This window comes from Streptomyces sp. NPDC036813, assembly GCF_055609245.1.
Genome location: NZ_JBVJPV010000004.1, coordinates 342,244 through 399,240 on the forward strand (window position 1 = coordinate 342,244; position 56,997 = coordinate 399,240).

Annotated in this window: 49 protein-coding genes (2 of these 49 cut by a window edge); 33 read left to right on the top strand and 16 right to left on the bottom strand. The window is 71.1% G+C overall.

Annotated elements, in window-relative coordinates:
* A protein-coding gene (locus tag ACZ67Q_RS11545) for a maleylpyruvate isomerase family mycothiol-dependent enzyme (RefSeq protein ID WP_471179666.1) crosses the window boundary here: on the bottom strand, positions 1-766 show its 5' portion. 50 nt of this gene lie to the left of the window's left edge; the window shows 766 of its 816 coding nt (coding positions 1-766); the start codon lies at positions 764-766; the stop codon falls past the left edge of the window.
* A gap of 222 nt (positions 767-988) precedes the next feature.
* Here ACZ67Q_RS11545 and uvrA point away from each other — a divergent pair, with 222 nt between their 5' ends.
* Complete coding sequence (uvrA, locus tag ACZ67Q_RS11550) at positions 989-4,006, top strand: excinuclease ABC subunit UvrA (protein ID WP_471179668.1); 3,018 nt, start codon at positions 989-991, stop codon at positions 4,004-4,006.
* 175 nt (positions 4,007-4,181) lie between these two features.
* On the opposite strand, the gene ACZ67Q_RS11555 is transcribed toward uvrA, so the two are convergent.
* Together ACZ67Q_RS11555 and ACZ67Q_RS11560 are read right to left on the bottom strand one after the other, a co-directional pair.
* Positions 4,182-5,090, bottom strand: a complete 909-nt coding sequence (locus ACZ67Q_RS11555) for a carbohydrate kinase family protein (RefSeq protein WP_471179671.1) — start codon at positions 5,088-5,090, stop codon at positions 4,182-4,184.
* A gap of 67 nt (positions 5,091-5,157) precedes the next feature.
* Complete coding sequence (locus tag ACZ67Q_RS11560; RefSeq protein ID WP_471179673.1) at positions 5,158-6,216, bottom strand: LacI family DNA-binding transcriptional regulator; 1,059 nt, start codon at positions 6,214-6,216, stop codon at positions 5,158-5,160.
* Between the two features lie 205 nt (positions 6,217-6,421).
* Here ACZ67Q_RS11560 and ACZ67Q_RS11565 point away from each other — a divergent pair, with 205 nt between their 5' ends.
* The 12 genes from ACZ67Q_RS11565 to pgi all read left to right on the top strand — a co-directional run bounded on the left by ACZ67Q_RS11565 (position 6,422) and on the right by pgi (position 21,423).
* On the top strand, positions 6,422-6,829 hold the full coding sequence (locus tag ACZ67Q_RS11565) for a Rieske 2Fe-2S domain-containing protein (protein WP_471180109.1): 408 nt from the start codon (positions 6,422-6,424) through the stop codon (positions 6,827-6,829).
* Positions 6,830-6,939: 110 nt separating this feature from the next.
* Positions 6,940-9,033 (top strand): excinuclease ABC subunit UvrC, encoded by a 2,094-nt coding sequence (uvrC, locus tag ACZ67Q_RS11570; protein WP_471179675.1) that lies wholly within the window; start codon positions 6,940-6,942, stop codon positions 9,031-9,033.
* Positions 9,030-9,989, top strand: coding sequence for an RNase adapter RapZ (gene rapZ, locus ACZ67Q_RS11575; RefSeq protein ID WP_471179678.1), 960 nt, complete (start codon positions 9,030-9,032; stop codon positions 9,987-9,989). Before uvrC ends, rapZ begins: the two co-directional genes overlap by 4 nt.
* The gene (locus ACZ67Q_RS11580; protein ID WP_471179680.1) at positions 9,986-11,053 is read left to right on the top strand and encodes a gluconeogenesis factor YvcK family protein; all 1,068 of its coding nucleotides are present in this window, start codon (positions 9,986-9,988) and stop codon (positions 11,051-11,053) included. The genes rapZ and ACZ67Q_RS11580 overlap by 4 nt, the downstream gene beginning before the upstream one ends.
* Positions 11,044-12,033, top strand: coding sequence for a DNA-binding protein WhiA (whiA, locus tag ACZ67Q_RS11585; RefSeq protein ID WP_471179682.1), 990 nt, complete (start codon positions 11,044-11,046; stop codon positions 12,031-12,033). Before ACZ67Q_RS11580 ends, whiA begins: the two co-directional genes overlap by 10 nt.
* A gap of 190 nt (positions 12,034-12,223) precedes the next feature.
* Positions 12,224-15,172 (top strand): M14 family metallopeptidase, encoded by a 2,949-nt coding sequence (locus ACZ67Q_RS11590; RefSeq protein ID WP_471179685.1) that lies wholly within the window; start codon positions 12,224-12,226, stop codon positions 15,170-15,172.
* Positions 15,173-15,530: 358 nt separating this feature from the next.
* Positions 15,531-16,538, top strand: a complete 1,008-nt coding sequence (gene gap, locus ACZ67Q_RS11595) for a type I glyceraldehyde-3-phosphate dehydrogenase (protein ID WP_391678129.1) — start codon at positions 15,531-15,533, stop codon at positions 16,536-16,538.
* A 146-nt stretch (positions 16,539-16,684) separates the two neighbouring features.
* Entirely contained in the window at positions 16,685-17,896 is a 1,212-nt protein-coding gene (locus tag ACZ67Q_RS11600) for a phosphoglycerate kinase (protein WP_471179688.1), read from the top strand.
* A gap of 6 nt (positions 17,897-17,902) precedes the next feature.
* Positions 17,903-18,679, top strand: coding sequence for a triose-phosphate isomerase (gene tpiA, locus ACZ67Q_RS11605; protein ID WP_471179690.1), 777 nt, complete (start codon positions 17,903-17,905; stop codon positions 18,677-18,679).
* 108 nt (positions 18,680-18,787) lie between these two features.
* Entirely contained in the window at positions 18,788-19,024 is a 237-nt protein-coding gene (gene secG / locus ACZ67Q_RS11610; RefSeq protein WP_361637529.1) for a preprotein translocase subunit SecG, read from the top strand.
* A gap of 217 nt (positions 19,025-19,241) precedes the next feature.
* A complete protein-coding gene (locus ACZ67Q_RS11615) occupies positions 19,242-19,577 on the top strand; it encodes an RNA polymerase-binding protein RbpA (RefSeq protein WP_003957010.1) in 336 nt (111 codons plus the stop codon).
* Between the two features lie 196 nt (positions 19,578-19,773).
* Complete coding sequence (pgi, locus tag ACZ67Q_RS11620; protein WP_471179693.1) at positions 19,774-21,423, top strand: glucose-6-phosphate isomerase; 1,650 nt, start codon at positions 19,774-19,776, stop codon at positions 21,421-21,423.
* Between the two features lie 83 nt (positions 21,424-21,506).
* Here the strand turns inward: pgi and ACZ67Q_RS11625 are convergent, their stop codons facing one another.
* The 3 genes from ACZ67Q_RS11625 to ACZ67Q_RS11635 form a co-directional block, all read right to left on the bottom strand.
* Positions 21,507-23,789 carry an FtsX-like permease family protein gene (locus ACZ67Q_RS11625; RefSeq protein ID WP_471179695.1) on the bottom strand — a complete coding sequence of 761 codons (2,283 nt, stop codon included), beginning with the start codon at positions 23,787-23,789 and terminating at the stop codon, positions 21,507-21,509.
* Between the two features lie 151 nt (positions 23,790-23,940).
* Complete coding sequence (locus ACZ67Q_RS11630) at positions 23,941-24,702, bottom strand: ABC transporter ATP-binding protein (protein WP_471179697.1); 762 nt, start codon at positions 24,700-24,702, stop codon at positions 23,941-23,943.
* Complete coding sequence (locus ACZ67Q_RS11635; protein ID WP_471179700.1) at positions 24,699-25,214, bottom strand: PadR family transcriptional regulator; 516 nt, start codon at positions 25,212-25,214, stop codon at positions 24,699-24,701. Before ACZ67Q_RS11635 ends, ACZ67Q_RS11630 begins: the two co-directional genes overlap by 4 nt.
* A 123-nt stretch (positions 25,215-25,337) precedes the next feature.
* Here ACZ67Q_RS11635 and ACZ67Q_RS11640 point away from each other — a divergent pair, with 123 nt between their 5' ends.
* From ACZ67Q_RS11640 to ACZ67Q_RS11660, 5 genes are all read left to right on the top strand, one after another.
* Positions 25,338-26,609: an ABC transporter substrate-binding protein gene (locus ACZ67Q_RS11640; protein ID WP_471179702.1), complete on the top strand. Its 1,272-nt coding sequence runs from the start codon at positions 25,338-25,340 to the stop codon at positions 26,607-26,609.
* A gap of 135 nt (positions 26,610-26,744) precedes the next feature.
* Positions 26,745-28,373 carry a glycoside hydrolase family 13 protein gene (locus tag ACZ67Q_RS11645; RefSeq protein WP_471179705.1) on the top strand — a complete coding sequence of 543 codons (1,629 nt, stop codon included), beginning with the start codon at positions 26,745-26,747 and terminating at the stop codon, positions 28,371-28,373.
* 38 nt (positions 28,374-28,411) lie between these two features.
* Positions 28,412-29,737 (top strand): ABC transporter substrate-binding protein, encoded by a 1,326-nt coding sequence (locus tag ACZ67Q_RS11650; RefSeq protein WP_471179707.1) that lies wholly within the window; start codon positions 28,412-28,414, stop codon positions 29,735-29,737.
* 6 nt (positions 29,738-29,743) lie between these two features.
* The gene (locus ACZ67Q_RS11655) at positions 29,744-31,105 is read left to right on the top strand and encodes an ABC transporter permease subunit (protein WP_471179709.1); all 1,362 of its coding nucleotides are present in this window, start codon (positions 29,744-29,746) and stop codon (positions 31,103-31,105) included.
* Positions 31,102-31,941 (top strand): carbohydrate ABC transporter permease, encoded by an 840-nt coding sequence (locus ACZ67Q_RS11660; RefSeq protein WP_471179711.1) that lies wholly within the window; start codon positions 31,102-31,104, stop codon positions 31,939-31,941. Before ACZ67Q_RS11655 ends, ACZ67Q_RS11660 begins: the two co-directional genes overlap by 4 nt.
* 237 nt (positions 31,942-32,178) lie before the next feature.
* Here the strand turns inward: ACZ67Q_RS11660 and pgl are convergent, their stop codons facing one another.
* The 5 genes from pgl to tkt are packed head-to-tail and all read right to left on the bottom strand — an operon-like array spanning position 32,179 to position 38,898.
* On the bottom strand, positions 32,179-32,961 hold the full coding sequence (gene pgl / locus ACZ67Q_RS11665; protein WP_471179714.1) for a 6-phosphogluconolactonase: 783 nt from the start codon (positions 32,959-32,961) through the stop codon (positions 32,179-32,181).
* Entirely contained in the window at positions 32,958-34,112 is a 1,155-nt protein-coding gene (gene opcA, locus ACZ67Q_RS11670; protein WP_471179717.1) for a glucose-6-phosphate dehydrogenase assembly protein OpcA, read from the bottom strand. The genes pgl and opcA overlap by 4 nt, the downstream gene beginning before the upstream one ends.
* Positions 34,109-35,653: a glucose-6-phosphate dehydrogenase gene (zwf, locus tag ACZ67Q_RS11675; protein WP_471179719.1), complete on the bottom strand. Its 1,545-nt coding sequence runs from the start codon at positions 35,651-35,653 to the stop codon at positions 34,109-34,111. Before zwf ends, opcA begins: the two co-directional genes overlap by 4 nt.
* A gap of 4 nt (positions 35,654-35,657) precedes the next feature.
* Positions 35,658-36,776: a transaldolase gene (gene tal / locus ACZ67Q_RS11680; protein ID WP_471179721.1), complete on the bottom strand. Its 1,119-nt coding sequence runs from the start codon at positions 36,774-36,776 to the stop codon at positions 35,658-35,660.
* Positions 36,777-36,810: 34 nt separating this feature from the next.
* On the bottom strand, positions 36,811-38,898 hold the full coding sequence (gene tkt, locus ACZ67Q_RS11685; protein ID WP_471179723.1) for a transketolase: 2,088 nt from the start codon (positions 38,896-38,898) through the stop codon (positions 36,811-36,813).
* A 445-nt stretch (positions 38,899-39,343) separates the two neighbouring features.
* Between tkt and ACZ67Q_RS11690 the strand changes: the two genes are divergently transcribed.
* From ACZ67Q_RS11690 to ACZ67Q_RS11700, 3 genes are all read left to right on the top strand, one after another.
* Entirely contained in the window at positions 39,344-40,306 is a 963-nt protein-coding gene (locus ACZ67Q_RS11690) for a heme o synthase (RefSeq protein WP_471179726.1), read from the top strand.
* Positions 40,307-40,400: 94 nt separating this feature from the next.
* Entirely contained in the window at positions 40,401-40,721 is a 321-nt protein-coding gene (locus tag ACZ67Q_RS11695) for a hypothetical protein (RefSeq protein ID WP_471179728.1), read from the top strand.
* A 64-nt stretch (positions 40,722-40,785) separates the two neighbouring features.
* On the top strand, positions 40,786-41,892 hold the full coding sequence (locus ACZ67Q_RS11700) for an amidohydrolase family protein (RefSeq protein ID WP_471179730.1): 1,107 nt from the start codon (positions 40,786-40,788) through the stop codon (positions 41,890-41,892).
* Between the two features lie 36 nt (positions 41,893-41,928).
* On the opposite strand, the gene ACZ67Q_RS11705 is transcribed toward ACZ67Q_RS11700, so the two are convergent.
* The 4 genes from ACZ67Q_RS11705 to ACZ67Q_RS11720 form a co-directional block, all read right to left on the bottom strand.
* Positions 41,929-42,939, bottom strand: coding sequence for a COX15/CtaA family protein (locus ACZ67Q_RS11705; protein WP_471179733.1), 1,011 nt, complete (start codon positions 42,937-42,939; stop codon positions 41,929-41,931).
* A gap of 45 nt (positions 42,940-42,984) precedes the next feature.
* Positions 42,985-43,701 (bottom strand): ABC transporter permease, encoded by a 717-nt coding sequence (locus ACZ67Q_RS11710; RefSeq protein ID WP_471180112.1) that lies wholly within the window; start codon positions 43,699-43,701, stop codon positions 42,985-42,987.
* A 142-nt stretch (positions 43,702-43,843) separates the two neighbouring features.
* Positions 43,844-44,821, bottom strand: a complete 978-nt coding sequence (locus ACZ67Q_RS11715) for an ABC transporter ATP-binding protein (RefSeq protein ID WP_471179735.1) — start codon at positions 44,819-44,821, stop codon at positions 43,844-43,846.
* Positions 44,822-44,893: 72 nt separating this feature from the next.
* Positions 44,894-45,709, bottom strand: a complete 816-nt coding sequence (locus ACZ67Q_RS11720) for an AAC(3) family N-acetyltransferase (RefSeq protein WP_471179738.1) — start codon at positions 45,707-45,709, stop codon at positions 44,894-44,896.
* A 161-nt stretch (positions 45,710-45,870) separates the two neighbouring features.
* On the opposite strand from ACZ67Q_RS11720, the gene ACZ67Q_RS11725 reads away from it, so the two are divergent.
* The 10 genes from ACZ67Q_RS11725 (at position 45,871) to ACZ67Q_RS11770 (ending at position 53,406) form a co-directional block, all read left to right on the top strand.
* Positions 45,871-46,617: a helix-turn-helix transcriptional regulator gene (locus ACZ67Q_RS11725; protein WP_471179741.1), complete on the top strand. Its 747-nt coding sequence runs from the start codon at positions 45,871-45,873 to the stop codon at positions 46,615-46,617.
* Positions 46,614-48,035, top strand: coding sequence for a Fe-S cluster assembly protein SufB (sufB, locus tag ACZ67Q_RS11730; protein ID WP_471179743.1), 1,422 nt, complete (start codon positions 46,614-46,616; stop codon positions 48,033-48,035). Before ACZ67Q_RS11725 ends, sufB begins: the two co-directional genes overlap by 4 nt.
* Positions 48,036-48,095: 60 nt before the next feature.
* Positions 48,096-49,280, top strand: a complete 1,185-nt coding sequence (gene sufD, locus ACZ67Q_RS11735; RefSeq protein ID WP_471179746.1) for a Fe-S cluster assembly protein SufD — start codon at positions 48,096-48,098, stop codon at positions 49,278-49,280.
* Positions 49,277-49,594 carry a non-heme iron oxygenase ferredoxin subunit gene (locus tag ACZ67Q_RS11740; protein ID WP_361637575.1) on the top strand — a complete coding sequence of 106 codons (318 nt, stop codon included), beginning with the start codon at positions 49,277-49,279 and terminating at the stop codon, positions 49,592-49,594. Before sufD ends, ACZ67Q_RS11740 begins: the two co-directional genes overlap by 4 nt.
* A 7-nt stretch (positions 49,595-49,601) precedes the next feature.
* Positions 49,602-50,366 carry a Fe-S cluster assembly ATPase SufC gene (sufC, locus tag ACZ67Q_RS11745; RefSeq protein ID WP_361637577.1) on the top strand — a complete coding sequence of 255 codons (765 nt, stop codon included), beginning with the start codon at positions 49,602-49,604 and terminating at the stop codon, positions 50,364-50,366.
* Positions 50,363-51,619 carry a cysteine desulfurase gene (locus ACZ67Q_RS11750; RefSeq protein WP_471179751.1) on the top strand — a complete coding sequence of 419 codons (1,257 nt, stop codon included), beginning with the start codon at positions 50,363-50,365 and terminating at the stop codon, positions 51,617-51,619. The genes sufC and ACZ67Q_RS11750 overlap by 4 nt, the downstream gene beginning before the upstream one ends.
* A 19-nt stretch (positions 51,620-51,638) precedes the next feature.
* Complete coding sequence (gene sufU / locus ACZ67Q_RS11755) at positions 51,639-52,106, top strand: Fe-S cluster assembly sulfur transfer protein SufU (RefSeq protein WP_471179754.1); 468 nt, start codon at positions 51,639-51,641, stop codon at positions 52,104-52,106.
* The gene (locus tag ACZ67Q_RS11760) at positions 52,103-52,435 is read left to right on the top strand and encodes a metal-sulfur cluster assembly factor (RefSeq protein WP_031166063.1); all 333 of its coding nucleotides are present in this window, start codon (positions 52,103-52,105) and stop codon (positions 52,433-52,435) included. The genes sufU and ACZ67Q_RS11760 overlap by 4 nt, the downstream gene beginning before the upstream one ends.
* Before the next feature lie 96 nt (positions 52,436-52,531).
* Complete coding sequence (locus ACZ67Q_RS11765) at positions 52,532-52,852, top strand: DMT family transporter (RefSeq protein WP_469809989.1); 321 nt, start codon at positions 52,532-52,534, stop codon at positions 52,850-52,852.
* Positions 52,852-53,406 carry a TetR/AcrR family transcriptional regulator gene (locus tag ACZ67Q_RS11770; RefSeq protein ID WP_471179759.1) on the top strand — a complete coding sequence of 185 codons (555 nt, stop codon included), beginning with the start codon at positions 52,852-52,854 and terminating at the stop codon, positions 53,404-53,406. The genes ACZ67Q_RS11765 and ACZ67Q_RS11770 overlap by 1 nt, the downstream gene beginning before the upstream one ends.
* A gap of 243 nt (positions 53,407-53,649) precedes the next feature.
* Here ACZ67Q_RS11770 and ACZ67Q_RS11775 read toward each other — a convergent pair whose 3' ends face one another.
* Positions 53,650-54,540 carry a winged helix-turn-helix transcriptional regulator gene (locus ACZ67Q_RS11775; RefSeq protein WP_471179761.1) on the bottom strand — a complete coding sequence of 297 codons (891 nt, stop codon included), beginning with the start codon at positions 54,538-54,540 and terminating at the stop codon, positions 53,650-53,652.
* Positions 54,541-54,627: 87 nt separating this feature from the next.
* Between ACZ67Q_RS11775 and ACZ67Q_RS11780 the strand changes: the two genes are divergently transcribed.
* Together ACZ67Q_RS11780 and dapD are read left to right on the top strand one after the other, a co-directional pair.
* Positions 54,628-55,917, top strand: coding sequence for an MFS transporter (locus ACZ67Q_RS11780; RefSeq protein WP_471179764.1), 1,290 nt, complete (start codon positions 54,628-54,630; stop codon positions 55,915-55,917).
* A 146-nt stretch (positions 55,918-56,063) separates the two neighbouring features.
* On the top strand, positions 56,064-56,997 hold the 5' portion of the coding sequence (dapD, locus tag ACZ67Q_RS11785) for a 2,3,4,5-tetrahydropyridine-2,6-dicarboxylate N-succinyltransferase (protein ID WP_471179767.1). Its footprint extends 56 nt past the window's final position; 934 of the gene's 990 nt are visible here — the first part of the coding sequence; its start codon is at positions 56,064-56,066; its stop codon lies off the right edge, out of view.

The following is a 56,997-nucleotide window of genomic DNA, read 5'->3' on the forward strand; positions in this document are numbered from 1 at the left end:
CCCCGTCGCGCCGCCCGGCCAGCCACCCCAGCAGGTCCGCCGGCTTCCCGGAGACGGTGACTTCGGCGTCCGGGACCTCGGCGTCCGTGACCCCGGCGTCTGCGACCCCGGCGTCCGTGATCTTGGTGTCAGCCCCCTTGGTGTCAGTCCCCCTGGTGCCAGCCCCCTCGGTGGCCGTCCCCTTGGCGCCCGCGGCTTGCCCGCCGTCCCGTCCGGTGCGCCACACGCGCGTGCCGTCCGTGACGAGAGTCGCCGGCACCTCGGGATGTCCGCGGAACCGGGCCGCGAGGAAGTCGATCTCCCGCTCGGTGAAGTCGGCCGGCAGGTCCTCCAGCTCGTAGCCGATCCCGAGGTCCACGTGGTGCAGCTCGACCTCGCCCCAGCGCCGGAACGGCACCCGGGCCGCGGCGTCCGTCACGCCGTTGCGCAGTTCGACGGTCCGCGACCAGTCCTGGGGCGCCGCACCGGCCGCCTGGAAGCGCGCGGCGCTCTCGCGCAGATCGGCGAGCTGGGCGTCCAGCGCGCGCGGGGCGTCCCGCTCGATGTCGGCGTCCCGTGCCTCGCCGGAGACGTACATGGGCCGGCCCTCGAGGACGTTCACGAGGGCGTCGGCGTTGCGGGCGATGTGAGCGAGGACATGCCCGCGGCTCCAGCCGGGCAACCGTGACGGCTCGGCCACCGACGCGTTGTCCAGTTCGGCGACTGCGCTGAGCAGCCGATCGGTGGCGTCACGTACAGACGCCAGGTCATGCGCGTGATCAATCATGCTGCTGACATTAGTCGCGCCACACCTTCGGGTGAAGCCGGTGAAGCAGTGCCGTAAATCGAAAGCACGTGCTATATGGTCGGTCGTGGCGTCGGGCATGCTGGAGAGCCGGGGTTTGTTGGCAACTCATGAATCCGACCGGCGTTGTCAGTGGCTCCCCCTAGTCTGGGAAAGACGGGGGCCCCGCCCCTGTCACTTCTCTCAAGAAAGGTGCGGACCGGCGTGGCCGACCGTCTCATCGTCCGTGGCGCGCGCGAGCACAACCTGAAGAACGTCTCGCTCGACCTGCCCAGGGACTCGCTCATCGTCTTCACGGGCCTGTCCGGGTCGGGCAAGTCCTCCCTGGCCTTCGACACCATCTTCGCCGAGGGCCAGCGGCGCTATGTGGAGTCGCTCTCCTCGTACGCCCGCCAGTTCCTCGGACAGATGGACAAGCCGGACGTCGACTTCATCGAGGGCCTGTCCCCGGCCGTCTCCATCGACCAGAAGTCGACCTCGCGCAACCCGCGCTCCACGGTCGGCACCATCACCGAGGTCTACGACTACCTGCGTCTGCTGTTCGCGCGCATCGGCAAGCCGCACTGCCCCGAGTGCGGCCGGCCCATCACGCGCCAGTCGCCGCAGGCGATCGTCGACAGGGTCCTGGAGCTGCCGGAGGGGAGCCGCTTCCAGGTGCTCTCGCCGCTGGTGCGCGAGCGCAAGGGCGAGTTCGTCGACCTCTTCGCCGACCTCCAGGCCAAGGGCTACTCCCGTGCGCGCGTGGACGGGGAGACGGTCCAGCTCTCCAGCCCGCCCACGCTGAAGAAGCAGGAGAAGCACACCATCGAGGTGGTCGTGGACCGCCTCACGGTGAAGGACTCCGCCAAGCGCCGCCTCACCGACTCCGTGGAGACCGCCCTCGGGCTGTCCGGCGGCATGGTCGTGCTCGACTTCGTCGACCTCCCCGAGGACGACCCCGAGCGCGAGCGGATGTTCTCCGAGCACCTGTACTGCCCGTACGACGACCTGTCCTTCGAGGAGCTGGAGCCGCGTTCCTTCTCCTTCAACTCGCCCTTCGGTGCCTGTCCCGAGTGCACCGGCATCGGCACGCGCATGGAGGTCGACCCGGAGCTGATCGTCCCGGACCCCGACAAGTCCCTCGACGAGGGCGCCATCCACCCCTGGTCGCACGGTCACACCAAGGACTACTTCGACCGTCTGATCGGCGCGCTCGCCGACGCCCTCGGCTTCCGCACCGACATCCCCTTCGCGGGCCTGCCGCAGCGCGCGAAGAAGGCCCTGCTCCACGGCCACAAGACGCAGATCGAGGTCCGCTACCGCAACCGCTACGGGCGCGAGCGCGTGTACACGACGCCCTTCGAGGGTGCGGTGCCCTTCGTCAAGCGCCGGCACAGCGAGTCCGAGTCCGACGCGAGCCGTGAGCGCTTCGAGGGCTACATGCGCGAAGTGCCCTGCCCCTCCTGCGAGGGCACGCGCCTCAAGCCGGTCGTCCTCGCCGTCACGATCATGGAGAAGTCGATCGCCGAGGTCTCGGCGATGTCGATCAGCGACTGCGCGGACTTCCTCGGCCGGCTCAAGCTGACCGCCCGGGACAAGAAGATCGCCGAGCGGGTCCTGAAGGAGGTCAACGAGCGGCTGCGGTTCCTCGTCGACGTCGGCCTGGACTACCTCTCGCTGAACCGCGCGGCCGGCACCCTCTCCGGCGGCGAGGCCCAGCGCATCCGGCTGGCGACCCAGATCGGCTCCGGCCTCGTCGGCGTCCTGTACGTCCTCGACGAGCCGTCCATCGGTCTGCACCAGCGCGACAACCACCGGCTGATCGAGACCCTGGTCCGGCTGCGCGACATGGGCAACACGCTCATCGTCGTCGAGCACGACGAGGACACCATCAAGGTCGCCGACTGGATCGTCGACATCGGTCCCGGCGCCGGTGAGCACGGCGGCAAGGTCGTGCACAGCGGCTCCCTGAAGGAGCTGCTCGCCAACAAGGAGTCGCAGACCGGTCAGTACCTGTCCGGCCGCAAGGCGATCCCGCTGCCCGACGTGCGCCGCCCGCGCGACCCGTCCCGGCAGCTCACCGTGCACGGCGCCCGGGAGAACAACCTCCAGGACATCGACGTGTCCTTCCCGCTGGGCCTGTTCACTGCGGTCACCGGCGTGTCCGGCTCCGGCAAGTCGACCCTGGTCAACGACATCCTGTACACGCACCTGGCGCGCGAGCTGAACGGCGCGCGAGGCGTCCCCGGGCGGCACACGCGCGTCGACGGCGACGACCTCGTCGACAAGGTCGTGCACGTGGACCAGTCGCCGATCGGCCGCACCCCGCGTTCGAACCCGGCGACCTACACCGGCGTCTTCGACCACATCCGCAAGCTGTTCGCCGAGACCACCGAGGCGAAGGTGCGCGGCTACATGCCGGGCCGCTTCTCCTTCAACGTCAAGGGCGGCCGCTGCGAGAACTGCGCGGGCGACGGCACGATCAAGATCGAGATGAACTTCCTCCCGGACGTCTACGTCCCGTGCGAGGTCTGCCACGGCGCCCGGTACAACCGGGAGACCCTGGAGGTCCACTACAAGGGCAAGTCCATCGCCGAGGTCCTGAACATGCCCATCGAGGAAGCCATGAACTTCTTCGAGGCGGTCCCGGCGATCAACCGCCACCTGAAGACGCTGAACGACGTCGGCCTCGGCTACGTCCGCCTCGGCCAGTCCGCGACCACCCTGTCCGGTGGTGAGGCGCAGCGCGTCAAGCTCGCCAGCGAGCTGCAGAAGCGCTCCACCGGCCGCACTGTCTACGTCCTGGACGAGCCGACCACCGGTCTGCACTTCGAGGACATCAGCAAGCTGCTGAAGGTGCTCTCCGGCCTGGTCGAGAAGGGCAACACGGTCATCGTCATCGAGCACAACCTCGATGTGATCAAGACCGCCGACTGGCTCGTCGACATGGGCCCGGAGGGCGGCGCCGGCGGCGGTCTGGTGGTCGCCGAGGGCACGCCGGAGGAGGTCGCCGCGGTTCCGGCCAGCCACACCGGCAAGTTCCTGCGGGAGATCCTCGGCGCGGACCGGATCAGCGACGCCACCGTGCCCGCGGCCCGCCGGAAGGCGCCGGCCAAGACCGTCGCCGCGGCAGCGGGGACCCGTAAGACCGCCACCAAGGCGGTCGACAGCACGGCTGCCAGGAAGACGGCCACGGCCAGGAAGACGGCCGCGGCGAAGACGACGCGGGCGCGCAAGGCCTGACCCGCGCCCACCGACGGGCGGTGCCCCCGCGGAGACCTTCCGCGGGGGCACCGCCCGTCGTTGTTCCGGCCGCTCGGCCACCGACGGCGTCGGGCCGCGCGGCCACCAGCGGCATCGCGCGGCGCCTCACACCAGGCGGGGCGCCGGCCAGGCGCCGGCCCCAGGCGTGCGCCGGTCAGTCCTCCAGCTCGCGGGCGTACGGCGGCTCCGCGCCCGCGCGGGAGCAGGTGACCGCCGCCGCGCGGGCCGCGTACCGCAGCAGTTGCTGCCAGCCGTCGGGGCCCAGTGTCGCCAGGGTGGTGGGGGAGAGGGCGTCGCGGGTGGCCAGGCCGTGCAGCAGGGCCGCGTTCACCGTGTCGCCCGCGCCGATCGTGTCCACGACGTCCACCGGCTCGCCGGGCACCGTGTGCACCGCGCCGTCCGCCGTGAACGCGGTCAGGCCGTCCCCGCCCTGTGTGATCACCACGGCCGACGGACCGGCGGACAGCCACTCCCGCGGTGTGCCGCCCAGCCACAGGGCGTCCTCCTCGGAGAGCTTGAGCAGCGTCACGAAGGGCAGCCAGCTCTTGAACCGGGCCCGGTAGGCGTCCGCGTCGGGGATCAGCCCCGGCCGGATGTTCGGGTCGAGGGCGGTGAACACTCCCTGCGCGGCCGCGGTGCGCATCAGCCCCTCGTACGCGCTCGCGCCCGGCTCCAGCACCAGCGAGCACGTGCCGAAGGACACCGCCCGGGTCCCGGCCGGCAGCGCGGGCGGCGCCGAGAAGAGCCGGTCGGCCGTTCCCTCGACGTAGAAGGAGTAGGCGGCCGAGCCGCCCGGGTCGATCGTGGCGACGGCCAGAGTCGTCGGCTCGGGGCCGCGCTGCACGGCCGAGACGTCCACCCCGGCCGCGCGCAGCCCGTCGAGCAGGGCCTCGCCGAAGGCGTCCCGCGACACCCGGGAGCAGAACGCGGTGGGGGAGCCCAGCCGCCCCAGGGCGACCGCCGTGTTGTACGGCCCGCCGCCGAGGGCGGGCCTCAGGGCGGCGAGGGCACCCGTGCCCTGCGGTACCAGGTCGATCAGGGCCTCACCGGCGACGACGATCATGCGACGGTTCCTCTCTGGGGCTTGTGGTGCGAGGGCTCTTGTGTGCGGGGCTCTCCGTGTGCGGCTTTCACTCGCCCGGCGTTGAAGCCCCCGGCGTTGGCGCCGCCGGCTCTTCCGGACAGCCGCACGAGGTGCGGTGGACGAAGGAGCAGGGCAGCCGCACGGTGCGCGCGGGCCGCTCCGGCTCGGCGAGCCGCTCCAGCAGCACGCGGACGGCCGTGGTGCCCAGTTCCCTGCTGGGCTGGGCGATCGTGGTCAGCCGGGGGGAGAACACATCCGCCCAGGCGAAGTCGTCGAAGCAGCACAGCGCGATGTCCCCGGGCACGGTCAGGCCCCGGGCGCGCAGGGCCCGCAGGGCGCCGATGGTCATCGCGTTGTTGGCGCTGATCAGAGCGGTGGGCGGCGCGGCCGGCGTCAGCAGCTCGGCGGTGGCCCGCTCGGCGCCGCCCGCCTCGGAGTCTCCGTGGACGACGAGCCGCTCGTCGTAGGGCAGAGCGGCGGCCGCGAGACCGTGCCGGTAGCCGCTGATCCGCTCCCGGGTGGTGCTGAGCCCGGGCAGCCCGGCGACCAGGCCGATCCGGCAGTGCCCGAGTCCGGCGAGATGGGTGACGAGACGGGCGGTCGGCGCGGCGTTCTCGGCATGCACCTGGTCGAAGCGGAAGGCCGGGTCCGCGGGGGCGTCGACGGCGCGGTCCAGGAAGACGGTGGGCACGGCGTGGCGGGCGAGGTAGGCGACCAGGTCGTCGGGGCGGGCTGACGGCGCGACGATCACCCCGTCGACACGGCGCTCGTGCAGCAGCTGCACGACCCGGCGCTCGTGCCCGGGCTCGTCGTGCGGATCGGCGATGAGCAGGCTGTAGCCCTCCTCCAGCGCGGCCGCCTCGACGCCCTGGAGGATCTCGGTGAAGTAGGGGTTGCTGATCGCGGAGACCGCGAGGCCGATGGACCGGGTCCGGGACGTCACCAGCGAGCGGGCCAGCGTGTTCGGGGTGTATCCCAGCGCGTCGATGGCGTCCAGCACCGCCTGGCGGGTCCGCGGAAGCACCGGCCGGGTGCTGTTCAGGACGTGCGAGACGGTCGCGACGGACACACCGGCCGAGCGCGCGACGTCGGCCATGGTGGGCATGCGGGGTCTCCTTTCCGGCTCCGGTGCGGGCCTGGGACGGAAGCTATCCGATCCGCGGGCCGGACGTAAACGCTTGCGCAAGCGTTTACGTCCTCCGCTGGTGCCGCACTCCGGCGGCGCTCCAGCCAGGGAGCCGACGAACCGCGGCCCGATCAAGGGCGGTATCGTGCGCCACGCAGCACCGTCCGAACCCATGGAGAACCTCATGTCCGGCAGCCCGGTCCCCAGCCGCCGCACCCTGCTGAAGGGTGCCGCCGCCGTCCCCGCCGCCGGGCTGGGCCTCGCGGCCTGCTCCGGGCAGTCCGAGTCCGAGGGGCCCGTGGACGTCGGCCCCGAGAGCGAGGTCCCCAAGGGCGGCGCGAAGCTGGACCGCAAGCACAACGTGGTGGTCGGCCGGGACACCGCCGGCACGCTCAAGGCGTTCAGCACGATCTGCACGCACGCGCAGTGCCCCATCGCCCAGCTGGACGGCACCAGGCTGACCTGCACCTGCCACGGCAGCCAGTTCGACGCCACCACCGGCAAGGTGCTGCGCTCCCCGGCCACCGAGCCGCTCAAGGAGCTGCCGGTCCAGGTCAAGAACGGCCGGATCGTGGCGAACCCCTCGGCCTGACACCCCGGCACGGCGGCCCCGGAACGCCGCTGCGTCCGACGCCCCGGACACCGCCCGGCGTCGTCCACAGCCGCGCCGCGCTGTCGGTGCGCGCCAGTAGGGTGTGAGACATGGCCGACCCCTCCAGCTACCGCCCCAGGCCGGGTGAGATCCCGGACTCCCCGGGGGTGTACCGGTTCCGCGACGAGCACCGCCGGGTGATCTACGTCGGAAAGGCGAAAAGCCTGCGTCAGCGCCTGGCGAACTACTTCCAGGACCTGACGAACCTGCACCCCCGCACCCGCTCGATGGTGACCACGGCCGCGTCCGTGGAGTGGACGGTGGTGTCCACGGAGGTCGAGGCGCTGCAGCTGGAGTACTCCTGGATCAAGGAGTACGACCCGCGCTTCAACGTCAAGTACCGCGACGACAAGAGCTACCCCTACCTCGCGGTGACGATGAACGAGCAGTTCCCGCGGGTTCAGGTGATGCGCGGTCACAAGAAGAAGGGCGTGCGCTACTTCGGTCCGTACGCGCACGCGTGGGCCATCCGCGACACCGTCGACCTGCTGCTGCGCGTCTTCCCGGTGCGCACCTGCTCGGCCGGCGTCTTCAAGAACGCCTCCCGCACCGGCCGCCCCTGCCTGCTGGGCTACATCGGCAAGTGCTCCGCCCCCTGCGTCGGCCGCATCACCCCCGAGGACCACCAGGAGCTGGCCGAGGAGTTCTGCGACTTCATGGCCGGCCGCACGGGCACCTACCTGCGTCGTCTGGAGAAGCAGATGATGGAGGCGGCCGAGGAGATGGAGTACGAGCGTGCCGCACGTCTGCGGGACGACATAGGGGCCCTGAAGAAGGCCATGGAGAAGAACGCGGTCGTGCTCGCCGACGCGACCGACGCCGACCTCATCGCCGTCGCCGAGGACGAGCTGGAGGCGGCCGTGCAGATCTTCCACGTGCGCGGCGGACGCGTGCGCGGCCAGCGCGGCTGGGTCACCGACAAGGTGGAGGAGATCACCACCGGCGCCCTCGTCGAGCACGCCCTGCAACAGCTCTACGGCGAGGAGAGCGGAGACGCCGTACCCCGGGAGGTCCTGGTGCCGGCGCTGCCCGACCCGCTGGAGCCGGTGCAGGAGTGGCTGACCGGCCGCCGCGGGTCGAACGTGTCGCTGCGCATCCCGCAGCGCGGCGACAAGAAGGCGCTGATGGAGACCGTGCAGCGCAATGCCCAGCAGGCGCTCGTGCTGCACAAGACCAAGCGCGCCTCCGACCTCACCACGCGCTCGCGCGCCCTGGAGGAGATCGCCGACGCCCTCCAGCTGGACAGCGCCCCGCTGCGGATCGAGTGCTACGACATCTCGCACCTGCAGGGGCAGGACGTCGTGGCCTCCATGGTCGTCTTCGAGGACGGACTCGCCCGCAAGGGTGAATACCGCCGCTTCCAGATCAAGGGCTTCGAGGGCCAGGACGACGTCCGCTCCATGCACGAGGTGATCACCCGCCGCTTCCGGCGCTACCTCGCCGAGAAGGAACGCACGGGCGAGTGGGCCGACGAGGACGGTCACGGCGCCGTCGACGGGTCGGACGGCCCGGGCGGCCTGCCCGAGAGTCCCGGCGAGGCGAACGGCCTCAAGGACGAAGAAGGCCGCCCCAGGAAGTTCGCCTACCCGCCGCAGCTCGTCGTCGTCGACGGCGGGCAGCCGCAGGTCGCGGCCGCCAAGCGCGCCCTCGACGAGCTGGGCATCGACGACGTCGCCGTGTGCGGCCTCGCCAAGCGCCTGGAGGAGGTCTGGCTGCCGGACGACGACGACCCGGTGGTCCTGCCCCGCACCAGCGAGGGCCTGTACCTGCTGCAGCGCGTCCGCGACGAGGCGCACCGCTTCGCGATCACCTACCAGCGCACCAAACGGGCCAAGCGTTTCCGCGCCAGCCCCCTGGACGACGTGCCCGGCCTCGGCGAGACACGCAAGCAGGCCCTGCTGAAGCACTTCGGGTCGCTGAAGAAGCTGCGCGCGGCCACCATCGACCAGATCTGCGAGGTCCCCGGCATAGGCCGCAAGACGGCCGAGACGGTCGCCGTGGCCCTCGCCCAGGCGTCCCCGGCCGCACCCGCCGTGAACACGGCGACCGGAGAGATCATTGAAGAGGAACCCGGCACCATGGGTTCCGACGGGGAACCCGTGACGACGGGCGCCCCGGACGAACGACGGGGGCAGGAGACATGACCGTGAACAAGCACGACGGGCAACAGGGCCAAGGCGGAGACGGAGCACACGTGAGTACGGGCACGAATGGCGAGACGCCCGGGGTTCCCGACGCGGCCATCCCCGAGCTGGTGATCATCTCCGGCATGTCCGGAGCGGGCCGCTCGACCGCGGCCAAGTGTCTGGAGGACCTCGGCTGGTTCGTCGTGGACAACCTCCCGCCCGCCCTGATCCCCACGATGGTGGAGCTCGGCGCGCGCTCGCAGGGCAACGTCGCACGGATCGCCGTCGTCGTCGACGTGCGCGGCCGGCGCTTCTTCGACAATCTGCGCGAGTCCCTCGCCGACCTCGACAGCAAGGGCGTCACCCGGCGGATCGTCTTCCTGGAGTCCTCCGACGAGGCCCTGGTGCGCCGCTTCGAGTCCGTGCGCCGCCCGCACCCGCTGCAGGGCGACGGCCGGATCGTCGACGGCATCGCCGCCGAGCGCGAGCTGCTGCGGGAGCTGCGCGGCGACGCCGACCTGGTGATCGACACCTCCAGCCTCAACGTGCACGAGCTGCGCGCCAAGATGGACGCCCAGTTCGCGGGTGACGAGGAGCCCGAGCTGCGGGCCACCGTGATGTCGTTCGGCTTCAAGTACGGCCTGCCGGTGGACGCCGACCTGGTCGTGGACATGCGCTTCCTGCCCAACCCGCACTGGGTGCCCGAGCTGCGCCCCTTCACCGGGATCAACGAGGAGGTCGCCGCGTACGTCTTCAACCAGCCCGGTGCCAAGGAGTTCCTGGACCGCTACACCGAGCTGCTCCAGCTGGTCGCCGCCGGCTACCGGCGCGAGGGCAAGCGCTATGTGACCATCGCGGTCGGCTGTACCGGCGGCAAGCACCGCTCGGTCGCCATGTCGGAGAAGCTCGCCGCGCGGCTCGCCGCCGAGGGTGTGGAGACGGTGGTCGTACACCGGGACATGGGACGGGAATGACGCGACGTACTCCCCGGCTGAGCCGGCTGCGCCGGGTCGTGCCGGAAGGGCGTGCGAGCCGGCCCGTCGAGGTCCGCGGCGCACGGCCGCGCCGTCGGGGCACCCAGCCCAAGGTGGTCGCCCTCGGCGGCGGCATGGGCCTGTCCGCCTCGCTCGCCGCACTGCGCCGGATCACCGGCGACCTCACGGCCGTCGTCACCGTCGCCGACGACGGCGGCTCCAGCGGACGCCTGCGCGACGAACTGGGCGTGCTGCCGCCCGGTGATCTGCGCAAGGCGCTGGCCGCGCTGTGCGGCGACGACGAGTGGGGGCAGACCTGGGCGCGGGTCATCCAGCACCGCTTCCAGTCCCAGGGCGAGCTGCACGAGCACGCGGTCGGCAATCTGCTGATCGTCGCCCTGTGGGAACAGCTCGGCGACCACGTCAAGGCGCTCGACCTGGTCGGCAAGCTGCTCGGCGCGCACGGCCGCGTGCTGCCCATGTCGGCCGTACCGCTGGAGCTGCAGGCGCTGGTCAAGGGGCACGACCCGGAGCGCCCCGAGGACGTGGACACCGTGCGCGGGCAGGCCACCGTGGCACTGACCCCGGGCGAGGTGCAGTCGGTCCACCTGGTGCCGCACGACCCGCCGGCCGTGCCCGAGGCCGTCGAGGCGGTGCTGGACGCGGACTGGGTGGTGCTCGGCCCCGGCTCCTGGTTCTCCTCGGTGATCCCGCATCTGCTGGTGCCCGAACTACTGGACGCGCTGACCCAGACCAAGGCACGCCGTGTGCTGTCGCTGAACCTCGCGCCGCAACCCGGGGAAACCGAAGGCTTCTCCCCGCAGCGTCATTTGGAGGTTTTGGGGCGACACGCCCCTAAACTCGCCCTCGACGTGGTGCTGGCCGACGAGGCCGCCGTGCCCGACCGCGACTCGCTCACCGAGGCCGCCAAGCGGCTCGGCGCCGCGGTCGAGCTGGCGCCGGTGGCGCGGACGGACGGAACTCCCCGGCACGACCCCGAGCTGCTGGCCGCCGCGTACGACCGTATTTTTCGGATGCATGGAAGGATCGGCCCATGGCGATGACGGCAGCGGTGAAGGACGAGATCTCCCGGCTTCCCGTCACCCGGACCTGCTGCAGGAAGGCGGAGGTCTCCGCCATTCTGCGGTTCGCCGGCGGCCTCCACCTGGTGAGCGGGCGCATTGTGATCGAGGCGGAGCTGGACACCGCGATGGCGGCCCGCCGGCTCAAGCGGGACATCCTGGAGATCTTCGGCCACAGTTCGGAGCTGATCGTGATGGCCCCCGGCGGGCTGCGCCGCGGTTCGCGGTACGTGGTGCGGGTCGTCGCGGGCGGTGACCAGCTGGCCCGCCAGACGGGTCTGGTGGACGGCCGGGGCCGGCCGATCCGCGGCCTGCCCCCGCAGGTGGTCTCGGGGGCCACCTGCGACGCCGAGGCCGCCTGGCGGGGCGCCTTCCTCGCGCACGGCTCGCTCACCGAGCCCGGCCGCTCCTCCTCCCTGGAGGTGACCTGCCCCGGCCCCGAGGCCGCGCTCGCCCTGGTCGGGGCCGCGCGCCGGCTCTCGATCGCCGCGAAGGCCCGTGAGGTGCGCGGGGTGGACCGGGTCGTGGTCCGTGACGGCGACGCGATCGGCGCCCTGCTGACGCGGCTCGGCGCGCACGAGTCGGTGCTGGCGTGGGAGGAGCGCCGGATGCGCCGCGAGGTGCGCGCCACGGCGAACCGGCTGGCCAACTTCGACGACGCCAACCTGCGCCGCTCCGCCCGCGCCGCGGTCGCCGCGGGCGCCCGGGTGCAGCGCGCGCTGGAGATCCTCGGCGACGACGTGCCCGAGCACCTCGCGGCGGCCGGCCGCCTGCGCATGGACCACAAGCAGGCGTCCCTGGAGGAGCTGGGCGCGCTCGCCGACCCGCCGCTGACCAAGGACGCCGTGGCGGGCCGTATCCGCCGGCTGCTCGCCATGGCCGACAAGCGCGCCTCCGACCTCGGCATCCCGGGCACGGAGGCCAACCTGAGCGAGGAGCTGGCCGACAACCTGGTCGGCTGACGAACCCTCATCGAGGAGCCGGCCGGCAAGCTCGCCGGCTGACGAACCCTCACCGACGCCGGTGGCTTGGGCCGTTCAGGTCCAAGCCACCGGCGTTTTCCGTGTCCTTGAGGCGCTCTTGACTCGATCATGCAGTGACATGAGCCTGGCAACCATTCGCCGCCGTGGCGAACCACTGCTAGGGGGGTTCATGAGACCCAGAGCGAGATCGATCCTCGCTGTCGGCGCGCTCCTGCTCGGCGGAGCGAGCCTCGCACCCATCGCCCAGGCACAACCGTCACCCACCCACGACACGGACGAGATCAAGGTCTTCCGCGCCGACGTCACCGAGGAGCAGGTACCCCTGCTGCTGGCCGCCGGACAGGACGCCCACGAACTCGGCGCGCGCGCCCCGCGGCACGGCAGGGCCGCCGTCGAGGTCTACCTCACCGACGAGCAGGCTCACAAGCTGCGCGCGCAGGGCGTCGCACTCACCGAGCACACCCTGTCCGCCCGCTCCGACACACGCCTGAAGAGCGCCGCTCAGGGCGTCTTCCGGCCGTACAGCGGGCCCGGGGGACTCAAGGAGGAGATCGTTCGCACCGGACAGCAGCACCCCGGCCTGACCAAGGTGGTCTCCATCGGCAAGACGGTCAATGGCCAGGACATCCTCGCGGTCAAGCTCACCAAGAACGCGAAGAGGACCAGGGACGGCTCCAAGCCGGCCGTGCTCTACATGTCCAACCAGCACGCGCGCGAGTGGATCACACCGGAGATGACGCGCCGGCTGCTCCACCACTACCTGGACCACTACGCCACCGACCGGCGTATCAGGAAGATCGTCGACTCCACCGAGCTGTGGTTCGTGATCTCGGCCAATCCCGACGGCTACGACTACACCTTCAAGGACGCGAGCACGCGCCTGTGGCGCAAGAACCTGCGGGACGTCAACGGCGACGGCGTCATCTCCACCGGCGACGGCGTCGACCTCAACCGCAACTTCGCCTACAAGTGGGGCTACGACGACGAGGGTTCGTCGCCCAACCCCACCAGCGAGACCTACCGCGGCGCCGCGCCGGCCTCCGAGCCCGAGACCCGGGCGCTGGACGCCTTCGAGAAGCGCGTCGGCTTCCGGTACGCCATCAACTACCACTCCGCCGCCGAGCTGCTGCTCTACGGCGTCGGCTGGCAGGTCGCCACCCCGACCCCGGACGACGTCCTGTACAAGGCGCTCGCGGGCACCCCGGAGCACTCCGCGATCCCCGGCTACCACCCGCAGGTCTCCTCGGAGCTGTACACCACCAACGGCGAGGCGGACGGCCACGCGGGGAACGTCAACGGCACGGCGATGTTCACCCCGGAGATGTCGACCTGCCAGACCGCGTCGGACGCCGACCCGAACGACGCCTGGAACGCGGCCGACTGCCGTTCGGTCTTCACCTTCCCGGACGACGAGAAGCTGATCCAGCAGGAGTTCGCCAAGAACGTCCCCTTCGCGCTGTCCGTCGCCGAGACGGCCGCCCACCCCGACCGCCCGGCGTCCTCGGTCGGCCTGAGCGCCGCCGACTTCACCCCGGCGCCGTTCACCACGTCCTACTCCCGCCGCGGCGACCAGGAGGTCTCCGTCGTCGTACGCAAGTCGGTTCGGGACAAGGAGCTGAAGTACCGCGTCGACGGCGGCCGGGTGCACGACATGGCGCTGCGGCCGTGGAAGGGCGGTGAGCGCTACGGCGGCGCCGACAACCTGTACTTCGACGAGTACCGGGCCACGATCGAGGACGGCGATCCGGGCGAGAAGGTCGAGGTGTGGTTCACCGGCGAGACGAAGAGCGGCAGGCCCACGTCGAGCGAGCACTTCACCTACACCGTCGCCGAGCGGCCCCGCGCCGACACCCTCGTCGTCGCGGAGGAGGGCGCCAAGGCCACCCAGGCGCAGATGTACGCGGACGCGCTCAAGGCGGCCGGGCACCGGGCCGTCGTCTGGGACGTGGCCACCCAGGGCGCGCCCGACTCGCTGGGCGTGCTGAAGCACTTCCGGACCGTCGTGCACTACACGGGCGCCGCCGTCCCCGGCAACGCCACCCAGCTCCAGCTGCGTGCCTACCTCAACGAGGGCGGCAAGCTGATCGAGGCGGGGGAGCGGGCCGGCGGCAGCGTCGACCTCGGCGGAGGCACCCTGTCGGACGACTTCAGCCAGTACTACCTGGGGGCGTACTCGCGTACCTCCACCCCGGGCGCCACCGGATTCACCGGCTCCGGTGCGCTGAACGGCTTCACGGGACCGCTGGCCGGGGCGCCGGGCAACCCGCTGGACAAGGCGGGGACGTACAGCGTGACCTCCGAGGAGCTGCCCGTCGCCACCTATCCGCAGTTCGCGAGCGCGGGCGCGGGCCAGTTCGCCGGGACCGTCAACCCCTACGGGCCGTACACGGGTACGTCGATGGCGGCCGCAGTGCACACGGACGACGCCTACAAGCGGCTCACCCGCACCGTCGACCTCACCGGTGTGACCGCCGCCGACCAGCCCACGCTGCGGATGCGGCTGCTGTGGGACACCGAGCCGGGCTACGACCACGCGCTGCTCGAGGCGCACAGCGCCGGCGCCGACGACTGGACGACGCTGCCGGAGTCCGGCGGGGCCACGCGTCAGGCGGTGCCCGAGGAGTGCGGGGGCGGCTTCTACGTCGGTGAGCACCCGTGGCTGAAGCACTACCTGACCCTGACGGCGAACGGCTGCACCGCGACCGGCACCACCGGGGCCTGGAACAGCCTCACCGGCGCCTCCAGCGGCTGGCAGCAGGTGAGCTTCGACCTGGGCGCGTACGCGGGCCGCAGCGTCGAGGTCTCGCTCAGCTATGTCACCGACCCCGGCACCGGCGGGCACGGCGTGCTCGCCGACGACGTCCAGCTCGTCACCGGCGGGAGCGTGCGGGAGACCGAGGGGTTCGAGACGTCCCTGGGCGCCTGGAAGGCCGCCGGTCCGCCGGCGGGCAGCCCGGCCGTCCTGAAGGACTGGACCCGCACCGGGACGCTGTTCCGCACCTACGGCGCGGTCACCACGAAGGACACCGTGCTGCTGGGCTTCGGACTGGAGCACCTGACGTCCGCGGCCGACCGCGCGGCACTCCTCGGAAGGGCGTTCGCCGCGCTTCGCCGGTGATGTTTCGAGTGGGTGACGCAGGCAACGTTGACAGATGCGACCCCTGTTGTTCCACAGGTGAGCGCAGCCCGTCTCAGGGGTGCATGAAAAGGGGCCGTATCAGGTGAGCCGACCCGCTCACGAACGAGTGACAACGGCGTCAATAAGGGTAGGCATTTCGTAGTAAACCCGGGCGAATCCATCGCCGATCCACGTGGTCCGTACCCCTACCGGCGGGTACGGACCGCCTGCCCGCGTATGTGGCATCTCGATGTCACTCCGGGGGTCTCGGAGAGGTAGGGTCGGGGGTGGTCGGGGACATCCCAAACAGAGCTCGCCGGCTCCGCATGGCCGGCGTACCCAGCGAGGAGATCGGTTCGTGACGATCCGCGTAGGCATCAACGGGTTTGGCCGCATCGGTCGTAACTACTTCCGCGCGCTGCTTGAGCAGGGCGCCGACATCGAGATCGTGGCTGTCAATGACCTGGGTGACACCGCGACCACCGCACACCTGCTGAAGTACGACACCATCCTCGGCCGCCTCAAGCAGGAGGTCACGCACACCGAGGACACCATCACCGTCGACGGCAAGACCATCAAGGTCCTGTCCGAGCGCAACCCCGCCGACATCCCCTGGGGCGAGCTGGGTGTCGACATCGTCATCGAGTCGACCGGCATCTTCACGAAGAAGGAAGACGCCGAGAAGCACATCGCAGGCGGCGCCAAGAAGGTCATCATCTCCGCCCCGGCGAAGAACGAGGACGTCACCATCGTCATGGGTGTCAACCAGGACACCTACGACCCGGCGAACCACAACGTCATCTCCAACGCCTCCTGCACCACCAACTGTGTGGCGCCGATGGCCAAGGTGCTCGACGAGAACTTCGGCATCGTCAAGGGCCTGATGACGACGGTGCACGCGTACACGAACGACCAGCGCATCCTGGACTTCCCGCACAAGGACCTGCGCCGCGCCCGTGCCGCCGCCGAGAACATCATTCCCACCACCACCGGTGCCGCCAAGGCCACCGCCCTGGTGCTGCCGCAGCTCAAGGGCAAGCTGGACGGCATGGCGATGCGCGTTCCGGTCCCGACCGGCTCGGTCACCGACCTCGTCGTCGAGCTGTCCCGCGAGGTTACCAAGGAAGAGGTCAACGCCGCCTTCCAGAAGGCCGCCGAGGGGGAGCTCAAGGGCATCCTCGAGTACACCGAGGACGCGATCGTCTCGTCCGACATCGTCAACGAGCCGGCGTCCTGCACCTTCGACTCCTCCCTGACCATGGTCCAGGAGGGCAAGAACGTGAAGGTCATCGGCTGGTACGACAACGAGTGGGGCTACTCCAACCGCCTCGTCGACCTCACGGTCTTCGTCGGCAACCAGCTCTGATCGCCTCTTTGTAGGCATCTCGATGCGCCAGCAGGGCTCGGTCGGTGCGCACCGTCGCGTACCGGCCGGGCCCTGACGCACGTACAGGACCGGTCCCCTTTACGATCACGGAGCACCACGAGCCCTCCTCAGGAGAGTCCCCAGCAATGAAGACGATCGACGAACTTCTCGCCGACGGCGTGAGCGGCAAGCGGGTCTTCGTCCGCGCCGACCTCAACGTGCCGCTCGCCGACGGCACCATCACCGACGACGGCCGTATCCGCGCCGTGCTGCCCACCGTCAAGGCCCTCGCCGACGCGGGCGCAAAGGTGGTCGTCGCCTCCCACCTCGGCCGCCCCAAGGGTGCGCCGGACCCCGCCTTCTCCCTCGCCCCGGCCGCCGCGCGCCTCGGCGAGCTCCTCGGCGGCGACGTCGCCTTCGCGACGGACACCGTCGGTGACTCCGCCAAGGCCACCGTCGCGGGCCTCGCCGACGGCCAGGTCGCCGTCATCGAGAACCTGCGCTTCAACGCCGGTGAGACGTCCAAGGACGACGCCGAGCGCGCCGCCTTCGCCGAGCAGCTCGCCGCGCTCGCCGACGCCTATGTCGGCGACGGCTTCGGCGCCGTGCACCGCAAGCACGCCTCCGTCTTCGACCTGCCCAAGCAGCTCCCGCACTACGCCGGCTACCTCATCGCCACCGAGGTCGGCGTCCTGAAGAAGCTCACCGAGGACGTCCAGCGGCCCTACGTCGTCGCCCTCGGCGGCGCCAAGGTCTCCGACAAGCTCGCCGTGATCGACCAGCTCCTCGGCAAGGCCGACCGCCTCCTCATCGGCGGCGGCATGGCGTACACCTTCCTCAAGGCCAAGGGCTACGAGGTCGGCATCTCCCTGCTCCAGGAGGACCAGGTCCCGGTCGTCCAGGAGTACATGGAGCGCGCCGAGAAGAGCGGCGTCGAGCTGGTCCTGCCGGTCGACGTGCTGGTCTCCCCGGAGTTCCCGGACCTGAAGACCAAGGCCCCGGCGACGTTCACCACCGTCGACGCCGACGCCATCCCGGCCGACCAGGAGGGCCTGGACATCGGCCCGAAGACCCGGGAGCTGTACGCCTCGAAGCTCGCCGACGCCGCGACCGTCTTCTGGAACGGTCCCATGGGCGTCTTCGAGCACCCCGACTACGCCGGAGGCACCCGGGCCGTCGCCCAGGCCCTCGTCGAGTCCAAGGGCTTCACCGTCGTCGGCGGCGGTGACTCCGCCGCCGCCGTGCGCACGCTCGGCTTCGACGAGAACGCGTTCGGCCACATCTCGACCGGGGGCGGCGCCTCCCTCGAATACCTCGAGGGCAAGACGCTCCCCGGCCTCGCCGCACTGGAGGACTGACCCCGCATGACCACTCGCACGCCGCTGATGGCGGGCAACTGGAAGATGAACCTCAACCACCTCGAGGCCATCGCCCACGTCCAGAAGCTCGCCTTCGCCCTGGCCGACAAGGACTACGAGGCCGTCGAGGTCGCCGTCCTGCCGCCCTTCACCGACCTGCGCTCCGTGCAGACCCTGGTCGACGGCGACAAGCTGAAGATCAAGTACGGCGCCCAGGACATCTCGGCGCACGACTCCGGCGCCTACACCGGTGAGATCTCCGGCCCGATGCTGGCCAAGCTGAAGTGCACGTACGTGGCCGTCGGCCACTCCGAGCGCCGCCAGTACCACGCCGAGACCGACGAGATCGTGAACACCAAGGTCAAGGCCGCCTTCAAGAACGGCCTGACCCCGATCCTGTGCGTCGGCGAGGAGCTGGACGTCCGCGAGGCGGGCAACCACGTCACCCACACCCTCACCCAGGTCGAGGGCGGCCTGAAGGACGTCCCGGCCGAGCAGGCCGAGTCCGTCGTGATCGCCTACGAGCCCGTGTGGGCCATCGGCACCGGCAAGGTCTGCGGCGCCGAGGACGCCCAGGAGGTCTGCGCCGCGATCCGCGCCAAGCTCGCCGAACTGTACTCGCAGGAGCTGGCCGAGAAGGTCCGCATCCAGTACGGCGGCTCCGTCAAGGCCGGCAACGTCGCGGAGATCATGGCGCAGGCCGACATCGACGGCGCGCTGGTCGGCGGCGCCTCGCTGGACGCCGACGAGTTCGTCAAGATCGTGCGCTTCCGCGATCAGTGAGGCGAGCTGTGAGTATGCGGTGACGACGTTTCGTCGTACCCTTGCGGGGGCCGGAGGATGTCCGCCGGCCCCCGTCGTCCATCCGTTACCGAGGAAGTTGGTCCAGCCGTGGTTCTGGGGTTCTCGATCGCCCTGATCGTCTTCAGCCTGTTGCTGATGCTGCTGGTGCTGATGCACAAGGGCAAGGGCGGCGGCCTCTCCGACATGTTCGGCGGCGGCGTGCAGTCCTCCGTCGGCGGCTCCTCGGTCGCCGAGCGCAACCTCGACCGCATCACCGTCGTGGTCGGTCTGCTGTGGCTCGCGTGCATCATCGTCCTCGGCATCGTCATGAAGTCGAACAGCTGACGGCGCACATCACGCACATCACGCACATTCCCCTACGTAAAGCCCCATGGTCGGTACGCGCCGCGGAGCGCGGCCTATCATGGGGCTTGCGTCTGCGTGCCGGGAGGCTGTAACTCCCCTCACTGGACGCGCGTTGGGCCTTACGTAGACTGAGGCGCTCGCGGCGAAGCGAAACGCCGACTAGCTTCGCGGCACCATCACGCAGGGAGTTACGACCGTGGCAAGTGGCAACGCGATCCGAGGAAGCCGGGTCGGGGCTGGGCCGATGGGCGAAGCCGAGCGCGGCGAGTCCGCGCCCCGGCTGCGCATCTCCTTCTGGTGCTCCAACGGGCACGAGACGCAGCCGAGCTTCGCCAGCGACGCGCAGGTGCCCGACACGTGGGACTGCCCGCGCTGCGGCTTCCCGGCCGGGCAGGACCGGGACAACCCGCCGGACCCGCCGCGCACCGAACCGTACAAGACGCACCTGGCGTACGTACGCGAGCGGCGCAGCGACGCGGACGGCGAGGCGATCCTCGCCGAGGCACTCGCCAAACTGCGGGGCGAGATCTAGCACTTGACGGCCGGGCACCTCGGGGCGCCCGGCCGGACGTGTGTGCCGCCCCGGCGCACTCCTTACCTGACACCCGCGCGCCCTCCGTACGTACCCGTTGTCGCACCGGACGACCACGCCACGACGGCTCGTGCCGCCCGGTGATCGAATAGGTTGGGACCGCTGGGACAGGTACGAAAGAAGGCTGACGTCGGACATGAACGCAGACGGCCGCACGAGGCTCCACCGGACTCCCGAATGGGCCGCCCTCGCCAAGCATCGCGAGGAGCTGGCCGGGACGCACCTGAGGGATCTGTTCGCCGCCGATCCCGGACGCGGCACCGCGTACACGCTGCGGGTCGGTGACCTCCACATCGACTGCTCCAAGCACCTGGTCACCGACGAGACCCTGCGCCTGCTGCGCGAGCTGGCCGCCGCGGCGGACGTGTTCGGCCTGCGGGACGCCATGTTCCGCGGCGAGAAGATCAACATCACCGAGGACCGGGCGGTCCTGCACACCGCGCTGCGCGCCCCGCGGGGCGCGGTCGTCGAGGTGGACGGCGAGAACGTCGTCCCGCAGGTGCACGCGGTGCTCGACAAGATGAGCGCCTTCGCCGCGCGGGTCCGCTCCGGCGAGTGGACCGGCCACACCGGCAAGCGGATCCGCAACGTCGTCAACATCGGCATCGGCGGCTCCGATCTGGGCCCCGCGATGGCGTACGAGGTGCTGCGGGCCTACACCGCGCGGGACTTGACGTTCCGTTTCGTGTCCAACGTAGACGGCGCCGACCTGCACGAAGCCGTCCGCGACCTGGACCCGGCCGAGACGCTGTTCATCATCGCCTCCAAGACGTTCACCACGATCGAGACGATCACCAACGCCACGTCCGCGCGGGCCTGGCTGCTGGGCGCGCTCGGTGACGAGGCCGCGGTCGCCCGGCACTTCGTCGCGCTGTCGACGAACGCCGAGAAGGTCGCCGCGTTCGGCATCGACACGGCCAACATGTTCGAATTCTGGGACTGGGTCGGCGGACGCTACTCCTACGACTCCGCGATCGGCCTGTCGCTGATGATCGCCATCGGCCCGGACCGCTTCCGGGAGATGCTCGACGGCTTCCGCGTCGTCGACGACCACTTCCGCACGGCGCCGCCCGAGGCCAACGTGCCGCTGCTGCTGGGCCTGCTGGGCATCTGGTACGGCAACTTCCACGGGGCCGAGTCGCACGCGGTGCTGCCGTACTCGCACTACCTGTCCAGGTTCACGGCATATCTGCAGCAGCTGGACATGGAGTCCAACGGCAAGTCGGTGGGGCGCGACGGGCAGCCGGTGCAGTGGCAGACGGGCCCGGTGGTGTGGGGAACACCCGGCACCAACGGGCAGCACGCGTACTACCAGTTGATCCACCAGGGCACCAAGCTGATCCCGGCGGACTTCATCGGGTTCGCCGAGCCGGTGGCGGAGCTGAGCGACCGCCTCAAGGCGCAGCACGACCTGCTGATGGCCAACTTCTTCGCCCAGACGCAGGCGCTGGCCTTCGGCAAGACGCCCGAGGAGGTGCGTGCGGAAGGGGTGCCGGAGGAACTCGTGGCCCACAAGACGTTCCGGGGCAACCACCCGACGACCACGATCCTCGCGCGCGAGCTGACGCCGTCGGTGCTGGGACAGCTGGTCGCGCTCTACGAGCACAAGGTGTTCGTGCAGGGCGCGATCTGGAACATCGACTCCTTCGACCAGTGGGGCGTGGAGCTGGGCAAGGTCCTCGCCAAGCGGATCGAGCCGGCGCTGACGCAGGGAGCGGACGTGGCGGGCCTGGACGCGTCGACGAAGACCCTGGTGTCCACGTACCGAGCGCTGCGCGGGCGCTGAGTCCGGGCCGCGTCGGCGGCGGAGGCCGTAGTCCTTGCGCCGCCGAGGCCCCCGGCCGCGTCGGGGCCCGGCGGCCGTGATCCTTACGCCACCGCGCTCAACGTGTCCGCCAGGCGCCGGCGCGCCGCGCGTGCCGCCGGGAGCGCGGCCAGGGCGACGGCGCCCGCCGTCGCGGTCAGCGTCAGCAGGAGCAGGACCGTCGCCGAGGGGGTCTGGGCGATGCCCGCGCCGATGCCGCTCGTCGTGCCCTGGGTGTCGACCAGCCAGTGGGACAGGGGGACGCCCAGGGCCAGCGCCGCCGCCACCGCGGTGAGCGTGGTGAGGGCGGTCGCCGTCACGGTGATCGCCGTGATCTGACGCGGGGAGAGGCCGATCGCCTTCAGCGCGAGCAGGTCCCGCTCGCTCTCGCGGACCGTGGCACCGATCGCGGTGAGCAGTTCGACGACCCCGATGAGGGCCAGGATCGCGATCAGGCCCGCGACCACACCGCGCAGCGGCGACAGCCCGTCGGCGGGGTTCGTCACCCGGTGGACGTCCAGGTGGCCGCGGGCCGCCGCCGTCAGCGAGGCGGCGACCGCGCCGGGGTCGGCGCCCTCGCGCAGCCGGAGCTGGTACAGGCTCGGGCGCAGGTCGGGGTCGTTCTCGCGCAGGGTGTCCAACGAGGTGGAGATGACCCGGCCGGCGTTCTCCGGCTCGATGCTGCGGCCCACGATGTGCAGGATCTGCGGCTGGTCGCCGACGGTCATCCGGACCCAGTCGCCGACGCGGACGTCCAGCAGGTCCAGCAGGCCCTGACCGGCCACCGCCTCGTCCGGGCCCCGCGCGGCGCGGCCCTCGGCGAGGGGGTACGGGTAGGGCGAGTCATGGGTGCCCAGGCCGCGCAGCGCGATCGTCGCCGTCTGGCCGGGGACCAGAGCCGCCACCTCGACTCCCGGGTAGGCCGCGGCGACCTGCGGGGTGCGGGCGAGCAGCGCCCGCGTGGCGGTGTCGGACATGCCGGCGTCCGTGCGGACGGTCAGCGCGGCCGGCAGGCCCATCCGCTCGGGGGCGGTGTGGAAACGGTCGATGGTCGTCCAGGCGCCCAGCGCCACCACGATCAGCAGCAGCGGCAGGGTCAGGCGGGCGATCGTCGCCGCGCCGCGCGGGCCCCGGGTGAACGCGCGGTGCCAGCCCAGCACGAGGCCGGGCGGCATGCCAACACCCAGGGCCCGGCGGACCGGGCCCGACAGCCGGCCGGACGCCGGGGCCGCCGGGCGCGGTACCGGCACCGGCGGGACCCTGCCGGCGCGCCAGGCCGCGAGACCCGTGACCGCGGCGATGAACAGCACCGCCGCGACCGGCACCCCGGCCAGCGCCGCCGTATGACCGGGCAGGCCCTGCCACACCCCGACCGCGTCACCCAGCCGGCCCGGCACGCCACTGCCGAGGCCCTGCACCAGCGCGGCCGCGGCCACCGCGCCGAGCAGGGCGTAGGCCACGTGCTGGAGCAGGAAGATCCGTACCACCTGGGCGGGCGTGAAGCCGATCGCCTTCAGCACCGAGATGTCCCGCAGATGGCCGCGGATCCGGGTGGCCAGCGCGCCGTGCACCGCCAGGCCGGCGGCGAGCAGCGCGCCCAGGCCGAAGAGCCCGAGCACCTGGCCGAGCAGCCGGGTGTCGCCCTGGGCCTCGGCCCGCGCCTGCTGCCAGGTGGCGACCTCGCCGACCGTGCCGGCGCCCAGCGCGGTCACGGCCCGCTGCACGGCGTAATCCGTGTCGCCCGGGTCGGTCAGCCGCAGCCCGACGACCCGGCCGTACGGGGCGTGGACCGCGGCCGGCGGCGCCCAGACCAGGCCGGGCCGCTCCCCGGGGCGGTAACCGGGTTCGGCGCTGTCGGCGATGCCGACGACGGTGAGCGTGCGGTGCGTCCCGGGCACGGTCAGCGTGTCCCCGGGTTCCGCCAGCAGCGCGTGGGCGAGCCGGCTCTCCAGCACCACGCCGTCGGGGTCCGCGGGCCGCAGCCACTGCCCGGAGGTGATCAGCGGGCGGCCCACCGCGGGGCGGCCGTCCGTGGCACGCAGTTCGACAGCGGCGCGGGTGCCGCGGGCGGCGACGGTGACCGACTCGGTGGCGTAGGGGCCGGCGACGGAGGCGACACCGTCGAGTGCGGTGAGCCGGTGGGTGTCGGCCGTGGCGGTGGTGTGCAGCCACACGTGGGCGCCGCGGGACTGGGTGAAGACCCGCTGCCAGGGGTTGGTGGCGTACCCGAACAGGGCCGTGGCCAGCAGCAGCGACGCGACGATCCCGGCGGTGGCCAGCACGATGAACAGGGCCTCGCCGCGGTGCGCGCGCAGATCGGAGTGCGCCCAGCGCAGAGTCGCTCGCACCGCCCTCAGCCCCTCGCTCCGGCAGCCCGCAGTCCGGCTCGCTCTCTGGTCGCGGCAGCCCGCAGTCCGGCAAGCCCTCGGGCGGCCCCAGGGGGGAGCCCGGCTCGCGCCCTCGCTCCGCCCGCATCCGTGAGGAGTCCGCTCACCGGGCTCATTCCGTCAGCTCCAGTACGCCCGACGCGCCGCGGCCACGGGCCGGCGGCGCAGCGTCCAGGGTCGCGTCGTCCACGATCCGGCCGTCGAAGAAGCTGATCACCCGGTCCGCGGCGCTCGCCAGCCGGGCGTCATGGGTGACCAGCACGATCGTCTGGCCGCGCTGGTGGAAGCGGGACAGCAGCCGCATCACCTCACGGGTGCCCTTGCTGTCCAGACTGCCGGCGGGCTCGTCGGCCAGCAGCAGTGGCGGGTGGTTGACCAGGGCCCGGGCCAGCGCGACGCGCTGCTGCTGGCCGCCGGACAGCTCACCCGGCATGCTGCGCTCCTTGCCGGCGAGCCCCAGCTCGGCCAGCAGTTCCTCCCGCTCGGCGCGGGCCCGCTTCGGCGGCACTCCGGCGAGCAGCGCGGGCAGCTCGACGTTGTCGGCGACCGACAGGTTGGACACCAGGTTGAAGAACTGGAAGACGATGCCGATGCGCTTGCGCCGTTCCACCGCCCAGCGGGCCTCGCTCCAGGTGTCCGTGCGGGCCTCGCCCAGCCAGACGGTGCCCTGGTCCGGCCGCTGGAGCCCGCCCAGCAGGTGCAGCAGTGTCGACTTGCCGGCGCCGGACGGGCCCGTGACGGCCACGAACTCACCGGCCGCGACGCTCAGGTCGACGCCGCGCACGGCATGCGCGGGGGCGCCCTCGCCGTGGTGGGTCTTCACCAGGCCTTCGGCGCGCAGCACGGGAGCCGAAGTCTGCGTGCTCTCGCTCACTCCAGCTCCTCCAGTTCTTCCTGGCACCGTTCCAGCCAGTCCAGGTCGGCCTGCAGATGCAGCATCGCGCCCTCGATCAGCAGATGGGCGATGCGGTTCTCCCGGCTCTCCGACGCCGCCAGCTTCGACAGGCTCCGCATGGTGTTGAGGTACTGGCGCCGCTGGCGGTTGATGAGGGCGATCTGGTCGGCGAGTCCGGTCTGCGGGGCGAGCGCGAGCTTCATGAAGAACTCGTCACGCACCCGAGGCTCGTCCTCGGTGTCCTCGAACCAGGTGTTCAGCGACTCCCGGCCGGCGTCGGTGAGGTGGTAGATCTTCTTGTTCGGCCGACTGGACTGCTCGACCTCCTCGCCCTCGATCAGCCCTTGCTTCTCGAGGCGGCCGAGGGTCACATAGATCTGGCCGATGTTCGGCTGAGGGTACGCGGAGCCCAGCAGTTGCTCAAGGTCCTGCTTCAGCTCGTAGCCGTGGGCCGGACCACGGGCCAGAAGTGCCAGGAGGGGCAGGCGCACGCCGCAGGTCCTCCTGTCTCGTCCAATGTGCTCCAGGCCCTAGTATCGCGCATTACCTAACAGGTATACATGGCCTCTGACCCCGGGCGAGGATGCCCGTGGCCGGTGTACAGGGAGGAACCTATGCGGTGGATACGTGCCGCCGGTAGGGGCCTCCTCGTTCTCGCCGTCGTACTCACCGGTTACGTCGCCTCCGGAGCCCGCGCCGACGAGGGGGCCGCGGGTGACCGAGGGCCGCTCACCCTGGCCACGGCCGGGGACCTCACCGGCTACCTCGGCCCCCTTCTGAAGGGCTGGAACGACAGTCATCCCGGCGAGAGGGTCACTCTCGTCGAGCTGCCCGACTCCGCCGACGAGACCCGCGCCCAGATGGTCACCGACCTGCGCGGCGGCGACCGCGGCCGCTTCGACGTGCTCAACATCGACGTCGACTGGACCTCGGAGTTCGCCGCGGCCGGCTGGATCGCCCCGCTGCCGCGTGCCCGCTTCCCGCTGCACACCTTCCTGCCCCCGGTAGTGGACACGGCCACCTACGACGGCCGGCTGTACGCCGTGCCGTACGTGACCAACGCCGGCCTGCTGCTGTACCGCAAGGACGTCCTCGCCAAGGAGGGCCTGCCGCCCCCGCGCACCTGGGCCGAGCTGGAACGCGACGCGAAGACGGTCGCGCCGAAGTACGGCCTCGACGGGTACGCCGGCCAGTTCCTGCCCTACGAGGGGCTGACGGTGAACGCGGCCGAGGCGGTCTACTCGGCCGGCGGCACGATCCTCGGCGACGAGGGCGCCCGGGTCACCGTGGACTCCGCGGCCGCCCGCGAGGGCATCGGCTTCCTGGTGCGCGGCCTGCGTGAGGGCTGGATCCCGAAGGCGGCGCTGACCTACAAGGAGGAGGAGTCCAAGCAGGCCTTCCAGGACGGCCGGCTGCTCTTCCTGCGCAACTGGCCCTACGCCTACGCCGTCGCCTCCGCCCCCGGTTCCAGGGTCGCCGGGAAGATCGGCGTCGTACCGCTGCCGGGGCCCGACGGTCCCGGCACCAGCGTGCTCGGCGGGTCCAACCTGGCCGTGAACGCCCACGCCCGGCATCCGGAGTCCGCCGAGCGCCTGATCGCGTATCTGACCAGCGAGCGCGTCCAGCGCCAGGTCCTCACGCAAGGCGCGCTGCCGCCCGTTCGCGCCGATCTCTACGACGATCCGGCCCTCGTGCGGCGGTTCCCCTATCTGCCGACCCTGCGGATGAGTGTGCTGAACGCCGCGCCGCGCCCCAAGAGCCCGCACTACGACCAGGTCAGCCTGGTGGTGCAGGCGGTCGTGCACGACGCGCTGACCGGACGCCAGACGCCCGCGGCCGCGGTACGGCGACTGGCCCGAGAGCTGGCCGCCACCTCCCGTCGATAGTTACCTGTTAGGTAACGCGGACATCTCATCTGCTTGCAGAATGCCCTGAGTCATCCCATTTTGTCGCTCCAACTTCGCAGTAGCTTCTGTTCTTTTCATTGACACTCCCGCGACATGGCTACCTAACATGCATGCATGTTGAGTAAGTACCGCTGGTGGCGTGACGCGGTGATCTACCAGGTGTATGTCCGCAGCTTCCTGGACAGCACCGGCGACGGCATCGGTGATCTCGCGGGCGTGCGAGCCGGACTGCCGTACCTGAAGAAGCTCGGCGTGGACGGGATCTGGCTGAGCCCCTTCTACCCCTCGCCGCAGCACGACCACGGCTACGACGTCGCCGACTACTGCGACGTCGACCCGCTCTTCGGCGACCTCGCCGAGTTCGACCTGTTGACCGCGGCCGCCCGGCGCCTCGGCATCAAGGTCCTGCTGGACATCGTCCCGAACCACTGCTCCAGCGAGCACCCGTGGTTCCGCGAGGCGCTGGCGAGCGCGCCCGGCAGCCCGGCCCGCGCCCGCTTCCACTTCGCCGACGGCCGCGGCCCCGACGGCAGCGAGCCGCCCAACAACTGGCACGCCATGTTCGGCGGCCCGGCGTGGACCCGCGTCACCGAGGCGGACGGGCGGCCCGGCCAGTGGTACCTCCACATGTTCACGCCCGAGCAGCCCGACTGGAACTGGCGCAACCCCGAGATCACCGCCGAGTTCGACCGGGTCCTGCGGTTCTGGCTGGACCGCGGCGTCGACGGCTTCCGCATCGATGTCGCCGCAGGCCTGTACAAACACCCCGAGCTGCCCGACTCCGACGACCCGGAGGCCGACGCCCGCACCCGCGACTCGGTCAACCCGCTCGCGTGGAACCAGCCCGAGGTGCACGACGTGTGGCGGCACTGGCGCTCCGTCTGCGAGGAGTACGCCGAGCGCGACGGGCGCGAACGCCTCCTCGTCGGCGAGGTCTCCGTGCCCACCGCCCGCGAACACGCGCGGTACGTGCGCCCCGACGAGCTGCACCAGGCCTTCTTCTTCGACCTGCTCGGCGCCCCCTGGGACGCCGACGCCTTCCGCAAGGTCATCTCCGAGGCCATGCAGGACATCGCCGGCACCGGCTCCACGGTCACCTGGGTCCTCAACAACCACGACCAGGTCCGCACCGTCACCCGCTACGGCGAACCCACCCCGCACGGCAGCGGCCTCGGCGCCGCCCGCGCCCGCGCCGCCGCGCTGCTGATGCTGGCCCTGCCCGGCGCCGCCTACATCTACCAGGGCGAGGAGCTGGGCCTGCCCGAGGTCGTCGACCTGCCCGACGACGTGCTCACCGACCCGATCTTCCGCCGCACCGGCAGCCGGGCCCGCATCCGCGACGGATGCCGGGTGCCGCTGCCCTGGTCGGGGCAGGCCTCCCCGTTCGGCTTCACCTCCGGCGCCGAGACGGCCAAGCCCTGGCTGCCGCAGCCGGACTACTTCGCCGAGTACGCCACCGACCGGGCGCTGGCCGACACCCGCTCCTTCTGGCACCTCTACCGCGACGGCCTGCAACTGCGCCGCCAGCTGCCGCAGCTGGGCGAGGGCGAGCTGCGCTGGCTGGACACCCCGCCCGGCGTGCTCGCCTTCACCCGCGGCGACGGCCTGGTCTGCGCCGTGAACTTCACCACCGCGCCGACCGCCGCACCGGCGCCCGGCACCCCGCTGCTGTCCAGCGGCCCGTGTCCCGTCCCCGGCGAACTGCCCGGCTCCACGGCCGCCTGGTGGATCGCCGACCTCTGAGCCCGCCCGTCACACCACCCCTCGAAGGGACATCAACGATGATGCGACGTACCACCCTGCTCACCGGCTGCACCGCCCTCGTTCTCGCGCTCGGCGCCACCGCCTGCGGCGGCAGCACGCCGGTCTCCGCCGGCGGCGGCGACAAGGCGCTCAGCGGCAAGACCGTCACCGTCGCCGGTGTCTGGTCGGGCAGCGAGCAGAAGAACTTCCAGAAGGTGCTGGACGCGTTCAGCGAGAAGACCGGCGCCAAGACGCAGTTCGTCTCCACCGGCGACAACGTCTCCACCGTCGTCGGCAGCAAGATCGAGGGCGGCAACGCCCCCGACGTCGTGATGGTCCCGCAGGTCGGCGTGCTCCAGCAGTTCGCGAAGAAGGGCTGGCTCAAGCCGCTGTCGCAGACCGCTCAGCAGACCGTCGCCGCCGACTACGCGCCCGTGTGGAAGACGTACGGCAGCGTCGACGGCACGCTGTACGGCCTGTACTTCAAGGCCGCCCACAAGTCCACCGTCTGGTACAGCCCCGCCGCGCTCACCCAGGCCGGCGTCAAGCCGCCGACCACGTACGACGACATGCTGAAGGCCGGGCACACCGTCTCCGACTCCGGGCTCGCCGCGTTCGCGGTCGCCGGACAGGACGGCTGGACCCTCACCGACTGGTTCGAGAACATCTACCTCTCCCAGGCCGGACCCGAGAAGTACGACGCCCTCGCCGCCCACAAGCTGAAGTGGACCGACGCCAGCGTGGTCAAGGCGCTGCAGACGCTCGGCAAGCTCTTCAAGGACAAGCAGCTCATCGCCGGCGGCCAGAAGGAGGCCCTGAACACCGACTTCCCCGGTTCGGTGGAGAAGGTGTTCGGACCCAAGCCCCAGGCCGGCATGGTCTACGAGGGCGACTTCGTGGCCGGTGTCGCGCACGACCAGTTCGGCAAGAACATCGGCACGGACGCCGACTTCTTCCCCTTCCCCGCGGTCGACGGCGGCAAGGCCCCGGTCGTCAGCGGCGGCGACGCGGCCGTCGTCCTGAAGGACGGCAAGAACGCCGACGCCGGTATGAAGCTGCTGGAGTACCTGGCCACGCCGGAGGCGGCGGCCGTGTGGGCGAAGGCGGGCGGCTTCCTGTCCCCGAACAAGAAGCTCGACCTCGCCAGTTACGGCGACGACGTCACCCGCGCCACCGCCAAGTCGCTGGTCGCCGCCGGTGACTCGGTCCGCTTCGACATGTCCGACCAGGCACCGGCCTCCTTCGGCGGCACCAAGGGCGTCGGCGAGTGGAAGCTGCTCCAGGACTTCCTGCGCGACCCGTCGGACCCGCAGGGCACCGCCGCCAAGCTCGAGGCCGCGGCGGCCAAGGCGTACCAGGGCTGATCACCGATGACCGCCACCCTCACCCAAGAGGCGAGCCCGCCCCGCAACGCGCCGCCCGCCGACCGCGCCCGGCGACTCAAGCGGCGCGGGCGGATCATCGCCCTGCTGTTCGTCTTCCCCGCCCTGCTGCTGCTCGGCGCGCTCGTCGTCTACCCGGTGCTGTTCTCCGTCGGCCGCAGCTTCTTCGACGCCTCCGGCACCCGCTTCGTCGGCGGCGACAACTACACCGAGATGTTCCGCGACCCCGCGACCCTGAAGGCCATCCGCAACACCACGATCTGGGTGGTGGTGGCCCCCGCGCTGCTCACCGGGCTCGGCCTGATCCTGGCCGTGCTGGTGGAGAAGGTCCGCTGGGCCACCGCCTTCAAGCTGCTGCTGTTCATGCCGATGGCCGTGTCCTTCCTCGCCGCCGGCATCATCTTCCGCCTCGCCTACGACGAGGACCCCGACAAGGGCGTCCTCAACGCGGCCGTGGTGTCCGTCCACGACGCCTTCACGGGCACCTCGTCCTATCCGACGGCCCGCATCCGGGACGGCCAGGGCCTCGAGCAGGGGCGGGACGGCTCCTACCTGACGACCGCCGGAGTCCGGCCGGGCCAGTCCGCGGCGCTGGGCCTGGTCGGCGTCCTCCCGGGGGACCTCCCGAAGGACGTCCGTCCCGCCTACGGGGCCGCCGCCCGCACGGCAGCGGCCGACGAGGTGCGCGGCGTGGTCTATCTCGACTTCACACCCGGCGGGGGAGGGCAGCAGGGCAAGGTCGACCCCAAGGAGAGCGGTCTGCCCGGGATGAAGGTCGAGGCGGTCCGCGACGGGCACACGGTCGCGAGCGCCACGACCGGATCCGACGGCTCCTTCCGCCTGACCGGGCTCGACGACGGCACGTACACGCTGAAGCTGCCGAAGGCGAACTTCGCCCCGCCCTACCAGGGCGTCTCCTGGCTCGGACCGACCCTGGTCACGCCGGCGATCATCGGGGCGTACCTGTGGATCTGGACCGGCTTCGCGATGGTCCTCATCGGCGCGGGTCTGTCCACGCTGCCCCGCGACGCGCTGGAGGCGGCGCGGATGGACGGCGCGAACGAGTGGCAGATCTTCCGCCGGATCACCGTGCCGCTGCTCGCGCCGGTCCTCACGGTCGTCTTCGTCACCCTCGTCATCAACGTGATGAAGGTGTTCGACCTCGTCTACATCATCGCGCCGGGACCGGTGCAGGAGGACGCGACCGTGCTCGCCACCCAGATGTGGCTGGTGTCCTTCGGCGGCGGCAACAACCAGGGCCTCGGCAGCGCCCTCGGCGTCCTGCTGCTGCTCCTGGTCATCCCCGCGATGGTCTTCAACGTCCGCCGCTTCAGAAGGAGTCAGCGATGAACGCGGTCAGGCGAGGCCTCGGCAACGCCGTGGTGCAGGCCTTCCTGGTGGTGATCGCCCTGGTGTGGGTGACCCCGCTCGCGGGACTGTTCCTGTCCTCCCTCAGGTCCGCCTCCGACACCGCCAAGGGCGGCTGGTGGACGGTGTTCGCCAGCCCCGGACAGCTCTCCTTCGACAACTACTCGGCACTGCTGAAGAACGCGGGTATCACCCAGGCGTTCTGGAACACCGTGGCGATCTCGGTGCCGACGACCGTCCTGGTCGTCGTCCTCGCCGCGCTCGCCGGATACGCCTTCGCCTGGCTGGACTTCCCGCTGCGCGAGCCGCTGTTCCTGCTCGTGGTGGCCCTGCTGGTGGTGCCGGTGCAGATCGGCCTGCTGCCGGTCGCCAAACTCTTCGGCCAGCTGGGCCTGTTCGGCACCATCCCCGGTGTCGTCCTCTTCCACGTCGCCTACGGCCTGCCGTTCGCCGTGTTCCTGCTGCGCAACTACTTCGCCGAGATGCCCAAGGAGATGCTGGAGGCGGCCCGGATGGACGGCGGCAGCGAGTGGCGCATCTTCATCCGCCTCGTCCTGCCGGTGGGGCGCCCGGCGATCGCGTCGCTGGCCATCTTCCAGTTCCTGTGGGTGTGGAACGACATGCTGGTGGCGCTGCTCTTCGCGGACAGCTCATCGCAGCCGTTGACCGTGCAACTCCAGTCGCAGATACGGCAGTTCGGCAGCAACATCGACGTGCTGGCGCCCGGCGCGTTCCTGTCCCTGATCGTGCCCGTGGTGGTGTTCTTCGCCTTCCAGCGGCACTTCGTGCAGGGTGTGATGGCCGGGTCGGTGAAGTAGCCGGCCACCGGCGGTCGGCCGAGCCCCCTGAAGGAACGGTCCCTGAAGGGGGCTTCGGCCTCCGGGGTTCATTCGACCGCCCTGATTCAGCAGGTCACCGGGTGCAGGGCAGGGCACGCACCCATCCACGGGGCCAGGCACCGACCACGTAGCCGGCAACTGCCGTGCCCACACGCAAAAGACGCCGGGCGGGCCGATTGCTCGGTCCGCCCGGCGCCCCGCGTCAGGAAACCCCGCTCACGGCGACGCCGGCGGGTACAGCGACCTCGGCAGCTGCGCTGCCGCCGCCGTGTCCAGCAGCCACAGGGTGCGGGCGCGACCCCGGGCACCCGCGGCCGGGGCCTGGATCTCACCCGCGCCCGACAGCGCCATCGCCGCGGCCTGCGCCTTGTCCTCGCCGGCCGCCAGCAGCCACACCTCCCGGGCCGCCCGGATCGCCGGCAGCGTCAGGGAGATCCGGGTCGGCGGCGGCTTGGGCGAGCCGTGCACCCCGACCACCGTGCGCTCGGTCTCCCGCACGCCGGGCAGCTCCGGGAACAGCGACGCCACGTGCGCGTCCGGGCCGACGCCCAGCAGCAGCACGTCGAACACCGGGACCGGGCCGTGGTTCTCCGGACCCGCCGCCCGCGCCAGCTCCTCCGCGTAGGCGGCGGCCGCCGCGTCCGCGTCGGTGCCGTACGGCCCGTCCGAGGCGGGCATGGCGTGCACCCGCTTCGGATCCAGCGGTACGGCGTCCAGCAGGGCCTCGCGCGCCTGGGTGACGTTGCGCTCCGGATCGCCCTCGGGCAGGAACCGCTCGTCACCCCACCACAGGTCGAGGCGGGCCCAGTCGATCGCGTCCCGGGCCGGTGCGGCGGCGAGCGCCGCGAGGACGCCGTTGCCGTTGCGGCCGCCGGTGAGGACGACCGACGCCGAGCCGCGGGACGTCTGGGCGTCCACGATCTTGGTGATGAGGCGGGCCGCGGCGGCCTGCGCCATCAGCTCCTTGTCGTGGTGCACGACCAGCTGCGGAGTGCTCACTTCGCCGCCGCCTTCCTCGCCGGGGACTTCCTGGCCGACTTGGCCGCCGCCTTCTTCGCGGGCGCCTTCGCGGCCTCCTCCACGGGGGTCTCGACGGCGACGGCGTCCGTGGCGGACTCGGCGTCCTCGGGGGACTGCGGGGACTCGGCGTCCGCGGTGGGCTCCTCGGACGGCTCTGCCGAGGCAGCGGTCTCCTCGGCGGCAGCCGGCTCCTCGGAGGCCGGGGCGGCGGTCAGCTTCTCCACCCCGAACCGCAGCGCGGACGCGTACGTGTCGTCCGGATCCAGCCGGCGCAGCTCCTCCGCGATCAGCTCGGAGGTCTCCCGGCGCTTCAGCGCCACCGCCCGGTTCGGCTGGCCCTGGACCGACAGCGTCGCCAGCGTGCCGTCCGCGCGGTCCAGCTTGATCGGACCGCAGTCCGTGTCCATCCGGACCGCGGTCAGACCCGGGCCCGCCGACAGCGACCGCTTCACCGGAACGTCCAGCCGGTCCGCGAGCCACATCGCCAGCAGTTCGCAGCTCGGGTTGAACTCCTCGCCCTCCACCTCGACGGCCTGGACCTTGCACGTGACCTGGTCCAGCGCCGCCGCCAGCATCGAGCGCCACGGCGTGAGCCGGGTCCAGGCCAGGTCGGTGTCGCCGGGCGCGTACGCCCGGGCGCGCGCCGCCAGCTCCCGTACCGGCTCCTCCGCCGCGTAGGAGTCCGTCACCCGGCGCTGCGCCAGCGCGCCGAGCGGGTCGTTCGCCGGGTCGAGCGGGGCGTTCACCGGCCACCACACGACGACCGGGGCGTCGGGGAGCAGCAGCGGCAGGACGACCGACTGGGCCTGGTCGACGACCTCGCCGTACAGCCGCAGGACGACCGTCTCGCCGGTGCCCGCCTCCGCGCCCACCCGTACCTCGGCGTCCAGGCGGGACTGGGTGCGGTCGCGCGGGGTGCGCGAAACCCTCTTGATGACGACCAGCGTGCGCGAGGGGTGCTCGCGCGACGCGTCACTGGCCGCCTTCAGGGCGTCGTAGGCGTTCTCCTCGTCGGTGACGATGACCAGGGTCAGCACCATGCCGACGGCCGGCGTGCCGATGGCGCGGCGGCCCTGCACGAGTGCCTTGTTGACCTTGCTGGCCGTGGTGTCCGTCAGGTCTATCCTCATGGCCGGCGCCAGCTCCGTCCGTCGCGCTCCAGCATCTCGTCGGCCTCGGCCGGGCCCCAGGTACCGGCCTCGTACTGCGCCGGCCTGCCGTGGGCCGCCCAGTACTCCTCGATCGGGTCGAGGATCTTCCAGGACAGCTCGACCTCCTCCGTGCGCGGGAAGAGGTTGGCGTCGCCGAGCAGCACGTCCAGGATCAGACGCTCGTACGCCTCCGGGCTGGACTCCGTGAAGGACTCGCCGTAGGCGAAGTCCATGGACACGTCCCGGATCTCCATCGAGGTGCCCGGCACCTTCGAGCCGAAGCGGACCGTCACGCCCTCGTCGGGCTGGACGCGGATGACGATCGCGTTCTGGCCCAGCTCCTCCGTCGCCGTGGTGTCGAAGGGGGAGTGGGGAGCGCGCTGGAAGACGACCGCGATCTCGGTGACCCGGCGGCCCAGCCGCTTGCCGGTGCGCAGATAGAAGGGGACTCCCGCCCAGCGGCGGTTGTCGATGCCGAGCTTGATCGCGGCGTAGGTGTCGGTGGTGGAGCCGGGGTCGATGCCCTCCTCCTCCAGGTAGCCGACCGCCTGTGCGCCGCCCTGCCAGCCGGCCGTGTACTGGGCGCGCACGGTGTCGCGGCCCAGGTCCTTGGGCAGCCGGACCGCGCCGAGCACCTTGGTCTTCTCCGCCGCCAGCGCGTCCGCGCCGAAGGAGGCGGGCTCCTCCATCGCGGTCAGCGCGAGCAGCTGCAGCAGGTGGTTCTGGATGACGTCCCGCGCGGCGCCGATGCCGTCGTAGTAGCCGGCGCGGCCGCCGATGCCGATGTCCTCGGCCATCGTGATCTGGACGTGGTCGACGTAGGACCGGTTCCAGATCGGCTCGAACATCTGGTTCGCGAAGCGCAGCGCCAGGATGTTCTGGACGGTCTCCTTGCCCAGATAGTGGTCGATGCGGAACACCTGGTCCGAGGCGAAGACCTCGTGCACGATCGCGTTGAGCTCCTCGGCCGACCTCAGGTCGTGGCCGAAGGGCTTCTCGATGACCGCGCGCCGCCACGAGCCCCGGCTCTGGTCCGCCAGCCCGTGCTTCTTCAGCTGCTGGATCACGACGGGGAAGGACTTCGGCGGCACCGACAGGTAGAAGGCGAAGTTCCCGCCCGTGCCCTGCGCCTTGTCCAGTTCCTCGATCGTGCCGCGCAGCCGCTCGAAGGCCTCGTCGTCGTCGAAGGTGCCCTGGACGAACCGCATGCCCTGGATGAGCTGCTGCCAGACCTCCTCGCGGAACGGCGTGCGGGAGTGTTCCTTGACGGCGTCGTGCACGACCTGGGCGAAGTCCTCGTGCTCCCAGTCGCGCCGGGCGAAGCCGACCAGCGAGAAGCCCGGCGGCAGCAGACCCCGGTTGGCGAGGTCGTAGACGGCCGGCATCAGCTTTTTACGCGACAGATCGCCCGTGACGCCGAAAATGACCAGACCCGACGGCCCCGCGATACGCGGGAGCCGTCGGTCTGCGGGGTCACGCAGCGGGTTGCTGCCCGTGAGCAGCGGGTTGCTGCTTGACAAAGTGTCAGCCCTCCGAGGGAGCCAGGCGCTCGAGCTCCGCCTGCGTCGACTTGAGCAGGTCGTTCCAGGACGCCTCGAACTTCTCGACGCCCTCGTCCTCCAGCAGCTGCACCACGTCGTTGTACGCGATGCCGAGCTTCTCCACCGCGTCGAGGTCGGCGCGGGCCTGCTCGTAGGTGCCGGCGACGGTGTTGCCGGTGATCTCGCCGTGCTCCTCGGTGGCGAAGAGCGTGGCCTCCGGCATCGTGTTCACGGTGTTCGGCGCGACCAGCTCGTCGACGTACATGGTGTCCTTGTACGCCTTGTCCTTCACGCCGGTGGAGGCCCACAGCGGACGCTGCGTGCGCGCGCCCGCCTTCTCCAGCGCCTTCCAGCGGTCCGAGGAGAAGACCTCCTCGTACGCCTGGTAGGCCAGGCGGGCGTTGGCGATGGCGGCCTTGCCGCGCAGCGCCTTGGCCTCGTCGGTGCCCAGCGCGTCGATCCGCTTGTCGATCTCGGTGTCCACACGGGACACGAAGAAGGACGCCACGGAGCGGATCTGCTTCAGGTCCAGGCCGCGCTCCTTGGCTTTCTCCAGGCCGGCGAGGTAGGCGTCCATGACCTCGCGGTAGCGCTCCAGCGAGAAGATCAGCGTGACGTTGACGCTGATACCGAGGCCGATGACCTCGGTGATCGCCGGGATGCCCGCCCGGGTGGCCGGGATCTTGATCAACGTGTTCGGGCGGTCCACCAGCCAGGCGAGCTGCTTGGCCTCGGCGACGGTCGCCTTGGTGTCGTGCGCGAGGCGCGGGTCGACCTCGATGGAGACCCGGCCGTCCTGGCCGTCGGTCGCGTCGAAGACGGGGCGCAGGATGTCGGCGGCGTCCCGGACGTCCGCCGTGGTGATCATGCGGATGGCCTCTTCGACGGTGACCTTGCGGGCGGCGAGGTCGGACAGCTGCTGGTCGTAGCCGTCGCCCCCGGAGATCGCCTTCTGGAAGATCGTCGGGTTGGTGGTGACGCCCACGACGTGCTGCTCGTCGATCAGCTCGGCCAGGTTGCCGGACGTGATCCGCTTGCGCGACAGGTCGTCCAGCCAGATCGCGACGCCTTCGTCGGAGAGGCGCTTGAGTGCGTCTGTCATGGAAATTACATCTCCTACGTGTCGTATGTGAGCGTCAGCGCTGGGCGGCTTCGAGGGATTCCCGGGCCTTGGCGGCCACGTTCTCGGCAGTGAAGCCGAACTCCCGGAAGAGCAGCTTGCCGTCCGCGGAAGCACCGAAGTGCTCCAGGGAAACGATGCGGCCGGCGTCCCCGACGTACTTGTGCCACGTGAGACCCACACCGGCCTCCACGGCGACACGAGCCTTCACGGACGGGGGCAGCACGCTGTCCCGGTACCCCTGGTCCTGCTGCTCGAACCACTCCACCGACGGCATGGACACGACCCGCGTGGGGACGCCCGCGGCCTGGAGCTGCTCGCGCGCCTCGACGGCCACGTGCACCTCGGAGCCGGTCGCGATCAGCAGAACCTGCGCGTCGCCGCCTTCGGCCTCGAACAGCACATAGCCACCACGGGCCGCGTCGTCGTTCGGCTCGTAGGTCGGCACACCCTGGCGGGTGAGGACCAGGCCGTGCGGCTGGCCCTTGCCGAACTCCTTCGTCCAGCGCTTGAGGATCTCGCGCCAGGCGATGGCGGTCTCGTTGGCGTCGGCCGGGCGGACGATGTTCAGGCCCGGGATCGCGCGCAGCGAGGCGAGGTGCTCGACCGGCTGGTGGGTCGGGCCGTCCTCGCCGAGACCGATGGAGTCGTGCGTCCACACGTACGTCACCGGCAGGTGCATCAGGGCCGACAGGCGCACCGCGTTGCGCATGTAGTCGGAGAACACCAGGAAGGTGCCGCCGTAGATGCGGGTGTTGCCGTGCAGGGCGATGCCGTTCATCTCGGCGGCCATCGCGTGCTCGCGGATGCCGAAGTGGATGGTGCGGCCGTACGGGTCGGCCTCCGGCAGCGGGTTGCCCGCGGGCAGGAACGACGACGTCTTGTCGATCGTCGTGTTGTTGGAGCCGGCGAGGTCGGCCGAGCCGCCCCACAGCTCCGGGATCACCGCGCCGAGCGCCTGCAGCACCTTGCCGGAGGCGGCGCGGGTGGCGACACCCTTGTCCGTCTCGAAGACCGGGAGCTTCTCCTCCCAGCCGGTGGGCAGCTCGCCCTTGGCGATGCGGTCGAACTCGGCCGCGCGTTCGGCGTTGGTGTCCCGCCACTCCTGGAAGGACTTCTCCCACTCCGCCTTGAACTGGCGGCCGCGCTCGAGAGCCTGCCGGGTGTGCTCGATGACCTCGTCGGCGACCTCGAAGCTCTGCTCCGGGTCGAAGCCGAGGACGCGCTTGGTGGCCGCGACCTCGTCGTCGCCGAGCGCCGAGCCGTGGGCGGCCTCGGTGTTCTGCGCGTTCGGGGCGGGCCAGGCGATGATCGAGCGCATGGCGATGAAGGAGGGCCGGTCGGTGACCGCCTTGGCCTCCTGGATCGCGGCGAAGATCGCCTCCGGGTCCAGGTCGCCGTCGGCCTTGGCCTCCACACGCTGCACGTGCCAGCCGTACGCCTCGTACCGCTTGACGGTGTCCTCGGAGACGGCCGTCTCGGTGTCGCCCTCGATCGAGATGTGGTTGTCGTCCCACAGCAGGATCAGGTTGCCGAGCTTCTGGTGGCCGGCCAGCGAGGACGCCTCGGCGGAGATGCCCTCCTGCAGACAGCCGTCACCGGCGATGCAGTAGATGAAGTGGTCGAACGGGGAGGTGCCGGGGGCGGCCTCCGGGTCGAACAGACCGCGCTCGTAGCGGGAGGCCATCGCCATGCCGACCGCGTTGGCGACACCCTGGCCGAGCGGGCCGGTGGTGGTCTCCACGCCGGTCGTGTGGCCGTACTCCGGGTGACCCGGGGTCTTGGAGCCCCAGGTGCGGAACGACTTCAGGTCGTCCAGCTCCAGGCCGAAGCCGGCCAGGTAGAGCTGGGTGTAGAGGGTCAGGGAGGAGTGTCCGGCGGACAGCACGAAGCGGTCACGCCCGACCCAGTCCGCGTCGGCGGGGTCGTGCCGCATCACCTTCTGGAAGAGGGTGTAGGCGGCCGGAGCCAGGCTCATCGCCGTGCCGGGATGGCCGTTGCCGACCTTCTGTACGGCGTCGGCGGCCAGGACGCGGGCGGTGTCCACGGCCCGCTGGTCCAGTTCGGTCCACTCGAAGTCTGTGGTGGTCGGCTTGGTGCTCACCCTTTTCAGGGCTCCTCTCCACATGTCGAATACCGGTCTGGTCGGGCGTGTGCCCACCGGTCGCCGGTGCACTGGGCGCCCACCGGCCGCTGTCGAGCCTACCCCCGTAAAGACGTGCGTTTTTCCCCGTCATTACAGACTGCCGGGACTGAGTGCGATCCGCCTGTCGACTGGGCCGTAAGGCATTCAGCACATGAATACGGAGGCGCTCATCTGACCGCTCAATCGAGCTTCGGTATGCGCGGAAGAACGCATTCCGCAAACGGATCGGAGGGGCCGGGAACGATCACCGGCGCGGGGCGGTCGCCGGAGCCGCCGAGGCCCGGAACGATCACGTCCCGCCAACACGACCCCACCCCCGCGAAGGCCGGGGTATGGGCAACGTCTAAAGTGGCGTGGTACGCGCGAGCCTTTACCGCCACTTCACACGGGGAGGCTTGCTGGGATGTCTCTGTCAGGGGTGTTCGTGACGGCCGTTGAATCCCGTCCAGCGGGGGTGCTAGGGGAGCGCCCGACCCACCGGCCGTTCGGGGCCCGTGTCAAGGCGTTCGTGGCGCTGACCAAGCCGCGGATCATCGAGCTGCTGCTCATCACCACCGTCCCGGTGATGTTCCTGGCGCAGCAGGGGGTGCCCGACCTCAAGCTGGTGCTGCTCACCTGCCTGGGCGGCTACCTGTCCGCCGGCGGCGCCAACGCGCTCAACATGTACATCGACCGCGACATCGACGCGCTGATGGACCGCACGTCGCAGCGTCCGCTGGTCACCGGCATGGTGAGCCCCCCGGAGTGCCTGGCCTTCGGCATCACCCTGGCGGTGGTCTCGACGCTGCTGTTCGGCCTCACCGTGAACTGGCTCAGCGCCTGGCTCTCCCTCGGCGCGCTCCTCTTCTACGTGGTCGTCTACACGATGATCCTCAAGCGCCGCACCGCGCAGAACATCGTGTGGGGCGGCATCGCCGGCTGCATGCCGGTGCTGATCGGCTGGACGGCGGTGAAGGACTCGCTGTCCTGGGCGCCGGTCATCCTCTTCCTGGTCATCTTCTTCTGGACGCCGCCGCACTACTGGCCGCTGTCGATGAAGGTCAAGGAGGACTACGCCCGCGTGGGCGTGCCGATGCTGCCGGTCGTCGCCTCCAACAAGGTCGTCGCGAAGCAGATCGTGCTCTACAGCTGGGTGATGGTGGCGGTCTCGCTGCTGCTGACCCCGCTGGGCTACACCGGCTGGTTCTACACGGCGGTGGCACTGGCCTCCGGCGGCTGGTGGCTGTGGGAGGCGCACGCGCTGCAGAACCGGGCGAAGGCCGAGGTGACGGGCGCGAAGCTGAAGGAGATGCGACTGTTCCACTGGTCCATCACGTACGTCTCGCTGCTGTTCGTGGCGGTGGCGGTGGATCCCTTCCTGCGGTAAACGCGGCATTGAGGACATTTCGGGCGGGGTGCGTGGTGTATGCCACGCACCCCGCCCGTCGCCGTTCGATCTACCGCTGAGTAGCATCCTGACCATGGCAGACACGCAGCAGGTTGACGCGAAGGCCGAGCGCACGGCGGACAAGCTCGCCCGGCGGATCAGCGCCTTCTCCAAGGCGCACGGCGGCGCCGAGGGCCAGGTGGCCTACATCGGCGAGCGCGGCGCGCGGATCGTCCTGGTGGGCGAGGACGGCGGCTGGGGCGACCTGGTGGCCCCCTCCTACGAGATCGCCGAGAAGGCCGTGGAGAAGTCCGGCATCCCGGCCCACGAGTCCTTCGACGGCGAGTTCGCGGCCAAGGTGAAGACCGGGTCGTACGAGTGGAAGCGGATGGCCGGCATTCAGATCGGCGGCTGAGCATCACCTCGCCCCCGGTTCACCCGTTAGGACGGGTAAGACCCGCGTCCTACGGGGAGCCGGAATGATCGAAACGCCGTCCCTGGTGGACCAGTACTGCCACGGCGTACTGAGAACGGAGCTGGGCCTCGGCACCTTCGAGGCCCAGCTGGCCCGCACCGAGGGACCACCCGCGCCCGGCACCACCCTCTTCGACACCCAGACCGGCTTCGCCGTACGCCGCTGGTGTCCGCCCCTGCTCGGCCTGGAACCGCACTGCCCGCCGGCCCGCTATCTCGCCCGCCGCCGTGAGCTGGGCGTGCTGGAGGCCGGCCGTCGGCTGCTGCGCGGCAGCGGCATCACCACGTACCTCGTCGACACGGGGCTGCCCGGCGACCTGACCGGCCCTGCCGAGATGGCCACGGCCGGGGACGCCGACGCCCACGAGATCGTGCGTCTCGAGCTGCTCGCGGAGCAGGTCGCCGACACCTCCGGGACCGTGGAGTCCTTCCTGGCCAACCTCGCCGAGTCGGTGCACGGCGCCGCCGCGCACGCCGTCGCCTTCACCTCCGTGGCAGGGGTACGGCACGGTCTCGCACTCGCGCCGGAACCGCCCGGCCCGGGGCAGGTGCGCGGCGCCGCCGGGCGCTGGCTGGCCGGGCGCCGGGCCGGGGGCGAGCTGAGCGACCCGGTGCTGTTACGGCACCTGCTGTGGATCGCGGTGGCCTCCGGGCTGCCGCTCCAGCTGCACGCGGGGCTCGGGGAGCCGGGGCAGCGCACCGACCGCACCGATCCGGTGCTGCTGACGGACTTCGTCCGGGCGACCGCGGGCCTCGGCACCGACCTGATCCTGCTGCACGGCTACCCCTACCACCGGCACGCCGCCCACCTCGCCGGTGTCTTCCCGCACGTCTACGCCGACGCGGGCGCCGCGCTGGTGCGCACCGGTGCCCGCGCGGCGAGTGTGCTCGCCGAGGTGCTGGAACTGGCACCCTTCGGCAAGATCCTCTTCTCCAGCGGAGCCCGGGGGCTGCCGGAGCTGCACGTGGTCGCGGCCCGCCTGTTCCGCGACGCCCTCGCCCGCGTACTGGGCGGCTGGGTCACCGAGGGTGCCTGGTCCCTGGAGGACGCCCAACGGGTGGCGGTCATGCTGGCGTCGGGGAACGCACGGCGGGTGTACGGGCTGGGGTGACCCGCCCCGGCCACGAGCCGGGGTGAGCCGGAAGTCTCAGGCCTTGGCGAGCTTCGCCTCGGCCGACGGCCCGGGCAGGTCCGCATTCGCGGCCTCCGGGCGCTCCCGCAGGGCCAGCAGGACCCGCAGCACCCCGATCCACACCAGCGCCGAGCCGAGCATGTGCAGGGCGACCAGCAGCTCCGGGAGCTTGGTGAAGTACTGGACGTAGCCGATCACACCCTGCGCCAGCAGGATCAGGAACAGATCCCGCGTCCGCGCCGGCGGGCCCTTGGGCGCGTCGACCGCCTTGAGCACGAACCACAGCGCGAAGGTCAGCGTGACCACGATCCACGCCAGGACGGCGTGCAGCTTGGCGACGGCCTCCCAGTCCACGGGGATGCGGTCCACCTCGCTGGAGTCACCCGCGTGCGGACCGGCGCCGGTCACGACCGTGCCCACCGCGATCAGCAGCACGGAGGCGACCACCAGGAACCACACCAGCTGCTGGACGGACTTGCCGACCAGCGGCCGGGGCGCCCCGTCGCCCTCACGGGTGCGCTGCCACATCACCGTCGCCACCGCGATGAGCGCGGTGGAGAGCAGGAAGTGTGCCGCGACCGTGTACGGGTTGAGGCCGACGAGCACGACGATGCCGCCGAGCACGGCGTTGCCCATGACGATCCAGAACTGGGCCCAGCCCAGCCGGGTCAGGCCACGCCGCCACGGCTTCTGGGCACGGGCGGCGATGATCGCCCAGCCGACGGCGGCGCACAGCACGTACGTCAGCATGCGGTTGCCGAACTCGATGGCGCCGTGGAAGCCCATCGCGCTGGTCGCGGTGAGCGAGTCGTCGGTGCACTTGGGCCAGGTGGGGCAGCCGAGTCCGGAGCTGGTCAGCCGGACGGCACCGCCGGTGACCACGATGATCACGGCCATCACGAGGGCGGACAGGGCCGCCCGCTGGACCGTCCTCGGGGTCGGCGTCCAGCGTGCGGCGATGAAGGCGAGCGGGTTGCGCACGGCCGCGGTGGCGTCGGCGCGGGTCAGCTTGGGCACGGGCTCCATGGTAGGCGCCTGCTTGTGCACGCTTTCACGAGGGTCCATCGCGACCTACTCCCAGCGGAAGAACTTCCCCGCGGCCGCGAGCCCCACGACCGCCCACACGGCGAGGATCCCGAGGTCGCCCCAGGGCATGCCGGCACCGTGCTGGAGCACGTCCCGCAGGCCGTCGGACAGGGCGGAGACGGGCAGCAGCGCCAGCACGTCCTGGACGCCGGAGGGGAACTTGTCCAACGGCACGATCACGCCGCCGCCGACGAGCAGCAGCAGGAAGACGAGGTTGGCGGCGGCCAGCGTGGCCTCGGCCTTGAGTGTGCCGGCCATCAGCAGGCCGAGCCCGGAGAAGGCGGCCGTGCCGACGATCAGCAGGAGCAGCACGGCGAACGGGTTGCCGTGCGGCGACCAGCCCAGCGCGAACGCGATCGCCGTCAGCAGGATCACCTGGAGCACCTCGGTGACCAGCACGGACGCCGTCTTCGCGGTCATCAGCGCCCAGCGGGGCAGCGGCGAGGACGCCAGCCGCTTCAGGACGCCGTAGCGCCGTTCGAAGCCCGTCGCGATGGCCTGCCCGGTGAACGCCGTCGACATCACGGCGAGGGCCAGGATGCCGGGGGCGAGGAAGTCGACGGCCTTGCCCGCGCCGGTGTCGACGATGTCGACGGAGCTGAAGAGCGCCAGCAGCAGGGTGGGGATGATCACGGTGAGCAGCAGCTGTTCGCCGTTGCGCAGCAGCATGCGGGTCTCCAGCGCCGCCTGGGCCGCGATCATGCGGGACAGCGGCGCCGCCCCGGGGTTCGGGGCGTAGGTGCCGGTGGCGGTCACGAGCGCAGCTCCTTGCCGGTCGGTTCCAGGCTGTGCCGTCCCGGGGGGCGACCCCCGGACCCCCGGCCGGTCTCGGTGGTGACCGCAGTCATGCGCGCAGCTCCTTGCCCGTGAGCTCCAGGAAAACGTCTTCGAGGGTGTGCCGCTCGACGGAGATCTTGTCCGGCATCACTCCGTGCTGGGCGCACCAGGAGGTGACGGTGGCCAGCAGTTGCGGGTCGACCTTGCCGTTCACCCGGTACGAGCCGGGGGTCAGCTCGGCGGCCGAGCAGTCGGCCGGGAGAGCCTTGAGCAGGGAGGCGACGTCGAGGCCGGGGCGGCCGGAGAAGCGCAGGGTGTTCTCGGCGCCGCCGCGGCACAGCTCCTCCGGGGAGCCCTGCGCGATCACCTTGCCGGCGTCGATGATCGCGACGTCGTCGGCGAGCTGCTCGGCCTCGTCCATGTGGTGCGTGGTGAGGATCACGGAGACGCCGTCGGCGCGCAGGTCGCGCACGAGGTCCCAGGTGGCCCGGCGGGCCTGCGGGTCGAGACCGGCGGTCGGCTCGTCCAGGAAGACCAGCTCGGGGCGGCCGACGACGGCCATGGCGAGCGCGAGCCGCTGCTGCTGGCCGCCGGACAGTCGCCGGTAACCCGTCCGGCCGCAGGAGCCGAGGCCGAGCCGTTCGATGAGCGCGTCCACGTCCAGCGGGTGGGCGTGCAGCTTGGCCATGTGCCGCAGCATCTCGTCGGCGCGCGCGCCGGAGTAGACGCCGCCGGACTGGAGCATCACGCCGATCCGGGGCCGCAGGGCGGCGGAGTCTCCGACCGGGTCGAGCCCCAGGACACGCACCGTGCCGGCGTCCGGCTTCCGGTACCCCTCGCAGGTCTCGACCGTGGTCGTCTTCCCGGCGCCGTTGGGACCGAGGACGGCGGTCACGCCTGCCCGGGCCACCAGGTCGAGGCCGTCCACCGCGGTCTTCGTGCCGTACCGCTTCACCAGGGCCTGGACCTCGATAAGCGGGTGTGACGCGAAGCGTCTCCGGGAGGGGTGGTGGTCGGGAGACGGGTGGGCGGGCTCATCTCGCATGGCACCCGAGTCTAGGGAGCCGGGAACGCCCGCGGACGCGCGGGTGCCGAACTGCCCTCTCGCCCTGCCGTCTCACCCGGGCCGGCGGGGGATCTCCTCCTCGCGCGGCCGGTGGATCGCCAGCCAGCGTTCCGCGTAGGCGACCGCGTCCGCGACCGGGAACAGGCGGGCCTCGGCCGCGCCGACCCGCCCGCGCACGACCGGGCGGTCCCGTTCGAAGTCGTGGCCGAGTTCGTCGAAACGGTCGGAGGTGATGGACACCTCGATCACCGTCTCCCAGCCCTCGCCCGGCGCGGGGCGGCCGACCTCGGTCAGGGGGGAGGGGATGCGGTACTCGGCGAGGTGGAAGGCGGTGCAGGAGTCGTAGCCCGCGCCGAGCAGGAGCACCCGCGCGCCGAGCCGCTCCAGCTTCGCCAGCGGGCTGTTCTCCCCGAGCCGGCAGTCGGGCGCGTGGCCCCCGGTGATCTCCGCCGCCCGCGGGCCCACCGCCGCGAACGACGTCTGCGGGTGGGCGCTGCGCAGTGCGCCGGGCCAGGTGCGGACGGTCTCCGGGATCACACCGACCCCTCGGCTGGGGGTCACCAGCGGGTCGTAGGACGGCATCGTGGCGCGGATGGTGTCCCACCACTCGCGGGGCACCGGCGGACTGCTCCACAGGGCCGGGTCGGACAGGTCGCCGCTCTGGGTGGGGACCACGAGCGTGCCGGTGGGGCCGAGGGCGTCGAGCAGCCCCCGCACCGCCGCGACCGGGCCGCCGTTCACCCAGCCGAGGGAACTGAGGGAGGAGTGGACGAGGAGCGTCTCGCCGGGCTCCACGCCCAGGTGCCGCAGCTGTGTGGCCAGTGTGTCCCGTGTGACCAGTGGGCCGGTCGGAGGCGGTGTCGGCATGGGTCCGCAGTCTTGCCCATGACCTGGGCGGACGCCACCCGTTTGATCGATCAAAGATCGTTTCCGCAGGTCACATTAGGTATGCCTAAGTGACGCAGGGCACCATCCGCCCGTTCGGACGCCGCTTGTCACGCTCCGAGGAATTACGCAACAATGGCGTTGTGAAAAACGTCGGCGAGGCTCGGGAGACCCCCACGGGGACCCCGCAGGAGGAGTTCGCGACCGGGGAGCGCTCCACGCGCAACCGGGTCGCGCGGTCGATCCTGGACCACGGCCCGTCGACCGTCGCCGAGCTGGCCGCCCGGCTGGGCCTGACCCAGGCCGCGGTACGACGCCACCTGGACGCGCTCGTCGCCGACGACGTCGTGGAGGCACGCGAGCAGCGCGTGTACGGCACGCGCACGCGCGGGCGCCCCGCGAAGGTCTTCGCGCTCACCGACTGCGGCCGGGACGCCTTCGACCAGTCCTACGACAAGCTCGCCGCCGACGCCCTGCGCTGGATCGCGCAGCAGGAGGGCGGCCGCGACGCCGTCGCCGCGTTCGCCCGGGCCAGGATCGCCGCGCAGGCCGGCGCCTACCGCGAGGCGGTCGAGGCAGCGGCCCCGGAGAAGCGGACCGAAGCGCTGGCCAAGGCCCTGAGCGGCGACGGGTACGCTGCTACCGCGCGGAGCGCGCCCGTCGGCGAGCAGCTGTGTCAGCACCACTGCCCGGTCGCCCACGTCGCCGAGCAGTTCCCGCAGCTGTGCGAGGCCGAGACGGAATTTTTCGCCGAGCTCCTCGGTACGCATGTGCAGCGGCTCGCGACGATCGCCCACGGCGACGGCGTCTGCACGACGTTCATCCCCAGGAACGACCCCACGATTTCCCCTAACGCATCTGCAAGCACGGCCGGGAGGAACCCCGCATGACTCTCCCCACGGAGACTGCCCACCCTGAGCTCGAGGGCCTGGGCAAGTACGAATACGGCTGGGCCGACCGCGACGAGGCCGGTGCGTCGGCGAAGCGTGGTCTGAACGAGGACGTCGTCCGTGACATCTCGTCCAAGAAGGACGAGCCGGAGTGGATGACGAAGCTTCGCCTCAAGGGCCTCAGGCTCTTCGAGAAGAAGCCCATGCCGAACTGGGGCTCGGACCTGTCGGGGATCGACTTCGACAACATCAAGTACTTCGTGCGCTCCACGGAGAAGCAGGCGGAGTCCTGGGAGGACCTGCCCGAGGACATCAAGAACACCTACGACAAGCTGGGCATCCCGGAGGCCGAGAAGAAGCGCCTCGTCGCCGGTGTCGCCGCCCAGTACGAGTCGGAGGTCGTCTACCACCAGATCCGCGAGGACCTGGAGGAGCAGGGCGTCATCTTCCTCGACACCGACACCGCCCTGAAGGAGCACCCGGAGCTCTTCAAGGAGTACTTCGGCACGGTGATCCCGGTCGGGGACAACAAGTTCGCGTCGCTGAACAGCGCCGTGTGGTCCGGCGGCTCCTTCATCTACGTGCCGAAGGGCGTGCACGTGGAGATCCCGCTCCAGGCCTACTTCCGGATCAACACCGAGAACATGGGCCAGTTCGAGCGGACCCTGATCATCGTCGACGAGGGCGCCTACGTGCACTACGTCGAGGGTTGTACGGCCCCGATCTACAAGTCGGACTCGCTGCACTCCGCGGTCGTCGAGATCATCGTCAAGAAGAACGCCCGCTGCCGCTACACGACCATCCAGAACTGGTCGAACAACGTCTACAACCTGGTCACCAAGCGCGCCGTGGCCTACGAGGGCGCGACCATGGAGTGGGTCGACGGCAACATCGGCTCCAAGGTGACGATGAAGTACCCGGCCGTCTACCTGATGGGTGAGCACGCCAAGGGCGAGACCCTGTCCATCGCCTTCGCCGGCGAGGGCCAGCACCAGGACGCCGGCGCCAAGATGGTCCACATGGCGCCGAACACCTCGTCCAACATCGTCTCCAAGTCGGTGGCGCGCGGTGGCGGCCGTACGTCCTACCGCGGTCTGATCGAGATCGGTGAGGGCGCCGCCGGGTCGAAGTCCAACGTGCTGTGCGACGCGCTGCTCGTGGACACGATCTCCCGGTCGGACACGTACCCCTACGTCGACGTCCGCGAGGACGACGTCTCCATGGGCCACGAGGCCACCGTCTCCAAGGTCTCCGAGGACCAGCTCTTCTACCTGATGAGCCGTGGCCTCGCCGAGGACGAGGCGATGGCGATGATCGTGCGCGGCTTCGTCGAGCCGATCGCCAAGGAGCTGCCCATGGAGTACGCGCTGGAGCTCAACCGGCTGATCGAGCTGCAGATGGAGGGCGCGGTCGGCTGACCGCCGCCGCCCCTGACCATCAAGCCCTACACGTAACGGAAAGCGAGCACTACGACAGCCATGGCTGAGGCCCAGAACATCCCCGTGGGGTCGACGACCTCCGGCGCCATCGCGGTGGCCGGGGAGTCCACCGTCGCCACCCGCATGAGCGCCCCGCCCTCCTTCGACGTCGCGGACTTCCCGGTCCCGCACGGCCGTGAGGAGGAGTGGCGGTTCACCCCGCTGGAGCGCCTGCGCGGGCTGCACGACGGCACCGCCACCGCCACCGGCGACGGTGTGAAGGTCGACGTGCAGGCCCCCGAGGGCGTCACCGTCGAGACCGTCGGCCGCGACGACGCGCGGCTCGGCAAGGCGGGCACGCCGGTGGACCGCGTCGCCGCCCAGGCGTACTCGTCCTTCGAGAAGGCCTCGGTCGTGACCGTGCCCAAGGAGACCGTCCTCACCGAGCCGATCCGCATCGCGGTGCACGGTGAGGGCGGCACCGCCTTCGGTCACCAGGTCATCGAGCTGGGCGCGTTCGCCGAGGCCGTCGTGGTCATCGACCACACCGGTGACGCGGTGCTCGCCGCCAACGTCGACTACCTCCTCGGTGACGGCGCCAAGCTGACCGTCGTCTCCGTGCAGGACTGGGACGACAAGGCCGTGCACGTGGCCCAGCACAACGCCCTCGTCGGCCGCGACGCCTCCTTCAAGTCGGTCGTCGTCACCTTCGGCGGCGACGTCGTCCGTCTGCACCCGCGCGTGACCTACGCCGGCCCCGGCGGCGAGGCCGAGCTGTTCGGCCTGTACTTCACCGACGCCGGCCAGCACCAGGAGCACCGCCTGCTGGTCGACCACAACGTGCCGCACTGCAAGTCCAACGCCGTCTACAAGGGCGCGCTCCAGGGCGACGACGCGCACGCGGTGTGGATCGGCGACGTGCTCATCGAGGCCAGGGCCGAGGGCACGGACACGTACGAGATGAACCGCAACCTGGTCCTCACCGACGGCGCCCGGGTCGACTCCGTGCCGAACCTGGAGATCGAGACCGGCGAGATCGTCGGCGCCGGCCATGCCTCCGCCACCGGCCGCTTCGACGACGAGCAGCTCTTCTACCTGATGGCGCGCGGCATCCCGGAGCACGAGGCCCGCCGCCTGGTCGTGCGCGGCTTCTTCGCCGAGCTGGTCCAGCAGATCGGCGTCGCGGACATCGAGGAGCGCCTGATCGCGAAGATCGAGCAGGAGCTGGAGGCCGCGGTCGCATGACCTTCGTACGCGCCTGCGGCGTCAGCGAGCTGGAGGAGGACACCCCGAAACGGGTGGAACTCGACGGCACGCCCCTGTCCATCGTGCGGACCGAGGGCGACGTCTACGCGATCCACGACATCTGCTCGCACGCGAACGTCTCCCTCTCCGAGGGAGAGGTCGACGACTGCCACATCGAGTGCTGGTTGCACGGCTCGCGCTTCGACCTGCGCTCCGGCAAGCCCGACAGTCTTCCGGCGACGCGTCCCGTCCCCGTATACCCCGTAAAGATCGAAGGGGACGACGTGCTCGTCTCCCTCTCCCAGGAGTCCTGAGGCACCCATGGCAACGCTTGAAATCCGAGACCTGCACGTCACCGTCGAGGTCGAGAACGGCACGAAGGAAATCCTCAAGGGTGTCGACCTCACCGTGAAGCAGGGCGAGACGCACGCCATCATGGGCCCCAACGGCTCGGGCAAGTCGACCCTCGCCTACTCGCTCGCGGGTCACCCGAAGTACACGATCACCGGCGGCACCGTCACCCTCGACGGCGAGGACGTCCTGGAGATGTCCGTCGACGAGCGCGCCCGCGCGGGCCTGTTCCTGGCGATGCAGTACCCGGTCGAGGTTCCCGGCGTCTCGGTCTCCAACTTCCTGCGCACCTCCGCCACCGCGATGCGCGGCGAGGCCCCGAAGCTGCGCACCTGGGTGAAGGAGGTCAAGGAGGCCATGGAGCGCCTCAACATGGACCCCTCCTTCGCCGAGCGCAACGTCAACGAGGGCTTCTCCGGCGGTGAGAAGAAGCGCCACGAGATCCTCCAGCTCGAGCTGCTCAAGCCGAAGGTCGCGATCCTCGACGAGACCGACTCCGGCCTGGACGTCGACGCTCTGCGGATCGTGTCCGAGGGCGTCAACCGCGTCCGCGAGACGGGCGAGGTCGGCACCCTGCTGATCACGCACTACACGCGCATCCTGCGCTACATCAAGCCGGACCACGTCCACGTGTTCGCCGGCGGCCGCATCGTCGAGTCCGGCGGCGCCGAGCTCGCCGATCAGCTCGAGGCCGAGGGCTACGACAAGTACGTGAAGGGTGGCGCATCCGCGTGACACAGCTGCCGGGCCTCCTCGACACCGAGGCGCTCCGTAAGGACTTCCCGATCCTGGACCGGGTGATCCACGACGGCAAGAAGCTGGTGTACCTGGACAACGCGGCGACCTCCCAGACGCCGCGCCAGGTCCTCGACGTACTCGCCGAGTACTACGAGCAGCACAACGCCAACGTCCACCGAGGCGTGCACGTCCTCGCCGAGGAGGCCACGGCGCTCTACGAGGGTGCGCGTGACAAGGTCGCGGAGTTCATCAACGCGCCGAGTCGCGACGAGGTGATCTTCACCAAGAACGCCTCCGAGTCGCTCAACCTCGTGGCCAACATGCTCGGCTGGGCCGACGAGCCCTACCGGGTGGACCACGAGACCGAGATCGTCATCACGGAGATGGAGCACCACTCCAACATCGTGCCGTGGCAGCTGCTGGCGCAGCGCACGGGCGCGAAGCTGAAGTGGTTCGGCCTCACCGACGACGGCCGGCTCGACCTGTCCGACATCGACGAGGTCATCACCGAGAAGACGAAGATCGTCTCCTTCGTGCTGGTCTCCAACATCCTGGGCACGCTCAACCCGGTCGAGGCGATCGTGCGCCGCGCCCAGGAGGTCGGCGCCCTCGTGTGCATCGACGCCTCCCAGGCCGCGCCGCACATGCCGCTGGACGTGCAGGCGCTGCAGGCCGACTTCGTGGCCTTCACCGGCCACAAGATGTGCGGCCCGACCGGCATCGGCGTGCTGTGGGGCCGCCAGGAGCTGCTGGAGGACCTGCCCCCCTTCCTCGGCGGCGGCGAGATGATCGAGACCGTCTCGATGCACTCCTCGACGTACGCCCCGGCGCCGCACAAGTTCGAGGCGGGCACGCCCCCGATCGCCCAGGCGGTCGGTCTCGGCGCGGCCATCGATTACCTCAACTCGATCGGCATGGACAAGATCCTCGCCCATGAGCACGCGCTGACCGAGTACGCGGTGCAGCGTCTGACGCAGGTCCCGGACCTCAGGATCATCGGCCCGACCACGGCCGAGGACCGCGGCGCGGCGATCTCGTTCACGCTCGGCGACATCCACCCGCACGACGTGGGCCAGGTCCTGGACGAGCAGGGCATCGCGGTGCGCGTGGGCCACCACTGCGCGCGGCCCGTCTGCCTGCGCTACGGAATTCCTGCGACCACGCGAGCGTCGTTCTATCTGTACTCCACGCCGGCCGAGATCGACGCTCTGGTCGACGGTCTGGAGCACGTACGGAACTTCTTCGGCTGAGGGGCGTGAATTCAAGACCGTGAAGCTGGACTCGATGTACCAGGAAGTCATCCTGGACCACTACAAGAACCCGCACGGGCGGGGCTTGCGGGACGGCGACGCCGAGGTCCACCACGTGAACCCGACGTGCGGCGACGAGATCACGCTCCGCGTGAAGTACGACGGCACCAAGGTCACGGACGTGTCGTACGAGGGCCAGGGCTGCTCCATCAGCCAGGCCAGCGCCTCCGTCCTGAACGAGCTGCTGGTGGGCAAGGAGCTGTCCGAGGCGCAGAAGATCCAGGAGACCTTCCTGGAGCTGATGCAGTCCAAGGGCAAGCTCGAGCCCGACGACGCGATGGAGGACCTCCTGGAGGACGCGGTCGCGTTCGCCGGGGTGTCCAAGTACCCGGCCCGGGTCAAGTGCGCCCTCCTCAGCTGGATGGCGTGGAAGGACGCGACGGCCCAGGCACTGGGTGGCGCCGACGCCGAAAGGAAGACGGCATGAGCGAGACCGCTGAGATGAAGCCGGCCTCGGAGGAGGAACTCCGCGAGGCGCTGTACGACGTCGTCGACCCCGAGCTGGGCATCGACGTCGTCAACCTCGGCCTGATCTACGGCATCCACATCGACGACGCGAACATCGCGACGATCGACATGACCCTGACGTCGGCGGCCTGCCCGCTGACCGATGTCATCGAGGACCAGGCGAAGTCCGCCACGGACGGCCTGGTCAACGAGTTGCGCATCAACTGGGTCTGGATGCCGCCGTGGGGCCCGGACAAGATCACCGACGACGGCCGCGAGCAGTTGCGGGCGCTCGGCTTCAACGTCTGACGGTCACCGGACCGCGAAAGGGCGACACCCTCGGGTGTCGCCCTTTTTCGTGCCTTCTCCCGCCCCGGCGCGGCCGCGTTGTGTACGGTCGTACACATGGGATACCTCACGCTCGTAGCCGCCATCGCCGCCGAGGTGGCCGCGACCACGGCCCTGAAGTACAGCGACGGCTTCAGCCGGCTGTGGCCCTCCGTGCTGACCGCGGTGGGATACGCCCTGTCCTTCGTCCTGCTCGCCCAGACCCTGAAGACGGTGTCGGTCGGCACCGCCTATGCGATCTGGTCCGGGCTGGGCACCGCGAGCATCGCGGCGATCGGGCTCATCTTCTTCGGGGAGGGGCTGGGCCCGGCCAAGATCGCCGGGATCGTGCTGATCATCCTGGGTGTGGCCGTGCTCAATCTCGGCGGCGCCCACTGATGGCCCGCCGGTACGATCCCGAACGCCGGCAGCGGATCATCGACGCGGCTCTCAGGGTCGTCGGTGAGAAGGGGCTGGCCGGCCTGAGTCACCGCAGCGTCGCGGCCGAGGCGGATGTCCCGCTCGGCTCCACGACGTACCACTTCGCGAGCCTGGACGAGCTGATGGTGGCCGCGCTGCGGCAGTCCACCGAGGGCTTCGGCGACCTGCTCGCGGCGCGCGGCGGCGTGACGGACACCCGCACCGACCTGGCCGCCGAACTCGCCGCTCTGCTCGGCGAGTGGCTGGCCGGTGAACGCTCCGGTGTCGAGCTGGAGTACGAGCTCTATCTCGCCGCCCTGCGCCGGCCCGCGCTGCGTCCGGTCGCCGCCGAGTGGGTGAAGAGCCTCGTCGAGCTGCTCGCCCGCCGTACCGACGAGGTCACGGCGCGAGCGCTGGTGGCACTGATGGACGGCATATGCCTGCAGGTGCTGCTCACAGACGCGGTATACGACGAGCGCTACGCCCGTGAGGTGCTGGCGCGCGTCATACCCGGGCGCCCTCCGGTCCGCTGACGGCGGCCTGCGGGGCCGCGCCGGAGGCCCCGGCGTACGTTCCTCGCCGCGTAGCCGCCGGCTCGCTGACGGTGGTCCGCGGGGCCGCGCCCGAGGCCCTCGCGTACGTCGTCGCGGCGTGGCCGCCGGCTCGCTGATGGTGGCGTTCGCGGGGCCGCGTGAGCCCTGGCGTATGTTCCTGGCCGCGTGGCCGCCGGCTCGCTGGCGGCGGTCTGCGGGGCCGCGTGAGGCCCCGGCGTCAGCTCATCCCCGCGTGGCCGCCGGCCCGCTGACGGCGGTCAGTGCCGCCTCCACGCCGCCCGCGATGTCGCTCACCGGGTACTGCACGTGCCGGACGATCCGCTCCCGGTCCACCACCAGCGTCAGACGCTTGAGCCGGCTCGCGCCCGCCGCGCGGAACGTCGGCAGCCGCAGCGCGGTGACCAGGTCCAGGTCGGCGTCCGACAGCAGGCGCTGGCCCAGCTTCTCCTTCTCGGCGAACGCCCGCTGCTCGTCCGGGCGTTGGGCGGACACTCCGTAGACCGTGGCGCCCGCGGCGGTGAAGTCGGCGAGCCGGTCGCGGTAGGTGCAGGACTCCAGGGTGCAGCCGGGCGCACCGGGGATCTCCGACCAGCCCGGCGGATAGGCGTCCGCGCGGGCGTAGGCACCGGGGAAGCAGTACAGCACCGTGAACGGGGTGTCCGCGGCGACCGGGTCGCGGGGTGCGCCGGTGTCGTCGAAGAGGGTCAGCCCTGGGATGCGCGTGCCGAGCAGTTCGTGCACCCGGCGGGCCTCCGCCGATGCCTCCTCGGCCGTGGCCGAGGTGGTGCCGTCGCCCAGCACCCAGGCGTCGCCCCAGTCCTGCAGGGCGACCAGCACGGGCAGCAGGGCGCGGCCGCGCGGGGTGAGCCGGTACTCGTGGCGCACCGGGCGCTGCTGATAGGGGACCCGGGCCAGGACGTCCGCCTCCACGAGCAGCCGCAGCCGTTCGGTGAGCACCTTGCGGGACATGCCCAGCTCGCGCTGGAGCTCGTCGAAGCGGTGCACGCCGCGGGCGGTGTCGCGCACGATCAGCAGGGTCCACCAGTCGCCGACCACGTCCAGCGCCTGGGCGATGGCGCAGGTGGATTCCTCCAGGCTCGTTCTGCGGGCCATGACCCTCCACCTCTTCGTCCACCGGTCGTCGTTGACCCGAGGCTGCCATGCTGACATAGTCAGTTCCCAAAAGAAACTGACTCGGGGGTGGGGCCGGTGCGAGGCCTGAGGGACGTTCCGCGCGCGGTGTGGCTGCTGGCCGCCGGAACCTTCGTGAACATGACCGTGAGCGTCACCTTCGCTTACCTCTTCCTCTATCTGACCGGCCCCCGCGGCCTCGGCCCCGGCCAGGCGGGCCTGCTCGCCGGCGCCGGGGGAGTGGGGCTGCTCGCCGGCAACTTCACGGGCGGCTGGTTCGGGGACCGGTTCGGGCACCGGCCGGCCCTCCTCGTCTCCGCCGCCACGGGCGGGCTGCTGCTGGCCGCCGTCCCCGTGCTGCCGACGCCCGCGCTGTACGCCGCGCTGCCGCTCGCCCAGTACGCCGCCGGGGCGCAGCGTGCCGCCGGCTCCGCGCTGGTCGCGGTGATCGTGCCGGAGGGGGCGCGGCGGCAGGCGTTCGCGGTGATGCGGGCGGCGGGCAACGGAGGGTTCACGGTCGGCCCGCTGCTCGGCGCGCTGGTGGCGACCCGGTGGTCGTACGACTGGCTGTACGTCGCCGACGGGCTCGGAAGTGTGGGGCTGGCGGCCTGGACGGCGCGGGTGATCCCGGCAGCGGTGCGGGTGCGGCGGCGGACGGGGGGCGACATCGTGAAGGCGCCCGCCGGGGAGGGCCTGTGGGCGGCGCTGCGGGCACGCCCGGCGGTCCTGGTGCTGCTCGGGGCGATCGTGGTGGTGGACGTCGTCTACCGGCAGCAGTACACGACCTTCCCCGTCTACCTCGCCGACCACGGTCTGGACACCGGTGTCTACGGCGCCCTGCTCGCCGTCAACGGCGGAGTGCTGCTCTGCCTGGAACTGCCCGCGGCACTCGCCCTGCGCCGCCGCTCACCGCTGCCGGTCGTGGCGGCGGGGCTGCTGCTGGTGGCGGCGGGGTACGGCGCGCTGCTCGCGGGCGCGGGCACCGGGACCGCCGTGGCGATGATGAGCCTGCTGACCCTCGGGGAGCTGCTCTACAAGACCCCCGCCACGGCCTACGTCGCCGACCGCGCCCCGGCGCACGTCCAGGGCCGCTTCCAGTCGCTGTACGCCGGTGCGTCCATCACGGGCGTGGTCCTGGCCGCCCCGCTCGGCGGCGCGCTGTACCAGGCGGCGCCGGGGTGGCTGTGGCCGTGGTGCGCGAGCGCCGCGGCGGTGGCAGCGGTGGCGGTGGTGGCGGGGGGACGGCTGGAACGGGGCCGTGTGCGCCGGGTCGGCGGGGACTTGCCGACGGGGGTGGCGGCGGCCTCGCCGGTGGCCGCCGCGCAGGTCGAGGGGCGGCGCCGCGGTCCGCTGATCTGAGGCCGACCGCCGGTGTGCTGCGGCGGCGTGCGGCTGAAGGGGTCATCCCGGCGAAGTGCCGACTCGGCCCACGGTCCACCGCCCGCCACCTGAGACAACGGCCTGCTGGTTGGCCTCCGTGGCCCCTGGCCGGTTAGGTTGCCCTCATGACCGACTCGACTGCTTCTCGCACCACCGGCGCCGTCGCCGCCGGCCTTGCCACCATCGCCTCCGACGGCACCGTTCTCGACACCTGGTTCCCCGCGCCCGAGCTGGTCGAGCAGCCCGGCCCCGCCGGCACCGAGCGGCTCAGCGCCGAGCAGGCCGCGCAGCTGCTGGGCGGCGGCGCCACCGCGGCGATCGGCCCGGACGCCCGCCGTGGCGTCGAGGTGGTCGCGGTCCGCACGGTCATCGCCTCCCTGGACGAGAAGCCGATCGACGCGCACGACGTCTACCTGCGCCTGCACCTGCTCTCGCACCGCCTGGTCAAGCCGCACGGCCAGAGCCTGGACGGTATCTTCGGCCACCTCGCCAACGTCGCCTGGACCTCGCTCGGCCCGGTCGCCGTGGACGACGTCGAGAAGGTGCGCCTGAACGCCCGCGCCGAGGGCCTGCACCTCCAGGTCACCTCGATCGACAAGTTCCCGCGCATGACGGACTACGTCGCGCCGAAGGGCGTGCGCATCGCCGACGCGGACCGCGTCCGCCTGGGCGCGCACCTCGCCGAGGGCACCACGGTCATGCACGAGGGCTTCGTCAACTTCAACGCCGGCACGCTCGGCACGTCGATGGTCGAGGGCCGCATCTCCGCGGGCGTCGTCATCGGCGACGGCTCGGACATCGGCGGCGGCGCCTCCACGATGGGCACGCTGTCCGGCGGCGGCAACGTGATCATCTCCATCGGCGAGCGCTGCCTGATCGGCGCCGAGGCCGGCGTCGGTATCGCCCTGGGCGACGAGTGCGTGGTCGAGGCGGGCCTCTACGTCACCGCCGGCACCCGCGTCACCATGCCCGACGGCCAGATCGTCAAGGCCCGCGACCTGAACGGCGCCTCCAACATCCTCTTCCGCCGCAACTCCGTGACCGGCGCGGTCGAGGCCC

Bases quoted from the DNA above. Each gene is read 5' to 3' on its own strand.
- ACZ67Q_RS11590 (WP_471179685.1), top strand. From the start codon at position 12,224: ATGAGACCCAGAGCGAGATCGATCCTCGCTGTCGGCGCGCTCCTGCTC.
- ACZ67Q_RS11740 (WP_361637575.1), top strand. From the start codon at position 49,277: ATGACCTTCGTACGCGCCTGCGGCGTCAGCGAGCTGGAGGAGGACACC.
- ACZ67Q_RS11770 (WP_471179759.1), top strand. From the start codon at position 52,852: ATGGCCCGCCGGTACGATCCCGAACGCCGGCAGCGGATCATCGACGCG.
- ACZ67Q_RS11640 (WP_471179702.1), top strand. From the start codon at position 25,338: ATGCGGTGGATACGTGCCGCCGGTAGGGGCCTCCTCGTTCTCGCCGTC.
- ACZ67Q_RS11700 (WP_471179730.1), top strand. From the start codon at position 40,786: ATGATCGAAACGCCGTCCCTGGTGGACCAGTACTGCCACGGCGTACTG.
- ACZ67Q_RS11565 (WP_471180109.1), top strand. From the start codon at position 6,422: ATGTCCGGCAGCCCGGTCCCCAGCCGCCGCACCCTGCTGAAGGGTGCC.
- tpiA (WP_471179690.1), top strand. From the start codon at position 17,903: ATGACCACTCGCACGCCGCTGATGGCGGGCAACTGGAAGATGAACCTC.
- ACZ67Q_RS11645 (WP_471179705.1), top strand. From the start codon at position 26,745: ATGTTGAGTAAGTACCGCTGGTGGCGTGACGCGGTGATCTACCAGGTG.
- sufB (WP_471179743.1), top strand. From the start codon at position 46,614: ATGACTCTCCCCACGGAGACTGCCCACCCTGAGCTCGAGGGCCTGGGC.
- opcA (WP_471179717.1), bottom strand. From the start codon at position 34,112: ATGAGGATAGACCTGACGGACACCACGGCCAGCAAGGTCAACAAGGCA.
- ACZ67Q_RS11660 (WP_471179711.1), top strand. From the start codon at position 31,102: ATGAACGCGGTCAGGCGAGGCCTCGGCAACGCCGTGGTGCAGGCCTTC.
- whiA (WP_471179682.1), top strand. From the start codon at position 11,044: ATGGCGATGACGGCAGCGGTGAAGGACGAGATCTCCCGGCTTCCCGTC.
- ACZ67Q_RS11695 (WP_471179728.1), top strand. From the start codon at position 40,401: ATGGCAGACACGCAGCAGGTTGACGCGAAGGCCGAGCGCACGGCGGAC.
- uvrC (WP_471179675.1), top strand. From the start codon at position 6,940: ATGGCCGACCCCTCCAGCTACCGCCCCAGGCCGGGTGAGATCCCGGAC.
- ACZ67Q_RS11690 (WP_471179726.1), top strand. From the start codon at position 39,344: ATGTCTCTGTCAGGGGTGTTCGTGACGGCCGTTGAATCCCGTCCAGCG.
- sufD (WP_471179746.1), top strand. From the start codon at position 48,096: ATGGCTGAGGCCCAGAACATCCCCGTGGGGTCGACGACCTCCGGCGCC.
- ACZ67Q_RS11705 (WP_471179733.1), bottom strand. From the start codon at position 42,939: ATGGAGCCCGTGCCCAAGCTGACCCGCGCCGACGCCACCGCGGCCGTG.
- rapZ (WP_471179678.1), top strand. From the start codon at position 9,030: ATGACCGTGAACAAGCACGACGGGCAACAGGGCCAAGGCGGAGACGGA.
- sufC (WP_361637577.1), top strand. From the start codon at position 49,602: ATGGCAACGCTTGAAATCCGAGACCTGCACGTCACCGTCGAGGTCGAG.
- ACZ67Q_RS11560 (WP_471179673.1), bottom strand. From the start codon at position 6,216: ATGCCCACCATGGCCGACGTCGCGCGCTCGGCCGGTGTGTCCGTCGCG.
- ACZ67Q_RS11765 (WP_469809989.1), top strand. From the start codon at position 52,532: ATGGGATACCTCACGCTCGTAGCCGCCATCGCCGCCGAGGTGGCCGCG.
- ACZ67Q_RS11650 (WP_471179707.1), top strand. From the start codon at position 28,412: ATGATGCGACGTACCACCCTGCTCACCGGCTGCACCGCCCTCGTTCTC.
- ACZ67Q_RS11720 (WP_471179738.1), bottom strand. From the start codon at position 45,709: ATGCCGACACCGCCTCCGACCGGCCCACTGGTCACACGGGACACACTG.
- ACZ67Q_RS11580 (WP_471179680.1), top strand. From the start codon at position 9,986: ATGACGCGACGTACTCCCCGGCTGAGCCGGCTGCGCCGGGTCGTGCCG.
- ACZ67Q_RS11555 (WP_471179671.1), bottom strand. From the start codon at position 5,090: ATGATCGTCGTCGCCGGTGAGGCCCTGATCGACCTGGTACCGCAGGGC.
- ACZ67Q_RS11775 (WP_471179761.1), bottom strand. From the start codon at position 54,540: ATGGCCCGCAGAACGAGCCTGGAGGAATCCACCTGCGCCATCGCCCAG.
- ACZ67Q_RS11655 (WP_471179709.1), top strand. From the start codon at position 29,744: ATGACCGCCACCCTCACCCAAGAGGCGAGCCCGCCCCGCAACGCGCCG.
- ACZ67Q_RS11710 (WP_471180112.1), bottom strand. From the start codon at position 43,701: ATGATCGCGGCCCAGGCGGCGCTGGAGACCCGCATGCTGCTGCGCAAC.
- tal (WP_471179721.1), bottom strand. From the start codon at position 36,776: ATGACAGACGCACTCAAGCGCCTCTCCGACGAAGGCGTCGCGATCTGG.
- pgi (WP_471179693.1), top strand. From the start codon at position 19,774: ATGAACGCAGACGGCCGCACGAGGCTCCACCGGACTCCCGAATGGGCC.
- ACZ67Q_RS11600 (WP_471179688.1), top strand. From the start codon at position 16,685: ATGAAGACGATCGACGAACTTCTCGCCGACGGCGTGAGCGGCAAGCGG.
- ACZ67Q_RS11760 (WP_031166063.1), top strand. From the start codon at position 52,103: ATGAGCGAGACCGCTGAGATGAAGCCGGCCTCGGAGGAGGAACTCCGC.
- ACZ67Q_RS11715 (WP_471179735.1), bottom strand. From the start codon at position 44,821: ATGCGAGATGAGCCCGCCCACCCGTCTCCCGACCACCACCCCTCCCGG.